This window comes from Geobacillus sp. Sah69, from assembly GCF_001414205.1.
GTDB lineage: Bacteria > Bacillota > Bacilli > Bacillales > Anoxybacillaceae > Geobacillus > Geobacillus stearothermophilus.
In genome coordinates this window covers 115,344-169,876 of record NZ_LLKS01000019.1, presented here as the reverse complement: position 1 = coordinate 169,876, position 54,533 = coordinate 115,344, and the positions used below count along the sequence as shown (strand labels likewise).

Below are 54,533 nucleotides of genomic sequence, written 5' to 3'. Positions count from 1 at the left end.
CTCGCTTTCTTTTTTGACGAGAATTCGCTTTCTCACTTCTTGGCGCGCCGGACCGATCACATACTCGCCCGCTTGGGCCAGCGGGCCGCCGATAATGATCGCCTCCGGATTGTACGCGTAGATCACCTGCAACAGTCCGATGCCGAGATAACGCCCCGTTTCCGCCAAAATGCGCGCCAGCTGTTCATCGCTTTCTGCTGCCAACGCCATCGCAGCGATGGAAAAGCGTTCATCGAGCCATTCGGAACGCCCTTCTTCAGCCAAACGGCGCTCAATGTATTTTTCCGACGCATACATTTCCCAGCAGCCGATGTTGCCGCAGCTGCAGCGAATGCCGTTGACATCGATCGTATGATGACCGATTTCACCAGCTAGGCCGCTGACACCCCGATAGAGCTGATGGTGAAGAACGACGCCGGCGCCAATGCCGATTCCGGCGCTGATGTAAACAAAGTGGGCGAACTCGTTGCCGGCGCCGAACCATTTTTCGCCAAGCGCCGCCAGTTTCGCCTCGTTTTCCACAATAACCGGATATTGCGGCCATCGCTTTTGCAAGGCCGATGCCAACGCCACATCGCCCAAACGCAAGTTCGGCGCAAAAATCACCGTCCCGCTTTCCGTATGGACAACGCCCGGCACCCCGATGCCGATTCCCATCACACCGTACGGCGTCGCCGGCGCCCGGCGGATGGCCGCCTCGATGAGCTCCATCATTTCGCCGATGATCGCCTCCTGCCCTTCAGACGGGCGGAACGAACGCCGTTGCTCCCAAAGAATGTCCGCGTTTAAATTGGTCAACACGGCATACAAATAGTTCACCCCCAGCTCAACGCCGATAAGCGAGCCGGCGTCGGCGTTGAAGCGAAGCATGAGCGGCCGGCGCCCGCCGGTTGACTCGCCGATTCCGCTTTCATGGACGAAATGCTCGGCGATCAGCTCATCGACGAGCGCTGAAACCGTCGCTTTATTCAGTCCGGTCGTTTTCGCAATATCGGCGCGTGAAATCGGGTGTTGGTCGCGGATCAATTTCAGGACGAGCTGTTTATTCATTTTTTTGACAAGAGTGATGTTCCCTGTCCTCATGTTTTCGGTCATCCTTTTCGTCATGACTTTTAGTATGCACCGCGAATGATGGATCAGCCATTGTTATTAGTTTATATAATAAACTAACTAGACTTTTCTGTCAATGCCGCCATAACAATGCAGCTGTCCCCAAACGAAACGGCCCGCCCACTGTCGGGCGAGCCGTTTGTCGGTATCACGGATCAGTTTGTCGGCTTTTGATAGCGCAAAATCGGCTTGCGCGCTGCGGTCGTTTCATCAAGCCGCTTGACGACCGTCGTATGCGGCGCTTCTTGAACGATTTCCGGAGTTTCTTCCGCTTCCTTGGCAATTTGAATCATCGCATCGATGAACGCATCAAGCGTTTCTTTTGACTCCGTCTCGGTCGGCTCAATCATCATGCACTCTTCGACGATGAGCGGGAAGTAAATGGTCGGCGGATGGAAGCCGAAATCAAGCAGCCGTTTCGCAATGTCAAGCGTTCTGACGCCAAGTTTCTTTTGCCGCTTGCCGGATAAGACAAACTCATGCTTGCAATGGCGGTCATACGGCAAATCGTAATACTCGGCAAGACGGCGCATCATATAGTTGGCGTTTAAAACGGCGTATTCGCTCACCGCTTTCAAACCGTCCGACCCCATCGAGCGGATGTACGTGTACGCCCGGACGTTGATGCCGAAATTGCCGTAAAACGGCTTGACGCGGCCGATTGACTGTGGACGGTCGTAGTCAAGGTAGCAACGGCCGTTTTCCCCTTTGGCGATGACCGGTTTCGGCAAAAACGGCACAAGGTCAGCTTTCACCCCGACCGGGCCCGATCCTGGCCCTCCGCCGCCGTGCGGGCCGGTGAACGTTTTATGCAAGTTCAAATGGACGACGTCAAAGCCCATATCGCCGGGGCGCGCCTTGCCGAGGATGGCGTTTAAGTTCGCGCCGTCATAGTACAGCTTGCCGCCCGCTGCATGGACGATTTCCGCCATTTCGACGATTTGCTCTTCAAACAGCCCGAGCGTGTTCGGGTTCGTGAGCATGAGCGCCGCTGTGTCAGGGCCGACGACGCGCCGCAAATCCTCCAAATCAACAAGGCCGGCGGCAGTCGATTTGACCGTCACTGTCTCAAACCCCGCAACGGTTGCCGACGCCGGATTCGTACCGTGCGCCGAATCCGGGACGATTACCTTCGTCCGGTTGAAATCGCCGTTGGCCTCATGGTAAGCGCGGATCATCATGAGCCCGGTCCACTCGCCATGGGCGCCGGCGGCCGGCTGCAAGGTGACCGCATCCATGCCCGTGATTTCTTTTAAATGCTCCTGCAAGTCGTACATCAACTCAAGCGCCCCTTGCACCGTTTCTTCCGGCTGCAGCGGGTGGATGTGGGCAAACCCGGCGAGACGGGCGACGTTTTCATTGATTTTCGGATTGTATTTCATCGTGCACGATCCAAGCGGGTAAAACCCGGAATCAACGCCGTGGTTTCGCTTGGAAAGCGCCGTGTAATGGCGCATCAAATCGAGCTCCGATACTTCCGGCAGCTCCGGTTCTTCAGAACGCAAATAATCGGGCGGCACAAGCTCGCTGACATCGACAGCCGGAACATCGAGCGCCGGCAGGCTGTAGGCGATCCGTCCCGGCTTGCTTCGTTCGAAAATAAGCGGTTGATCGTTATGCATGGCAATCCCCCAATTCATTGACGAACCGATCGATTTCTTCTTTCGTGCGCAGTTCGGTGACAGCAACAAGCATATGATTGGAAAGTTCCGGATAATCACCGCCAAGGTCGTAGCCGCCGATGATCCCCTTTTCGAGCAGGCGGGCGTTCACCTCAGAAACCGGACGGTTGAGCCGGATGACGAATTCATTGAAAAATGGACCGGCAAACGGCGACACAACCCCGTGCTGTTCGAATGCCTGTTTCGCATAATGCGCCTTTTGCATGTTCATCGTCGCCATCTCTTTTACGCCCCGTTTTCCGAGCGCCGAGAGCGCCACCGAGGCGGCGAGGGCATTCAGCGCCTGGTTCGAGCAAATATTGGATGTCGCTTTATCGCGGCGGATATGCTGCTCGCGCGCCTGCAGCGTCAACACAAACCCGCGGCGCCCGTCTTCATCTTTCGTTTGCCCGACGAGCCGGCCTGGAATTTTCCGCATCAGCGGCGCTTTGACAGCGAAATACCCGCAATGTGGGCCGCCGAACTGCATCGGGATGCCAAACGGCTGCATATCGCCGACGACGATGTCCGCCCCCAATGCGCCGGGCGGGGTCAAAATGCCAAGGGCAAGCGGATTGCTCGCGACAATGAACAGGCTTTTCTTTTCATGGACGAGCGGCTCCATCGCCTTGAGCGGCTCGATTTGCCCGAAGAAGTTCGGGTATTGGACGACCACACACGCCACGTCATCCCCCATTTCCGCTTCAAGCGCTTGAAGATCGGTAACACCGCCGTCGTACGCAATTTCTTTTACCTCTAATCTCTGCCCTTTCGCATACGTGCGCACGACATCGCGGTATTGCGGGTGAACGGCCGCGGAAATAAGCACTTTCGTCCGCTTCGTATGAGCGGCAGCAAGCAGCACCGCTTCCGCGAGCGCCGTGCCGCCGTCGTACATCGACGAATTGGCGACATCCATGCCTGTCAGCTCGCATACCATCGTTTGGAACTCAAAAATGGCTTGCAGTTCGCCTTGGGAAATCTCCGGCTGGTACGGCGTATACGCCGTATAAAATTCGGAGCGCGACAGGACGTGGTCGACCACGGCCGGAATATAGTGGTCATACACGCCCGCTCCTAAAAAGGAAACATATTGCTTGGCGTTGGCGTTTTTGTCCGCTAACGCGCTTAACTCTTTCCATAGCTCCGGCTCCGACTTCGCCGGTTTCACGTTCAACTCGCCGCGAAAACGCACTTGTTCTGGAATGTCGGCGAACAGCTCATCAATGGATGCAACGCCGATCGTTCGCAACATTTCCTGCTTGTCTTCTTCCGTCATCGGCAAATAACGATGGAGCACCGTATTTTCCTCCTTGCTTATGACTTCTTGCTTATGACTTCGTCCGCTTGTAAAAAGGGATCGGTACAATCTTCGCCTTCAAGCGCTTGCCGCGAATGTCCACCTCCACGACCTGACCGGCTGCGGCAACATCCGCTGTCACGAGCGCCAACCCGATGTTTTTCTTCAGCGTCGGCGACTGCGTGCCGGTCGTAATGAATCCGACTTCAGCGCTCCCGGCAAATACCCGGTAGCCATGGCGCGGAATGCCGCGGTCCATCATCTCGATGCCGACAAGCTGCCGCGGCGGTCCGGCTTCTTTTTGCCGCTTTAACGCGGCCTGGCCGATAAACGGCGATTCTTTTTCCGTTTTGACGGCAAACCCGAGCCCGGCTTCAAGCGGGGAGATCGTTTCGGACAATTCTTGGCCGTAAAGCGGCAGACACGCCTCAAACCGGAGCGTATCGCGCGCTCCCAGTCCGCATGGGAGGACGCCGTCTTCGGCCCCGGCTGTTAAAATGGCCTCCCATAACGTGATGGCATCCTCTGCCTGGCAATAGATCTCGAACCCGTCTTCGCCCGTATAGCCGGTGCGCGAGACGAGCGCCTTTACGCCGGCCACTTCCACATTGTCTTGGAACGAAAACGGACGCATCGCCGGCAAATCCAGATTGGTTAATTTTTGCAGCACGCGTTCGGCCGCTGGTCCTTGCAGAGCAAGCTGCGCCGTTTGCGCTGAAACGTTGTCAAGCTCGACATCCGCATCGATGTGCTCATTCAGCCAGGCAAAATCTTTTTCCGTATTGGCGGCGTTGACGACAAGCAAATAGTCGCTCTCTCCTTTTTGATAAATAAGCAAATCATCGACCGTGCCGCCATCTTCGTTGCACATGAGCGTGTATTGCGCCCGCCCTGGACGAAGCTTGGCGACATCGTTCGTCATCAGTTTTTGCAAAAAGGCAAGGCTTCCGCGGCCGCGGACCGCAATTTCCCCCATGTGGGAGACGTCAAACAGTCCGGCGCGCGTCCTTACCGCTTCATGCTCTTCCTTGATGCTTGAAAACTGCACCGGCATTTCCCAGCCGCCAAATTCGACTGTTTTGGCGTTGTAACGGGCGTATACCGGAAATAGCGGCGTGCGCTTTAACAAGGCGATTCCCTCCCTCATCGAAATGCATAACGCAAAAAAGGACAGACTCCCCCCTTTGCGAAAAAGAGAGGCTCTGTCCTGGCACCTGAAAGTTTCCCGTCAGCCGCTTGCCTGCGCCTTGGCGGCAGCGAGGTTCCGACGGTTTCCCCTTGGGTGGCCCGCCGATAGGCAGGCGCTCTCCAGAGCTGCGTCAAGCAAGAGTCTTTTTGCCTGAGAGATTCGCGTTTCCGCTTGCTCCTTCGGCGCTACATTCCGTAGTCTCTCCCCTTGCCGTCATCCGCCGATCAATAAAATTTTCCAAAGCGGGCATACTAAGAAACGCCCTTGACCGCTATTCATGCGAATGTTCTAAATTTATACTACCATTAACCACTCAAAAAGGGCAATAGGAAATGATCGAACTTTTATAGAAATTAGCCATCAAAATGTTCTTGTTTTGTCTAACAAAGAGGATTTTTACGGAATAAACATTCGTCAAAAGGGAAGGGGATGGACATGAACATTGCGATCGAAATGGACGAGACGTGGAAAAAGGAATTTCTTGAGCGCATTGAAAAAGACGGGCCGTGGGCAAGCTGGGAAATGTATGAGCTGGCGTTAGAGGCGGCCCATCATTTAAGCGTGCCGGAATTTGACGGCCTGCAGGCGCCTAAGCACTTGCCGCATTTGACGATCCTCCCGCACCAGCTCGAAGTGGCGCGCCGCGTCGTTGAAGAGATGAACGGCAAAGCGATTTTGGCCGATGAAGTCGGACTTGGCAAAACGATTGAAGCCGGGCTCGTCCTAAAAGAGTATATGATTCGCGGCCTTGTGAAAAAAGCGCTCATTCTCGTTCCCGCCTCCCTTGTTTCACAATGGGTGAAAGAATTGAACGAAAAGTTTTTCATCCCGGCCGTCCAGCAAAAAAAGAGCTACGTCTGGGAACAGTGCGACATTGTGGTTTCTTCGATCGATACAGCGAAAAAGGAGCCGCACCGCTCCATCATTTACGAACAGCCATACGATATGATCATCATCGACGAGGCGCACAAACTGAAAAACAACAAAACGAAAAACTACGAGTTTGTGCAAAATTTAAAAAAGAAGTTTTGTTTGTTGCTGACGGCGACGCCGATTCAAAACCGGATTGAGGAAATCTTCAACCTCGTCTCACTTTTGAAGCCCGGCCATTTAGGCAACGCCGAGCAGTTTGCCAAAACATACGGCAAAACAAGGGCGGTGCAGGTGAACGAGCATTTAAAAGCGCTCGTCAACAAAGTAATGATCCGCAACCGCCGCGCCGATACACCGATCGAATGGTCGAAGCGCCATGTCGAGCCGGTGTTGATCGAGTTTACGGATGAAGAGCGCGAACTGTACGAAGCAGTGAGGGCACTCCGCCATGAGCCGTTCGCCGGTTCGTTTTCGCTCATTACGCTGCTTCGCGAGGCGTGCAGCAGCCGTGAAGCGCTGTTTTTAACCATAAAAAATATGATGGAGAAATGCGAAGGAGCCATTCCTGAAGCGCTTGAGCAGGTGCTGGAAAAAATCAACGCCGTCACGACGAATTCAAAGGCGGAAAAAGCGCTTGAACTGATCCGCTCCATTAACGATAAGGTGATTATTTTTACGGAATACCGGGCGACACAGCTGTATTTGCAATGGTTTTTAAAACAGCACGGCATTTCATCCGTCCCGTTTCGCGGCGGCTTCCGGCGCGGCAAAAAAGACTGGATGCAGGAACTGTTTAAACACCACGCCCAAGTGTTCATCGCCACCGAAGCGGGCGGCGAGGGCATCAACTTGCAATTTTGCCGCTATGTCATCAACTACGACTTGCCGTGGAACCCGATGCGCCTTGAGCAGCGGATCGGCCGCGTCCATCGCCTCGGGCAGACAGATGACGTTTACATTTACAACTTCGCCGTCAAACAGACGGTCGAAGAGCATATTTTAACGCTTCTCTATGAGAAAATCCGCTTGTTCGAGCGGGTAGTCGGCGAGCTGGACGACATTTTGGCGAAAATGAACCTCGCCAACTTGGAACGCTACTTCGAAGACGCCTTCGTTCATTCACGGAGCGAAGGGGAGATGAAAATCAAAATGGAAAACATCATCGCGATGATCGAGCTGGCGGAGCAGCTCGGAAAGGAAGGAGGCAAACGGCATGCAGCAACATGAAATCCGTCGTTTTGTGGAGCGTTATTTTGCCGCCAACGGGTGCACGTTGTTGGAAGCGAATGACGACTATATGACGGTCCAGCTGACGCCAGAAATGGATAAAGAGCTGATGAACCGGCCGTTTTACTGGCATTACATCGAACGGACGGGCGGCGTCCCGCAGCCGATGCAGCTCACACTGATTACCCGCCCAAGCGAACGGACGGAAAAGCTGAAAGGCGACCGGCTTCATTTCGGGGCGCCGCGGCTACACCAGCTGTTCCGCTCGGCGCAAAAACGCGGCAGCTTCATTCGTTTGTACGAAGAGCCGGACGCCCCGCTCGCCGGCCATGCCGCCCTTCATCCATGGCTTGGGATGAACGTTGTCATTTCCTACGAATGCGACCGAAAAAAAGACGCCGTCGTCTCTCTCGGCCTTCATCTCATCAGCGGCACGATCATCGAATCGTTCCACGAGCGGCTCCGCGCGCGCCGGCTGACGCCGAAAATCCCGGACTATTGTTTTACAATTTCGCCGCTCATTAAGCCGCCAAGTGGCATCGCCCGCCTCGAGCAATATATCCGCGGCCGCATTGCCGCCGACGATCATGCATGGGCCGAGGAAGCGCGCCGGCGCTGGGCCGACGATTTAGCTTTGCTTGATGAGTTTTACAAAGAGGCGGAAGAAAAGCCGGAGTGTTATTATATCGAGAAAGAAGCGCTTGAAAAACAGTACAAGCCGCGCATCACCGTTTCCGTCATTAACGGCGGGCTGTTTTACTTGCTGCCTCGCACATCGTGAGCTGCCGTGCGGAAAGCCTGCAGCCTGAGCCCGGCGCGGATTCCGCCATCCCTCTCCATCAAAAACGCCCGCCGGCTGCAAGCCAGCGGGCGCCCATTACGGGCGGCGCCGAAACAACAAACGGAGTGAAAGCGGCACGATGCCGAACAAGCGGTAAGAGAGCGGCGGCCGCTCTTGTTTGCGCGCGCTCCGCCGCCGCGCCCGCTCCTCTTTTGGCATATCCATATACGTGACGAACCGCTGGGTGACAAATTTGACATAGTCGTTGACTGCCATCGAAGCCCCCCCTTTTTTCTTTTAGTTTTTCCTCATCTTTCCTTTTTTAACCGTTTTCCGAAAGAAGTCCCCTCCTCAAGAAACGTAAATGGCACAGCCCGATGAGTAGGCGGGAGATGAATTTCGGCCGGCGGAGCAGTTCACCCGTTTTGCTCCGTCCATTCCGTAATATCGAGCGATGGAAGGGCAACGGTGAAGGCGACCGTCCGCTGCAGTCCGGCCGCCGAGCGAACCGTCAAGAAAACCCGGACGCTCGCCTCCGTTTCCTTTTGCCACCGGCAGACCGCCTCCCCGCGCGGATACGTCCACTTTCCTTCCTGTTTCGTTGTCACAGCAGCCGTTGCTGCAATTTGTTCCTTTACATCAAACACCGCCATTTGCACGAGCTCGTCCGCCTCAGCCGCCTGCCGGACGGCGTGCGCCGCCTGCTGCTCCGCCTCGTATAAAAGTGCGGCATTCGTCATAAAAAACGCTAGCAGCAACGCGACAACCGCGACAAGCGGGAAAATCACCCCATCTTGGCGGCCCATTTGTCCTCCCCCCTTGCGTCTTTTCCTCCTTGCCGACACCGCGCAAAGCATGAGGCCATAAAGCCTCAATGATGCGCTCGCCTCGTTCCAGGCTTAGCGCCGCCTTGCCTAAAACATCCGCGCCACAAACGCGTCGCACACCTTGCCGTCATCGGCTGTCACTTGCAAAAACAAGCCATGGGCGCCGATGCGATAGGACACCGCCCGCACATGGCGGAGCGCCGTCTCGTAGCCTGCTCCGTTCACTTGACGAATCAGTTCCGCTTTTGGTGCAACCAACGAGAAACTGACCGTCTCGCCATTCCATTTGTGTAAGTACAGCACACGGCCATCCGTCGACCATTTTTTCGCTTCATTCAACTCGATTTGCAGCTGCTGCAAAAACAGCCTCCATTCCAAACGCGCAAACCCGTCGCTCGGCTCTGCGGCGAGCGGGCGGACAGCAAGCAGCGCCGGGATGACCGCGGCCACCGCTAAAGCAACAGCCAAGGCCATCAATGCCTCAAGCAATGCAAACCCGCCTTCCTTACTTCCTATCGCTTGCTGTACCCGCACTGCTCCTTTTCGCGGCCGGCATAATCGTTCCAACGCACACATACTTTCCACATCCGCCCTCCTTCCTCATACGCCCGAAGCCGAAACACCGTCCGCCCAATCGATGCCTTCGTTTCACCAACAAGCGGCTCCTCATACAGCGCAATGGCCAGCAGCCGCTGCGCTTGTTCTTCAAGAGCGAGGTTGTTCCGTTCAAGCTCCATTTGCATCAACATAGGCAGAAAAACGGCGGCCGCCGTCCATAACAGCGCCAACGCGAACAACGCTTCCATGAGCAAAAATCCGCGGCTACATTTTTTGCACATAAAACCGCCCCTTCCCGAGCAAAAACGTCACCTTGTAGCTGCCCCGGCCGCTTTTCACCCAAACAGTTCCCGCTTGCTCGATATTGCCATTATCGGTAAAGATGAGCGGATTACGGAGCGTGCCGAGCTGAAACCGCCAAGGCGCAGGAAGCGAGCGGACGACGACCGTCCGGCCGCTTCCTCCTTCGACCGCCCTATACTCACCGCGTCCATTGCTGAAAAAGACGGACACCTTCCTCCGATGGGCGATGGCGTGCTGCTGCGCGCTGTACAAGTCGGCGCGCAGCACGGCCAGCATATGCGCTTCCTCCTGCTGGCGCACCGCCCCGCCGAACGCCGGAACAGCCAACACCGACAGCAAAAGGACGACCGATAAAACGACCAGCATTTCAAGCAGCGTAAATCCGCCGTTACGAGCCACTTTCGCTCACATCGCCGCTCTCGCTAATTTGAATCGCGTGGCCGTTCGGGCACTTGCCCGATTTAATGTAGCGGCCAGCAAGCAGCTCCTGAACGGTCGGAATTTTGTTATGTTCCATCTCGTATGCCTTCACTTGCGCCTGCACGGTGTTCAGAAACGCTTCGCACCCTTTTTCGTTAATCATGCTGTTATGTTTCGCAATGTTCGGAATCGCAATGAGCAGCAGCACGGAAATGACCATCAGGACGATCAACATTTCAATGAGCGTAAACCCTTTTTGGTTCACAACTATTCCTCCTCGCTCGACAAATGTAGTTATCGCTTGTTTTACAAGCTGTTCAACATCGAAAACATTGGCAGCAAAATGGCCAAATACATGCCGACAATCAGCGCCCCGACAACCGACAGCAAAAGCGGCTGCACGAGCTTCAGCGCAGCCTCGGCCCGTTTTTCGATCATCTGCAGCAAAAACTCGCCGTAATGTTCAAGCTCCTTGCCAAGTTCGCCGTTCGACTGGCCGTGGCGGATGACAAGCGCCAGCTCCGGCTCATAATAGCGGGCGGCGCCGACAAGGACATCGAGCGCCATGCCGCCTACGAGCCCATCGCGGATACGCCGGCCTTCCACTTGCAGAAACGGCCCAGAGGCAGGCTCGCTAAACACTTCGAGCGCCTCATAAACCGACAAACCCGCTTGCAGCAGGCAACCGAGTTGGCGAGCCATGACACATGTGGCAAACATCCTTACAAATGAAGCGCACCACGGGATGTACAAGGCGAAGTGAAGCTGGCGGGCGACCGGCCAGCGGCGGAAACAACCGAAGTAAAACAAGGCGGAGAAGGCGGCGAGAAGAGCGATCACGCCCAACGCCATGGGGACATGGGCAATGAGAGACATAAGCAAAGAGACGGACTGATTTCCAGAAGATAACGTTGCCGCCGCCCGCTCGAATTGCGGAAGCAGCCACCGCTCCATGCCAACAAGCATAACGGCGAGCAAAATGAGGAGAAAAAGCGGGTAGCGGCCCAACCGGCGCAGCTGTTCGCCAAAACGCGCTTTTTGTGCAAGCGCCGCGCCGGCTTCCGCCATGCCGCGCGGCAAGTCGCCATGCCGTTCGGCAAAAAAGAGCAAACTGACAGCCGAACGGTCAACAGACAGCGCTTCGACCGCCGCAGACACCGGCAGGCCGGCCCGCAGCTGCTGCAAGCAGCGCTCAAACTCCGGACGGCGCTTTGCCGGCGCCTGAATGGCCAAAAATTCAAGCGCTTGCCCGAGCGGGTAGCCGCGCTCGAGCAGCCGGCCGAGCCGTACAAAAAACAGCGACTGTTCAGCGAGCGGCCATCGTTTCCTCTTCATCCTCATCCCCCTCCGGCCAGCTCAAGCGCCCGTGCCGGCAAATAGCCGAGGGCGATTCCTTTGCGGATCAAGCGCGCCAATGTTACGTGGCGCCGCCGCTGTCCGCCCGCCGGCGAATGGATGGTGTCAAGAAGCGCCGGCCCATACAACAGTTCGTGAACGGCGGCGCGTCGGCTGCGCCCAAGGCGGCGGCATGACGGATGGCAGTCGTCGCCGCACAGCGGGCAGCACAGCTCGACGAGCCGCTGGGCCGAAACGGCTAGCAGCGTTTCAGCCAGGTCGCCTGGCGGTATGCCGAATTCACGGAGCCGGTGCACCGCGCCGACGGCGTCAGCGGCATGCATCGTTGAGACGACCAAATGCCCCGTCAACGACGATTGGACCGCAATCGCCGCCGTATCATGGTCGCGGATCTCGCCGACCATCAAGACATCCGGATCATGACGGAGCGCGGCTTTTAAGCTGGCGGCATAAGTAACGCCCGCTTTTTCATTGATTTGCACTTGCAAAAACCGATCGTTCCGTTTTTCAACCGGGTCTTCGAGCGTAATGATGTTGCGCTGCCTTTCCGCTTGGCATACGTCAAGAAGCGTGTACAACGTCGTCGTCTTTCCCGATCCGGTTGGACCGGTCAGCAGGACGAGCCCTTGCGGCTGTTGTATAAAGGAAAACAGAAGCACGGTGGAGCGGGAAAATAAGGATAATTTACGAAGCGGCAGCGAAAAAGACTGTGGCAAGAGGCGGATGACGAGGCTTTCATCATACAGCGTCGGCAATGTTGACAAGCGCAAATGCACCGTCTCGCCGGACTCATTCACTTCCATCGCGCCGCTTTGCGGACGGCGGCGTTCTCCAATATCCATTCCCGCCAAAAACTTGAAGTGGACAATGACGCGTTCAGCGGTTTCTTTTGGGAGCGTGCCGGCATCGACGAGCATGCCGTCAAGGCGGAGGCGGACAACCGCATCATGGCGGCGCGGGATGAGGTGAAGGTCGGAAGCGCGGCGTTGCACCGCTTCGGCGAGGAGACGGTCCGCTACTTGTTCAATCCCATTCAGCGCACATTCCCTCCTTTCGACAAGCTGCTTTTTATTTCGACAGGTATGGAGCGTTTTCCTGCTGCTGTCGAAAAAAATGTTCCGTGAACATTTTTTGAATTTTCCTTCAGCCGCTGCCAATAGTGACAAAAATCATTCCTTGCCTTGGCCAATTTCCTTATAATGACTATATCAATGATTGATTTAGGAGGGAACCGTCATGGAACAAACGTTAAAAATTACAAATGTGCTATCCGACCGGACAAGATTCCATATTTACGAATACATGGCCAAAGTTCATCGCGAAGTTTCGGTGCAGGAAATCGCGGAAAAGTTTCATATTCATCCGAACGTCGCCCGCCTCCATTTAACGAAGCTCGAAGATATCCGCATGGTCGTATCGGATACACAAAAGACAGGAAAAGGCGGACGGCCGAGCCGGCTGTACCGGCTGTCTGACGAAGTCGTCGGTTTGTATTTTCCGTTCCGTGACTACCAGCTTCTCGCCCGCATCGCCATTCAGACGATGGCTCAACTCGGCGCGGTCGGGCAGGAAGCGCTTCGCGAAACAGGAAAACAGTTTGGCTATGAACTCGTCGCCAAACGCCTGCCGCATAACGGTTCAACGGGCGCGCTTGCCCTCGAGGAAAAGATCCGCATCATGGAAGAAGCAGCGGAAGCGGCCGGATTTCTGCCGCAATTTCGCTATGAGGAAGACAAAGGCGTGCTTTGCCTCGACATTTTCAACTGCCCGTTCAAAGAAATCGCCGCACAGCAGCCTGATGTCGTTTGCAACCTGCATCATGCCTTTTTAGAAGGAATGGTGGAAGCGTTGTTTGCCGATGCGAAAGTAGCGGAAACAGAAAATATGATGAACGGCAGCCGCCGCTGCGCTTACCGCATCGCCATTCGCCCGTGACGGCGGCCCCTTTTCGTTTTACACGGGCGGTGCGATCCGCCCGCTTTTTTTCTTTCACCTTGTCCGAAAGCGTTATTTACATTCACAATCATTGTACATTATAATAAGTAAAGACCAATGGATTGCTCAAAAAGGAGGGATACATAATGGACCGCATGTTCCGCGTCTTGGCTTTTTGGACTGGCATTTTTGCCGTCATGTTTTATCTTGGCCATATGCATACGACATCGCTCATCTTCTTTGGCCAAACCGTGTTTTTCCTTTTCGTCGGCTTTTTGAAACTGACCGAGCGAATGTACATTTACATTTTCGGGGCGTATTTGACGATTTTCTTTGCCGCTTTTACATACTGGACGACGTTCATGATGGTGCCCGGCATGGGCGAATGAAAACAGGCAGAGCCCGTTCTCTGCCTGTTTGTCTTTATGGCAAAAATTCCGGCGCCGCCCAAATGTCCGGGATGGGAAGCTTCACGCCTTTTTGTCCGATGAGCACATCGAAAAAACGGCTGATGCCGTCATCGGCGACCAACGCGCGAAGCATCCGGTCTCCCCGGCTCGGCGGGGCAAACAACTCCGCGCTTTTGGAAACTGCCCATTCGTCCAAGAGACCGGCAGCAAGCAAAAACCGATCTTGGCGGAGAAACGCCACCTCCTCCCACCCGGTCTGCCGGGCGTACAAGCGGATGGCATCCCACTGTACATGGGCCGTCAAATCCATCTCCCCAGGACGGTGAAGCGGGTCGGGGACGAGCCGATGGCGGAAATAACCCCGCAAGCTGCCGTGCCGCCGCGCCGGCGCCCGCAGCTGTTCGTCCGTATAACCATAATCAATCGTCACCATCACCGCCTGGCGAAACTGCGGCCCGATGTCAAGCCAAAATGATCTTGCCGCGAGCGGCACTTCCAAGCGCTGCTCTTCGGCAAGCGAGAGGCCGCGCTCAGCCAAGTAGCGAGCAATATCCAAGTTGCAAAGCGGCTCCTTTTCCTCGACGAGCCGACCGTCACGGGCGGCGACGAAACATTCATAAAGAATCCCTTGTTCCTTTGCAATCACATGAACCGGGAGTGCGTCAAAAAATTCATTGCTGAATACGATCCCAGAAAACGGCCCACGCTCGGCGAGCCAGCGGGAGACGTTGTCATATTGCTCCACTTTATCGGCAGCCGCGCGAAGCGTTTCCCGCTGCCTTTGACGGTGGAACAGGCTTTGATCGATGATCGTATACGACAGCTCACGGTATGTATCAGGGCTTTTTTTCTCCCATTCTTCCAATATCGCCAGCGCCAAACGTCCATCCCCGCCCCCCCACTCGCAAATCGCCGGCGGCAGGCCGCCCCGCTCGACAATCCGAATGAAAAACGAAGCAAGCGCTTTTCCGAATACGGCAGCGAACGAGCTGTTCGTAATGAAATCTCCCTTCCTGCCGATTTTCGTCCGCTCGCGCATATAATAGCCCGCCTGTGCGTCATAAAGCGCCATGTTCATATAATCGGCGTATGACACCCGCCCTCCCGACGCCGCGGCAATTTGTTCGTACAGTTGTCCCATGATGGTTTCCTTCCTTAAATTTTTTATTTTTACTATTGACATAGTGAGAACAATGGTATATGATTACAGTAGTAGCTTAACTATATCCCCTCCCATTATTATGGATAGAACATCCCCCAAAAACCCTTCTTGGCGCGGCTGAGAGGGGTTTTTTATTTTGCAGGCTTCACAGGCAGACGCCTGTCTGCCTGTTTCCATGTCCTCTCCGGAAGCCCTGCCGTGCGGCGGCTGCCGGGAAATCAAGAAAACCCGTGCAAAAATGGATTGGTGTCCATTTCCATGCCGATCGTCGTCTCCGGTCCATGCCCGGACAAAACCAACGTCTCTTCAGGCAGCGTCAACAGCTTGCGGTGAATGCTTGCCAACAGCTGCTGGTGGTTGCCGCCCGGCAAATCGGTGCGCCCGATGCTGCCGGCAAACAGCGCATCGCCTGAAAATACGAGCTGCGCGGCTTCACAGTAATACGAGACGCTGCCCGGCGAATGGCCAGGCGTTTCCCGCACGTCAAACACAAACGGACCGATCGTCAACGTCGTCCGCCCTGTAAGGCATGTCGGCTCGCAACGGACAACGACCGGACCGCCGAAATAAAGTGAACCGTTGAGCGCCGGATCTTGCAGCCATGATTTTTCGTTTTCATGCACATACACGGGAATATCCCAGCGGGCGAGCACATCAGAAATGCCGCCGATATGGTCAAAATGGGCATGCGTCAGCAAAATCGCCAGCGGGGTCAATTTCTTTTCTTCAATTCGGCGCACGATCGTTGCTCCTTCCGCTCCAGGGTCAATGATGACACATGCACCGTCCGCGGCCGACAACAAGTAGGCGTTCGCCTGAATCGGGCCGACAGGAATGCGCGTCCATTCCATCACCGTCTCCTCCTTATCGTTAGCATGGTCAGCATTATCCTTATTTTACCGTTTTTCTCCCGCCGATGAAAGAGAAACATGCAAATGCGGAACAGACCTCGACAAAAGAAAAAAAAAAGATTACAATGAAAAAGAATGAGCTCGCTTGTACATACTGTTTCACAAGGGGGTAAAACGGATGGGTACAGTCATTATTTTTGCGCTCGTGACGTTGCTCGCCCTTTACGGCATGCTCCGCACGCTGCGCGAGAAAAATGTGCTCGGATTTTTATTTGGGCTTGGCACAGCGGCGGTTTTCGGCTGGTTTACAGTGATGACGATTTTGCACCACGGCATTCCGACAGGCACACACTGAAAACGCAAGAGGCGGACGGAGCCTCTTGCGTTTTTTCACACCTTTCAGAGCATTGCGATGCAATTGGCAACCCATGCGGCATTTCTCCGCAAACGCCGCCTTCAAGCCATTTCGAGCGCAGCCAAAAACAAACCGAGGCTGTCGCGGTATATTTGCGCAAATTGCGAGAGCGGCAGCGGGTTGACCCCTTCTCCGAGTTCGACCGTATAGCCTCTGCGCCGCCATGTCTGAATGAACCAGTCGCGGTAGCCGGCGTGGCTGTCAATATAGCGAATCGCTTGGTATCCGCTCGCTTCGGCCATCGCCTTGACGGCCGCCTCCGCTTCTGGCGGCTCCAATCCTTCGTACCCCCAATAAATCTCCTTTCCTTGTGTATGAAACGCAACAACCATTGCAAAATCCCCTTCTTCAGCCAGCGCTGCCATCGCTTTCGCCTCCGGCTCGGTGAGCGGGGCGAAGCCGGGAAAATCACGCGGCGCCGGTCCCTTTGGCGGTTTGCGCGCCTGTTCAATTTCCCAGCGGGCCGGAAACTGGTTGTTTAAGTCGATGCCACGAATGTTCGCTTTCCACTGGGAAAAATCAGCGGCCCCACCGTTAATGCGGATGGCTTCACTCCGGTGCGGCTCCTTCTCGGGAGGACCGTTCAACACAAGATTGACGCCATCGGGATTGACCATCGGCACGACGGAAAGAGTCGTTTTATGGTAATACTCGAGAACCCGGCGGCCGGCCAACATGTCGTCATTGACAAGCGCCCGCACATAGTCGTCGATGAGCGCCATTAATACTGCCGTTGTAATCCATTCGTTGGCATGGAACGATCCGTTCATATGGACGCGCACCGGGCCGCGGCCGATTTGCAGCTCAACAAGCGGCAAACCGAGCACGCTGTATCCGATCGTCCGCTGGCGCACAAACGGGTAATGGCGGACGATCGCGTCAATATCCTCCGTCAAAGCGGCAAAATCGTACGGCCGGACGCTGCGAACGACAGGAGCGGCGATCCGCATAGGCAGCGGCGCTGTTCCGTCAATGACCGCCATCGCCCCCGGCATCCGCCGCAACGCCTCGATCGGCAGCGATAGACTGCGGGAGAGTGTTTCCCATGACTCGATGACGCCATATCCCGGAATAGCGACTGTCTGTCCGGGACGCAGCCTTCCTTTGTCGACATGTGGATTGGCGTCTACAATCAACTCCGTCGGCACTGAAAACCATTGCCCGTATTTTTCAAGCGTATCGCCAGGCCATGCTTGGACGCGCATGCGCCATCTCCCCTTCCCTTTCTTCTACCTTCAACATATGCGGCAGGCGCCAAAAAATGAAAACAACGGCTTGCTCCCTTGCTGGAGCAAGCCGTTGCGGTTTAGGCGCCGATGAGCGATTTCGCCAACCAGGCGCCGCCGATGACTCCGGCGTCATTGCCGAGCGTTGCCAGCACGATCTCCGCTCCGGCGGCGACACGCGGAAAAGCATAGCGGCGGAAATGGGCGGCGACATGCTCAACGAGCAGTGCCCCCGCCTTCGAGACACCGCCGCCGATCACAATTTTCTCCGGATTGGTCACATTAGCCGCATTCGCCAACGCCAAACCGAGATAGCGCGTCACCTCCTCAACAACCTCAAGCGCGAGCGCATCCCCCGTTTTGGCGGCGTCAAACACAGCTTTGGCGGTGACATCGCCGCCGCGGAGCGCGCTCGGACGCTCGCTGGCAGCCAGCTTTTCGCCGGCAATCCGCACAATGCCGGTCGCCGACGCAATCGTTTCCAAACAGCCCGTTTTGCCGCAGTTGCACGGCGCACCGCCGTCTGCAACCATCGTCATATGGCCGATTTCTCCACCGGCGCCGTTCGTCCCGCGCACGATGGCCCCGTTGGCGATTACGCCGCCGCCAACGCCGGTGCCGAGCGTCACAAACAGCAAATGGCGCGCCCCTCCCCCGGCTCCTTTCCACATTTCGCCGAGGGCGGCGATATTCGCGTCATTGTCGACGGCCACCGGCAGCCCTGTCTCTTCTTCGAGCTGTCGTTTTAAGGGGTAGTGTTGCCATCCTAGATTGACCGCTTCATACAGCATTCCTGTTTCTTCCTGAACCGGCCCGGGGGCGCCGATTCCGATGGCGAGCAGCTGTTCTTTCGTTCCGCCAAGCCGGGCGAGCGTTTCATCCAACGACCGGGCGATATGGGCGACGATCCGTTCGCCGCGGTTGGACGTGTCTGTTGGAATTTCCCATTTGTGTACAATAATTCCGTCTTCTGTAATAAACGCCATCTTCGTCGTCGTGCCGCCAAGATCGATGCCTGCCAACCATTTTTCCATCGCCATTCCCTCATCCTTTTCTCATTCGTTTTTCCCGCTCGATTTGCGCTTCCTGCCGCAAAACAAATAACGCAGCCTGCAATTGTTTGACATCGATGAGCTGAGACTCGTACAGCTCTTTCACTTCCTCCTCCATCAGCTCCAAATCGGCGATCCGGTCGCCGACATAAATGATCGTGCCAAACTGTTTGAGCAGCTGTTGCACATCGTATACTGTCTTCATCGTCATCGATTCTCCTTTTCTCCCTTTTTAGTGTATCGGCAAATATCCGCAGCCGTCAAGACAAAAAACGCAGGCGCTAAAAATCAGCACCTGCGTCAGCGGTCAGGATCGCGCGGGTGAAGAATCGCCGGTCGCCGGTTTTTCAGCGGCATCGGCGAGCGGATGAGCACATCGCGCATCGCCCGATAAGAAAACGGAATAAACGGCCATAAATACGGGATGCCAAACGACGACATTCGGGCCAAGGAGATGATCCAAACGGTAAGGCCGAGCACATAGCCGTACAGGCCGAACAGGCCCGACAAAATGAGCAAAGCAATGCGGACGAGACGGTTCGCCAAGCTCATCTCATAGCTTGGCGTCGCAAACGTGCCGATGGCGGCAACCGAGAAATATAAAATCACTTCGTTGGAAAAGAGGCCGACCTCCACGGCAATGCCGCCGATCATAAGCGCCGCCACCAAACCGAGCGCTGTCGCCAGCGAGGACGGCGTATGAATGGCGGCCATTCGCAGCATATCCATGCCGATTTCGATCATCAAAATTTGAGCAAAAAGCGGAATATCGCCTAATTTCGCCTTTCCTAAAAACTGCAGCGGCCCCGGCAGCAGTTCCGGCTCCGTCATCAATAAATACCAAAGCGGCAACAAAAACACCGACGCCCAGACAGCCAAAAAGCGAACGAGCCGCAAATACGCCCCGACGATCGGCTTGTTCCGGTATTCTTCGGCATGCTGCAAATGATGCCAAAACGTTGCCGGGGTGATAATGACGCTTGGCGACCCGTCAACGATGACGAGCACATGCCCTTCGTACAAATGGGCGGCCGCCGTATCAGGACGCTCCGTATAACGAATGACCGGGTACGGGTTCCAATGCCGCCCGGAAATAAACTCTTCAACCGTCTTTTCCGCCATCACGAGCCCGTCCGTATCGATGGCGGAAATCGACTGCCGGACGCGGCGGACAAGTTCCGGGTTGGCAATTTCTTCAATATAGCAAATGCAAATGTCCGTTTTCGAGCGGCGCGCCACCTGTACATACTCCATCCGCAGCGACGGGTCGCGGACGCGGCGGCGAATGAGAGCCGTATTAAAGATGATCGTTTCCACAAACCCGTCGCGCGCCCCGCGCACTACCCGCTCAGTGTCCGGCTCCTGCGGGCCGCGCACTGGATAGGTGCGGGCGTCAATTAAAAGGATGCGATCCACGCCATCAACGACGAGTGCCGTCGGTCCGGAAAGCACGGCGGCGACCGCCTCCTCGAGATCGTTCGTTTGCCCGATTTCTACATAAGGAAGATGCCTTTTTAACAGTTTTTCGAGCGGATCAGCGTCCAGTTCGCCCTCGTCTAGATGGGACAAATTTCTCATTAAATAATGCAAAATATCGTCTTTCACAAACCCGTCAATCATAAACAATGCCATCGCCCGGCCGCCATACTCGACGTCGAGGCGGATGACATCAAAGCTTTTGCCGACCCCAAGCCGCTCGGCTAAGTAAGCCGCATTGTCTTGGAGACGGCATGAAGCTGGCCGTTTCGGCACACGTTTGTCCATCGCCATCCCCCTGCATCTCGTGTTACTGTATACTCCCCATCATAGACAACCAGCAGGAAATTCATACATAAATGTCCCTTTCTATGCATATATTGGTAGAAACTTGTCCGCTCAGGGAGGATGCCATGAGACGATGGTTGTTGGCCGCCGTAGGAGCAGCGTTTTTTCTCGCCGCTATAGCTGCGCTGTTTTCGTGGTGGGAGCGTCAGCGCACCGAGGAAACGATTAAATTTTTCCCGCTTGACCGCGAGACGGTGTTTACCGAAGCGAAAACCACTCTTGCGATTGCAACAAACAAAGAGCGCGGGCGCTATTCGCTGCGTTGGTCCACTGTCTCCACGCTGAACCGCCGCGCCTATTTGCGGCAAGACGTTTCATTGCTGTTTGCTGACGGCCGATTGGTTGATGTATTGTCCCGATGGGAGACGAACACCGGAACGATCGCCATGGAAAAAACAGCAATTATGCATGACAGCCGTTTTTTCCAAGCCATTTCGTTCCATCATGGTGAACTGCACAAGGGCGAAACGATCACAAGCAGCCAAACGATGTCAAGCGCGTATTTGTATGTCATCGACTCGCCATACCATCCGCTCGCATCATTCCGCCGGCCGAAAACGGACGCCGAGCGCGAATGGCAGCGCGTCTTGAACAAGGCAACGAACGAATTTCTCCGCCATAAGGCGGACGAGCTGCTTTCCCATTTTTCGCTATCGAAAGAAGACTACTACGCCCTTTATTTGCCGGAGCTTGTCGCTTATACGGAACAACCGCTGCCCGGCTTGTCGATGACAAAAACACAGACGATCATCGGCCGCCTATGGGAGGGGATCTATAAGTCGTACGTTCTCGGCATAAAAAAAGAGGATGGCTCCATCCTCTCGCCGATCGGCAGCACGGTGCCGCTTATTTTGATCCGGAAAGATTACGGTCAAATCCTTGTTTTGCTTGAAGCGAAAAATGGAGACAAAGTCATGCTCATCCAAGTTCCTTAGCGGAAACCAAGCCATAAGCCGGACGCTGCCAATAACAACGCGGCGGCCAATGCGCCGGCCTGCCGTCCCGAAGCGGTCTGCTTCGGCAAATGGACAGCACCCGCTGCCAGAAAGCCGCCGACAAGCCCGCCGATATGGCCGGCGTTGTCAATGCCGGGAACAAGCAGGCCAAACAGCAGGTTGACGACGATTAAGCTGATTACGTTCATGCCCATCGTCCGAAAAAATAGATGCCGGTAAACCGTCCCAAAATAAAGAAGTGCCCCAAACAATCCGAAAATGGCGCCGGACGCCCCGGCCGAAATCGATGGAGTGAACAAAAAGCTCGACAGCGTTCCGAAAAAACCAGCCGTTGCATAAATGATCAAAAAGCGAAGCGAACCGTACAACCGCTCTGTCGTCGTCCCTAAATAATACAGCGCAAACGTGTTCGTCAACAAATGCAAAAACCCGATATGCAAAAACATCGGCGTCAAAAATCGCCACCATTCCCCCGCCTCAATGAGCGGATTGAATTTGGCGCCATACCGGATCAAGACGTTGGGGTCCGTGCTGCCGCCGCTCCACTCGAGAACAAAAAACATAGCGACTTGCACGATCATCAGCAGCCAAGTGAACACCGGCCTGCCGTATTCAAAAATGCGCCGCTCTTCCTCCCGTTGGCGGCGCCATTCCGTCAGCACTTGATGTTTGAAACGCTCGGCGGCGGCGAACGGGTCTTCCTCTTCCGCAGATGGAGCCGGGCGGAGCGTCGCCCCGGTCATCTCCTCGAGCCGCGGCAGCATGTCATTGATGTTGCCGCTATGAATGAGAAGCGTATGAAACGCGCCATCGCCCGTCCCTAAAAGCGGCAGCGGTTCGTCAATGAGAAACTCCCAGTCATCAACCGGCGGATACGCCATGATGTATACGTTGACAACCCGGCCTCCTCTGCCGATTGCCCGTCCGTCCATCCGCCGAATGAATTGCCACGTATATTCCATATCAAGACGCAGCGACCGACTCCAGTCGAAATCGGCGCGGACGAGGCGGATGAGTGTCGGCCGCCGCCAGCGGGCCGATTCGAGCCATACTTCATCCTCGCGTTCGGCCATCCGCGCGATGCGGTAACCGCCGCGAAGCAAAAGATGAACAAGCTGCCAAAACAATACATCCATCGTTCCAACCATGTTCTCCTCTCCCTTTCTCCAGCAGGCCGAACCCGGCGGACAGCAAAGCTCCGGCTGTCTGGATGATCCAGCGCAAGCCAGAGGGAGGCTGTGCCGTTCCCGCCCCAGGCGCGCTTTTTCCACCCGCCCGCTTTGAAATCGACGATAAGGGTGGCCAGCTTCCCGTTCGCGGCATCATAAAACGGCCAGCCGGCCACCGCCTCTCTAGCGCAACATTTGCGACACAACCGCGTTGCGCACCGCCGGAATGTTGAGCGCAAAGCGAACAAGCTGCTTTCGCAACGGCGGAATGCGCAACGCCCAGTCAGCCATTCGGTAACGATAACGATAGGTGAGCCATCCGGCTGCGACCGCCAACAGCGAGTACGACCATTTGTTCATTGGTGTTCCCCCTTCATCAATATGACATGCTCGTTATTCTTTTTCCCTTTTTCCCCTTAATTATGAAGCAGACGGCCTAACGCCCCAGCACAAGGGCGGCGGCAAGCACCGCACCGGCAGCCGACAAGACGTTGACGGCATCGTTGTCAAGCCAGCGCCATCCTTTCACCTGAACGGTCATCCGACCGCAATGCTGTTTTCGCTCGGTGGCGATCCCGCATACCGGACAGCGGTAAACGGTCTGCCAGGCGGCGCCAAGCCATGTATCCAGCCAGCTGCCAAACCAGCCGAACAGTGCAAGGGGGAGCCACGGTGCAGCGGGAAGGAGCAACGCGCCGCTGGCGGCGATGAACAGCGCCCCAGCAAGGGAAGCGGCCGTGCCAAGGAGCGTCACCGCTCCGGAAGTGCCGGCCTCGACCGGCTGAAAACTCGGCCATGTCCGCGGCGGACGCCGGCTCAAGGCACCGATTTCCGACGCCCATGTATCGGCGTTCGCCGCCGCGACCGCGACGACGAACAGCTCGTTCCAAACCGGGTCAGGGAGCAGCGCCGCCAGCAGTCCGAGCGCAGCCGGCACTCCACCGTTGGCCAGCACTTGGACCGCATCACGCCGCCCCCCTTTTGCCACCTTTTCGGCGAGTTTCTCCTTTTTCCGCCTTCCGATATGGCTGAAAAAGCTGGAGCTGGCAAAAAATAATCCCAGCAACCATAGCCCGCTCCATGAAAAACCATACCCAACCAAGGCGCCGACAACAACGGTCGCCGCCGCTCCCGAGACGGACAGCAAGCGCAGTAGCCACCCGCCGCCGGCTGCGATGGCGGATGCAGCAATATACGCCCATTCACCGCTCACAGCGAATGACCCCTTTATCGGTAATAATGAACTCTACCGGCACGTCATGTTCTTCTGCTGGGATGTCGTCCACCACTTGAAACGAATAGGCAAGCGCCGCCGTCACTGCCGCCGCCCCCGGCAAGTACCGGTCATAATACCCGCCGCCGTAGCCGATCCGAAAGCCATTTTTGGCAAAACACACTCCTGGAACAATAATGAGATCAAACTCCTCGCGATCCATCGCCGTCGTTTGTTCCTCGATCGGCTCAAGCAGCCCGGCATACGCCTCTTCAAGCTGGGCAAACGACACGATCCGCCGAAACGTCATCGTTTTCGCCGCTGGGTCGCATTTTGGCACGCCGACTTTTTTTCCTTCCCTCCAAGCTTGTTCAATGATCGGCGCCGTATCCACTTCCGTCTCCCGCGCCACCGTGATGGCGATCGCCCGGGTTTGTTTCCACGGCGTCCATTGATATAAATAACCGGCAATTTGCCGGTCGCAAACTCGTTTTTCAGGCGCCGGAAGCTGCCGAAGCCGGCTGAGCATATGACGGCGCAGTTCCCGTTTGCGGTCCATCGTCGCTCCCCTTTCTGCCCGAAAGATAAAAAAGCAGCAGGAATGGCGTTCCTACTGCTTACTTCGTTTCGCGGTGCAACGTAACTTTGCGGTCCCGCGGGCAATATTTTTTCAGTTCAAGACGTTCCGGGTTGTTGCGTTTATTTTTGGACGTAATATAGTTGCGTTCGCCGCATTCTGTGCATGCCAGTGTAATGTTCACACGCATCCTTTTTCCCTCCAAACGTGCTTTATATAATCAGACCTTTCTATGATAGCATTTTTCTGCGACGATTTCCACCTCTAAATTTTATTTCCCTCCATTTTATCTTTTTCCACAAGACCGGCCACAAATAGAATGCGATATGATATAGTGAAAAGAGGAGGGATTCATGATGGTAGAATACACGATCATCGCCTTGGCGGCCTTATCGATTCTTTTGCTTGTCCTTTCCTTTTTCGCCAAAGACGAATGGAAGCCGCTTGAAGAACAAATTGACCAGCTGGCTGTCTCGTTGGCGCAAGAAACGTATCAAATGAAAAAACGGCTGCAAGTCATCGAGGAGGAACTGCTCATCCCTGAGCGCCGGCGCCCGCCCCGCCGCGGTCCTTTTTCCGACACCGAGCGGCGCATCTTCTTTTTGCATAAACAAGGATTTCCGCTCGAAGAGATTGCGCAAGAGACCGGTTTGACGGTTGCCGAGGTCGAGCGGATCGTGAGGAGATTGCTGCGATGAAGAAACGGACGATGCGCGCCTTTGCTCTCGGCCTGCTTGTTGCCACATCATTCATCGGCGTCTCGTATTATCATTCCGCCCCCGATGCGCCGACGGAAGCGGAAGTGCAAGCGTTTCTCGAACAACGCGGGCTTGTTGCCATTGCGAAAAGCGAATACGATCAACTTCGCCGCGGCCGGCAAACGTCGGCTGAACAGCCGGCTGCGCAACCGGCGAAAACAGTATACATATACCGCCTTGTCATCCAAAAAGGCGACACTCCTGAAACGTTCGCCAAAGAGCTTGAGGCTGCCGGCATTATTCAAAGCGCTCGCACGTTTCGCGAGTATTTGCAACAGCACGGGCTGACGCGCTCGATCCGACCCGGCGCCTATAACGTGCGAAGCGATATGGATTATGCGGCGATCAGCCGCTTGATTGCTAAACCATAACGGAAAGAAGGAGGCAAATGATGAAAAGACTGCCTCCTTCTTTGTATTTGCATCAATCATTCAAATCATAATGCTTCCCTTTGACGAGATAAAGGAGATGCTCGGCGATGTTGGTCGCATGATCCGCCGTCCGTTCAATATACCGGGCGACGAGAGCCAGCACGTTCATTTGCGCCAGCGCCTCTTTATCTGTTTTCTCCATCTCAAGCAGCGCTCTCATCATCTCCCCGTACCGCTCGTCAACCTGACGATCCATATCGGCAATTTGTGCAGCCAGCGATGCATCTTCCCGATCGTACGCCGTCATAGCCGCCGATACCATGTCTGCCGCCAATTGGTGCATCGACACTAGCGAGCGGATGTCGATGACGAACGGCTCGCCGCCGATGCGGATGCACGCCTTGGCGACATTAACGGCCAAATCGGCGATCCGCTCGATATCGCCCGCGATTTTGATCGCGGCGATGATGCGGCGCAAGTCGGTCGCGACCGGCTGCTGTTTCGCAATGAGCCACAACGCAAAGTCGTTCACTTCTTCTTCGAGCTTGTCAATCGAGCCGTCTCCGTCAATGACGGCCATCGCCAAATGTTTGTTTTGTGTTTGAAACGCGTCAATCGCCTGTTGCAATGCCACTTCTGTTAACCGCCCCATCTCAACCAGCTTGTTGTGCAGCGCTCGCAAGTCATCAGCAAACGTTTCACGCATTTCAGGCTTTCCTCCCTTGTTTTTTATCCGAAACGACCGGTAATGTAGTCTTCTGTACGCTGGTCGGCCGGATTGGAAAACAGCTTGTTCGTCTCTGCGTATTCAATCACTTCTCCGTTCAAGAAAAACGCTGTTTTGTCCGAAATGCGGGCCGCTTGCTGCATGTTATGGGTCACAATAATGATGCTGTATTGTTTTTTCAATTCTTGAATAAGTTCCTCGATTTTCAACGTGGAAATCGGATCGAGCGCAGACGTCGGTTCATCCATTAAAATAACGTCCGGCTCAATCGCCAAACAGCGGGCGATGCACAATCGCTGCTGCTGTCCGCCTGATAACCCGTAGGCATGATCGTGCAGCCGATCTTTTACCTCATCCCAAAGCGCCGCCCCTCGCAAACTTTTTTCGACAATTTCGTCGAGCACTTTTTTATTGCGGATGCCATGAATGCGAGGACCGTACGCAATATTGTCGTAAATCGATTTCGGGAACGGGTTCGGCTTTTGAAACACCATGCCGACTTGTGTCCGCAATTGTTCAACCGGATAGGAAGGGTCAAAAATGTTGCGCCCGCGGTAGACGAGCTGGCCGGCAATGCGGACGTTCGGCACGAGCTCGACCATTCGGTTCAACGTTTTAATATAGGTCGATTTTCCACATCCTGACGGCCCGATAATTGCCGTCACCTCATTTTCATAAATTGTTAAATGAATGTGCTTCAGCGCATGATGTTCACCATACCATAAGTTTAAATCTGTTGTCTCGTACACAACGCCTTTTGTTGCAACATCTTCGACCGCCGGCGTTGCCGCAGACGGTTCGACCAACGGTGAGAGTTTTGTTTTCTTTGTTTTTGTTGCCATCATCTGATTGGTCTCCTTTCGCTCTTCCCCGAAATTTTTGCGTTAAAACCGCTTTTGAAACTTGTTGCGAATCAATACCGCGACCGAATTCATCAAAATTAAAAAGACGAGCAGGACGACAATCCCGGCAGCCGCTACATGCTGAAACTCCTCTTGCGGCCGCCCTGTCCAGTTGTAAATTTGCAACGGCATAGCGGTAAACGTATCAAGTACGCTGCCCGGCAGGTAGGCGATAAACGTCGGGATGCCGAGCACCACAAGCGGAGCTGTCTCCCCAATAGCGCGGGAAAATGCCAAAATGGCCCCCGTCAGCATTCCCGGCAGCGCCGCCGGCAACACCACCCGACAAATCGTTTGCCATTTCGTCGCCCCCATGGCATACGACGCTTCCCGCAGCTGCTGAGGAACCGCACGAATCGCTTCTTGGGCCGCGACGACGATCACTGGAAGAATGAGCAAGCTCATCGTCAACCCGGCCGCCAAGACACTGCGCCCAAGCCCAAGCTCACGGACAAAAACCGTAAGCCCCAGCAGGCCAAACACGATCGACGGCACGCCGGCCAGATTGGAAATATTCGTTTGAATCAACGCGGTGAAACGGTTTTTGCGCGCGTATTCTTCCAAATAAATGGCCGTCCCAACCCCCAAAATAAACGAAACCGGTGCGACAATCATCATCAGCCAAAGGGAGCCAACCAGTCCGGATTTAATCCCAGCTTCCTCCGGACGGCGCGAAGGAAAGCTGTTTAAGAAATCACCATCGAGCCAGCCGATCGCCTGCATGATGACACGGGATAATAATAATGCGAGAACAATGAGTCCAAAAATCGTAGCAGCAAAAAAAATGGCTTGCAAGACGGCGTTTTGCACCAGCCTTCCTTTCATTCGTCTCCAAACGAGCGGTTTGTCCAATTTGTTTTCCATGTGTTCAATACTCCTCCCTCAATCGGCGGGAAATGTATTGCGCCAATATATTCATCAGCAGCGTGAAAATAAAGAGCGTCATCCCGACAGCGTAAATGCTGTAATAAATCGTCGTCCCATAGCCGGCGTCGCCGGTTGTCACCTGGACGATGTAAGCGGTCAATGTTTGAATCGATTTCGTAACATCAAACGTAAACTCCGGCGATGATCCGCCAGCCACCGCGACGATCATCGTTTCACCGACCGCCCGGGAAATGCCTAAAATAAATGAGGCAATCACTCCGGAAGCGGCGGCAGGAAGCACGACCTTAAGCGCTACTTCAAACTTTGTCGCGCCAAGGGCCAAGGCGCCTTCGCGAATGGAGTTTGGCACTGCGCTCATCGCGTCTTCTGACAGCGAGGCGATCATCGGAATGATCATAATCCCCATGACGAGCCCCGGGCTGAGCGCATTAAAAATCTCTAGATCCGGGATGACCTTTTGCAATAACGGCGTCACGATCGTCAACGCAAAAAACCCGTACACGATCGTCGGAATGCCGGCAAGCACTTCGAGCGCCGGCTTGATGATTCGGCGCGTCCGCTCCGACGCATACTCGCTCAAGTAAATGGCCGAAGCGAGCCCAATCGGAACAGCCAAAAGCATAGCGATACCGGTCGTCAGCAGCGTGCCGGTCACAAGCGGAGCGACTCCGAACGATCCGTGTTCCTCATTCCACGGAAGCCACTCTTTGCTTGTGACAAACTCAACAATCGATACACGGCGGAAAAATTCGATCGTCTCAAAAAGAAGGGTAAACAAAATGCCGAGCATTACGAGCACGGAGAGTGCCGCCAATGTAAAAAGGAACTTCGGCGCGAGCTTTTCCATCCTTTTCGTCCAATGTTGCCGCGCTTGGTTTTCAACGATCATCTCCCGAACCGAGAACTGCTGTTCTTTCTTCGTTGGAACCCCCATAAAACGAAAACTCCTTTCCGACTTATTCCAACCGCAGTCACAAGTCTAGGCCGACAGACACCCCTTGTCGCCTGCCTAACGAAACCTATTTCAATCCTTCCAATGTTTCAAGCTGTTCTTTATACTTTTCCTCCGGCAGGCGGACGTAACCGACCTCTTCCGCCAAGTCCCCGGCTGTTTCCAGCAAAAATTCCATATAGTCATACACTTGCGGCTTTTCTTTCAACGATTTGACGTTCACATACGTAAACAGCGGCCGCGAAAGCGGGGTGTATTTCCCGGTTTCAATCGTCTCGTTTGTCGGCTCGACTGGCCCGTTGCCGCCATCGATCGGAACCACTTTCAGCTTATCTTTATTTTCCAAGTAATACGCATAACCGAAGTAGCCGATCGCATATTGATCCCCTTCAACCCCACGAACGAGGATATTGTCGTCTTCCGAAAGTTGAGCCGTTTTGACCAGTTCTTTTCCTTCCAGAATCACTTCATCAAAGTAGTCATATGTCCCAGAATCATGACCAGGCGAGAAAAACTTGATTTCCTCATCCGGCCAGCCCGGACGGATATCCGACCATTTTTTCACCGTGCCGTCTTCCGTCCACATTTTTTTCAACTCATCCACCGTCAAGTAATCAACCCAATCGTTTTCTTTATTGACCACAACAGAAAGACCGTCATAGGCAAGCTGAAACTCTTGGAACTCGATGCCGTTGTCGGCAGCTGCCTGTTTTTCTTCCTCTTTGATTGGACGAGAGGCGTTCGAAAAATCGGTTTCCCCTTTCGTGAACTTCTCAAATCCCCCTCCCGTTCCAGAAGCACCGACGGAAACTTTGACGTTTGGCTGTTCCATCATATATTCTTCAGCAGCTGCTTCCGCAATTGGATATACCGTCGAGGAACCGTCCATGATCACTTCACCGGACAGCTCTTTCGTTGCGGATCCACTGTCCGCCTCGTTTTCCTGCGCTCCATTTCCTCCTCCACAGGCGGCAGCAATCATCATTGTTCCGCCAAGCAAACTCGACAACATCAGCCGTTTCCATTTGCTCATCGCTTTTCCCCCTGACTGTTTTCTTTTACATGTCCTAGTTTTTCCTTACATGCCCTATCATAAATGGACGCTGTTAATAAGGTTTAAACAGAATGTTAAGATTGTGTAAACTCCAGATATCCAATATCCATTATTTTTCATCAATAGCTTCTCTTTCCGCTAAAAAATAAAAAGAGCTGATCCGACAAAAGGAGCTCTCCCTATCGAATCAGCTTCAGCATCAAGATTGTTCTGTTGTTTCGGTGCCGTCGGCTGGCGGTTGAACAGGCTCTCCAGCCATTCGTTTCGCCTTCAATTCAAAATAGGCGTCCAAAATGCGGCGGCCGATCCGGTCATTAATCCCGTCGCTCTCCCCTTGCGTCGCCCACGGGACGACAACGGCGAACGACACTTCTGGATCGTTGTACGGCGCATAGCCAACAAGCGTCAAGTTGTACGTTGGATCATTCCGTCGGCTTTGGATCGGTCCATCGTAAAACGCCTCTGCCGTCCCCGTTTTGCCGGCCGGCTTGTACGAAGCACTCGCAAAGTACGAATACGCCGTTCCGCCCGGCTCTTGCATCACACGGCGGAATCCTTCTTGCACCCGTTCAATGTACTCGGTTTTCATATCGACGCGGTTTAAGACAACCGGTTCAAACCGTTTGATGACGCGGCTAGGTTCTTTTCCAATGGACGGCTCACGAATTTCTTTGACAAGCTGTGGCTTCATCCGATAGCCGCCGTTGGCGATCGTCGAGACGTATTGCGCCAGCTGCATCGGCGTATACATATCGTACTGGCCGATGGCTAAGTCGAGCAAAAATCCGCCGCGCGTGCTTTGTCCTTGGAAGCCGCTAAGTTCGTTCGGCAAATCGATGCCCGTTTTCACGCCAAGGCCAAATTGGCTGAAATAGTGGCGAATCGTCGCAAATGCCTCTGGATTGATGCGAAGCGGCGCATGCGGACGGTACACACCGCCCCCGATGGCGATCGCTGTTTTAAACATGTAAACGTTCGATGACTGCTTGAGCGCTGTCAGTTCGTTGATCGTCCCCATCGTCTTCCATGATTTTTTCACCGGGGTTCCTTTAATATACAGCGGCTCATCCTTGATATACGTATTCGGATGAAGCACCCCGGTTTGAAAGCCGGTGAGAACGGTCGCCCCTTTCACCGCCGATCCCATCGCATAGGCGGACGTGATGTTGCCGATGGCAAAGTCGACAAATTTGCCGTCTTGAAGAAGCTTGCCGGCCATCGCCAACACTTCGCCCGTCTTCGGGTTCATCATGACGACAAACGCCCGGTCCAAGAGCGGCGATCGGCCTTTGCGCTTCGTCGCCAGAATCTCTTGTTGAATGATTTGCTCAACCTTTTGCTGGAGCTCGGCATCAATGGTTAACACGAGGTCTTTGCCGCGCTCGCCTGGATACACTTGCTCAACCGAGATGACATTGCCCGATTTGTCAACAACGTTTTTCACTTTTGCCTTTTTGCCGTGCAGCACTTCTTCATACTGCATCTCCAAATAGCTTTTGCCGACGCGGTCATTGCGGCTGTAGTCGCGGGCTAAAAAGTAATCGAGCCGTTCGCGCGGGACGCCTTCGTCTTCTTCCGTCACACTGCCGAGCACAGAGCGGAATGTATTGTCATACACGTATTTCCGGTCCCAGTCAACGGTCGTATTGACGCCAGGCAGCTCGCTTAAGTGTTCGCTGACGACCGCATATTCGCGGTCGGTCACCCCTTTGCTTTTGACCGTCTGCGGCGTCAAGGCGTAGCCGCTCTCCATCTCATGTTTAATGGCGATCACTTCAAGCTCCGACTTCGAAATTTGCGCCAAATCTTGCTTGGTGATGCGGTCAAGCGTCCATTCATACACCTTTTTGTCGATCTCTTTTTGTGTCAGCCCTTGGTCAGCGAGCTTTTTCCGTTCTTGTTCGCTCACTTTCTTTTTGGCTTCTTCCGGATGGGTCAAAATCCAATAATCTTTCATGTCTCGCTCCGTCACTTTTTCCTCTGCATCCGGAATGTCGATGTATTGGGCGAGTTTCCTTGCTACGTCCAATATTTCTTCCGGCTGAGTCGTTTTGGAGCGCGTGTACGTAATCGCCTTTTGCGGCGTGTTGTCGACGATCACTTGGCCGAACCGATCGTAAATTTTGCCGCGCGGCACCGGCGTGCTGACGATTTCATCCTGCGTCCGCTCGACTTCGCGCCGGTAGTCCTCCCCATACACGATTTGCACGACCCCAAGGCGCAAAATCAGCGCCGAAAACAACAAGAAGACAAAGAAAAACAAAATGTTCAACCGAATCGGCACTTGTGCCCGTTTCTTCCGTTTCATCCCCCGGCCCTCCTTTCCCCCCTATTGTAAAAGAAAAAGAAGGGGTTGGCTAGGGAAAAACATGGGCGACTTTTATGCTGTCGGGCCGCCCCGTTCATTGGCCAGCTTCGGCCGAAGCAAAAGCCGCCCTTGCCGCTCCCGCTCCGGATGGCCATCAGTCAAGCGGATGCGGCGGACGAACCAATAAATGATCAAATGCCCGGCGCCGCACACAAACATCAGCACACGAATGCCCGTCTGCTCGTTAAAGAGCTCCACCGCCGCCAAAAAGGCAAGAATCGACGCCACCCGTCCGGCGTTTAAAAACAGCTCGCGGACGACGATATATTCGACGCGCGCTTCCGCTGATTTCCAGCTTTTCCCGATCACGTCAAACGTCAACGATGAGTACGGAACAAGCAAAATCGGATAAGCGATGGCAATCGTGACGGCATAAAGAAGAAGGCGCGGGTACGAAGGATGAAAGACGATGAGAAAAATGGCTGCATACAGCAAAAGACCGCCCAACAAAATGGCTTTCATCCGGTATTCCCGCTTCATCAACCGGGAGACGACGTAATAAGCGATAAACGATGTGAAGGAATTGACCAATCCGTACTTGCCAAGCGCCCATTCGCTATGGGAGCTGACGTAGACAAGCACGGAAATGACAAAAACGAACGAGCCTTCACGCAGTCCTTGAAAAAAATGGGCGTTCGTAATGAGCCGCCAGTTCCGGTTTTCATTCCGTTCCTTTAAAATGCGGAAAAATAAATATTTCCCCGCGGCCGCGCGGCGCTTCAAGAAAAAGCTGAGCAGCACCGCAACAATAAACAAACCGAGCGACAACGAAAACGTCACCGTGTACCCCTTTGCCCCGGCCAGCGACGAAATGATGTAGCCGGCGGCAATCGGCCCGATCATGCCGGCTGATGAGGTCAACACCCCGAAAAAACCGTTAAAAAAGTCGCGCGTCTCCGGTTCGGTAATTTCAAATGTCAGCACGTTAAAAGCGAGCCAGTAAAAACCGTAGCCGACGCCGAGCAGCGCGCCGAGAACGAGCAAATATTGATGGGCGCGGGAGCCGACCAGCAAAACCGTGACAAAAAAAACGGCTAAACATGACACGCCAAACCGCAAAACGAGAATGCGGTCGATCTGTTTCGCCAGACGGCCGGCAACGATAAACGTCAGCGGCTGCATCGTGACGACCGCCAAGTTGTACAATGCCAAATCGCGAAAATCGCCGGTCTGTTTCCACAAATAAATGTTGACAAACGTGTTCGACAGGGAAATACCGAGCGCATAAACCCCTCCGATGCAAAGCAAAAGCAACAGGTCGCGGTTCACTTGTTCTTGGCCGGTCAATTTTTCGAAAAATGCCATTGCAAACTCCCCTTTTCATCTATCCGGTAGTGTGGCCATTTCCGCTGCCTCTATGCACCCGGCGCAACGAAAACCGCTCCCTTTGCCTGCCCCCTTCGTCGAAAAAAAAAGGCGGAGCGTTTTGTTTCGCCCCGCTTTGTTCATTATTTTGCTTTCGCTTCGCTGTACCGTTTCGCCACTTCGTCCCAGTTGACGACGTTCCAGAAGGCGGCAATGTATTCCGGACGGCGGTTTTGGTATTTCAAGTAGTACGCATGCTCCCAAACGTCCAAGCCGAGAATCGGCGTTTTGCCTTCCATAATCGGTGAATCTTGGTTCGGCGTGCTTGTGATTTCCAGCTCGCCGTTGTTCACGACAAGCCATGCCCAACCGGAACCGAAACGGCCGGCCGCTGCTTTCGAAAACTCGTCTTTGAACGCGGTGAAGCTGCCGAATTTTTTGTTGATGGCGTCAGCCAGCTCACCCGTCGGCTCGCCGCCGCCATTTGGCGACAAAATCGTCCAGAAAAGCGAGTGGTTCGCATGGCCGCCGCCGTTGTTGCGCACCGCCGTACGGATGCTTTCCGGAAGGGCTTCCAAATTGCTGAGCAGTTCTTCGAGCGATTTGTTTTGCAAATCCGGATGTCCTTCAAGCGCCGCATTCAAATTTGTAACGTATGTGTTATGGTGCTTCGTGTGGTGAATGTTCATCGTTTCTTTGTCGATGTGCGGCTCCAGAGCATCATACGGATACGGCAATGCTGGCAATTCAAATGGCATACCGATCTCCTCCTTTTTGATTTATGTACACGAACGCCAAAGCGTTCGCTTGAGATTAGCTTACCAAAGTTGGAACAATGTTTCAATCGATTTGCTTGTCCTTGCTTTTTGTTTACATATTTTCAACACACCGTTGACCGTTTCTTCATAATGACAAGCTACAGTATATGGCTGCCATTCGTTCCGAAGCCGATGCACTAAATGAACGGGTGTTGCAATGGCGCGCCTTGCTTGAAACCTTTCATTTGCCTTCTGACTAAAGCGGGAAGATGCCCGCTTTTTCTTTGTCTCAAGTTGAATTCTTCCTCTTTCCCGGCTACAATGGAAAAGGAGATAAAGAAAGGTGTGTCTGCGATGAACGTATTCGTCCAGCTGTGGAAAAGCTTATATTCTCCGAAAGACATCGCCCGCTTTCGATTTCAGGGAATTGGGAAAACGATCGGTTATTTGTTTTTGCTGACTTTGCTGTCCACTCTTCCGACGTTTTACTATGTCTCCTCGTCGCTCACTGAAGGCATCCGCACAACGAGCGCCTTATTGAATAACGAGTTGCCGTCGTTTTCGATTGAAAACGGCGAACTTCACTCGGAGGCGGCCACGCCGATTCATATTGATCAAGGCGGATTTACGATCATTTTTGACAGCACCGGCAAAGTGACGAGTGAGAACGTCGAGCAGTTTCCGAACGCCATCGCGCTCTTGAAGCATGAAGCCGTGCTCGTCGCCGGCCATCAGGCGCAGCATTACAGCTATGCCACGTTTCCGGATGTGACTATTACCGACGAAGACGTTCGCGCGTTCATCGCCAGTCTTCAGTCGCTTCTCCCTGTCCTCATCCCGCTTTTTGGGTTCGTTTTATACGTGCTCGCTTGCGCCGGAAAATTCCTCAGCGTATGCGTGCTCGCCTTTTTCGGTCTTGTTTTTGCCGGCGTGCTGGACAAAAAGCTTCGCTACCGCCATACATGGGTGATGTCGGCGTATGCCATTACGTTGTCCACCGTTTTCTTTACTTTAATGGAATCCATGCAAACGGTCGTGCCATACGGCGTGTTGATTCATTGGTTCGTTTCGCTCGCCGTTCTCTTTTTGGCAGTCAAGGAAGTGCCATCAGCCAAACGGGAAATATAAAAAAGCTGCCTGTCGATGCAGGACAGCTTTTTTTGTGCTTACGCTGCTTTGCTTCTTTCTCCTCGTCCTCGACGCGCGCGCCGCCCCCCCGGAGTCTGCCAGCGGCTGAAGCGCTGTAGATCCCACTAGTGCAATGGTGCCGGAGTAGGTTTCTTCTTTCTTTGCCGCTCCTTCATTGCCGCCCGCGTTGTTCTTTTCAGTCTGCCCGCAGCCGGCCAAAACGCCGGTCATCAACAAGGCGGCCAATCCCAATTTGACTCGTTTGCTCCACATTCAGAAATCCTCCCGTTTTGTTTTCGTACTTTCAACGTACAAGACCATTGTAGCGAGACATCGTTAGGCCCTTATAAAGCAGTTGTTGAGTTTCTGTAAAGACAAAAAACAGGAATATTTTCAAAAAGCCGTCAAGCGAGCCTTGAAGGCAAAGAAGAACGGTGATGCTGTTTTTCAAATTGGAGACATTCTTTTGTTGAAGTGTTTTCCTCATGAACTCAACGACCTTGCTAAGGAAGACATATTTTCGCTGGACAAGCATACATATGAAATAGATATACGCATGCGGAGGAAGCGTCATGAAAAAATTCATTTTTCTCCTGCTTCTCTTTCTTTCCAGTTATATCGTTTACCGCGACCTTGTCATCGGAACGCTTCACCCTTCATCTGAAACAGCGGCAGCCGTTGTCCAGTCGAAACAGGCGGCCATCCCGTACCGGACGGTGACCATTCGCCCTGGCGATACGTTGTTGTCCATCATCGAGAAAGAACTCAACGGTCCATTGCCCGTTCCGCTCGAGCAGCTGATCCGTGATTTTGAACGGTTAAATCCAGGCGAACATGCGCAAACATTAAAAATCGGGAAAACTTATAAAGTGCCGATCTATCGCTAACCGGCGAATCGCTTGTCAAACGGCGGATGGCACTGTTACAATAATGCAGAAAGCGACTTGAATGTTAAAGGAGCGAATTCCCGTGGGTGAAATCATCCATCGTTCAAAGACTCGGCCGGTCCGCGTCGGTCCGCTGACGATCGGTGGCAGCAACGAAGTCATCATTCAAAGCATGACGACGACGAAAACGCACGATGTCGAGGCGACGGTGGCGCAAATCCGCCGGCTTGAGGAGGCGGGCTGTCAAGTCGTCCGCGTCGCCTGCCCGGACGAACGGGCCGCCGCGGCGATACCGGAAATTAAAAAGCGAATCAACATCCCGCTTGTCGCCGACATCCACTTTGACTACAAACTGGCGTTGAAAGCGATCGAAGGCGGCGTTGATAAAATCCGCATCAATCCAGGCAACATCGGGCGCCGCGAAAAAGTCGAAGCGGTCGTGAAAGCGGCGAAAGAGCGCGGCGTGCCGATCCGCATCGGCGTCAACGCCGGATCGCTGGAAAAACGCATTTTAGAAAAATACGGATATCCAACAGCCGACGGCATGGTCGAGAGCGCCTTATACCATATCCGCATCTTGGAAGAACTCGATTTTCACGACATTATCGTTTCGTTGAAAGCGTCCGATGTGCGCCTCGCCATTGAAGCGTACGAAAAAGCGGCGCGCACGTTCGACTATCCGCTCCATGTTGGCATCACCGAGGCGGGAACGCTTTTTTCCGGCACGATCAAAAGCGCGGTTGGACTCGGCGCCATTTTAAGCAAAGGCATCGGCAATACGATCCGCGTTTCGTTAAGCGCCGACCCGGTTGAAGAAGTAAAAGTGGCGCGCGAAATTTTAAAAACGTTCGGGCTCGCCTCCAATGCGGCGACGCTCATTTCCTGCCCGACGTGCGGGCGGATTGAGATCGATTTGATCAGCATCGCCAATGAAATCGAGGACTATATCGCCAAAATTAAGGCGCCGATCAAAGTCGCCGTGCTCGGTTGCGCGGTCAACGGCCCGGGCGAAGCGCGCGAGGCGGATATCGGCATCGCCGGCGCCCGCGGCGAAGGCTTGTTGTTCCGCCACGGCAAAATTGTCCGCAAAGTACCGGAAGAACAAATGGTGGAAGAACTGAAAAAAGAAATCGACAAGCTGGCGGAAGAATATTTTGCAAAGCAAAAGGAAAACAAAGCCGCTCTGAAAGGTAGCGCCGCCCAATGAGCGGAATGTTCCTGCATAACGAGAAAGGGCGTCCCCGCCTTGGGGACACCCTCGCTTTTTTTACGTATAAAACGGCATAATAAACAGGCGGACGAGAATGGCGATGACGCCAATCCCGATGGCCCAAGCCCCAAGCGTTTCCGCGCCGCGCCGGCGCGCGATAAACCCGACAATAATGCCGGTCGCCCCTAACAAAATCGGCCAAATAAACAAGGCGATGATGGACAGGGCCAAAGCGAGCCAGCCGAGCCCGGCGCCGTCCGCGCGTTCTTCATCCCGCTCGTCGCGGCGGCGAATCGGTTCAGCGACTTCCGCCGCTGTTTCTTCCATGAAAGTGCGTTCTGGTTCCTCTTTTTCGATCGATTGCACGTAACTTCCATTATACGTGCGCTCGCGGTCGTCTGCCATATGCTTCCCTCGCTTTCCTAAAGTAAGGAGCATTCTTAGTATGAGAAACCGGTGCCATTTTATCAGTGTGAATATTTTCTAAAAGGGGGATGCGACGATGAAACACCGGCTCGGGATCGACATTGACGGCACGGTTACGTGTCCGAGCACATTTATTCCGTATTTAAACGAAGCATTCGGCAAAGAGCTCGCATTACACGACATTACACAATACAATTTGGCGCCGTTATACGGCGTGGCGGAGGAAGAAATGGACCGGTGGCTTGCGGAAAATGAGGCGGGCATTTACGAACGTGCGCCGCTGGCTCGCTACGCGCTTGAGGTGATTGACAGCTGGAAAGACAAATACGAGCTGTATTACATCAGCGCCCGCGGCCGCCATTTGTACGAGCTCACCGAACGCTGGTTTCAACGGCACGGCATCCATTACCACCATATTGAGCTGATCGGATCCCACGATAAAATCGCCGCCGTCCGCCAATACAGGCTGGCCGCCTTTTTTGAAGATAAATACGATAACGCTTGTGAGATCGCAGAAGCATGCGGCATCCCGGTCATTTTGTTTGACACGCCATACAACCAAGGTCCGCTTCCTGACAATGTCATCCGCGTCCGGCATTGGCTCGAGGCCAAGCGTGAAGTCGAGCTGCGCTTGGCGCCATAAGAAAAACATCTCCCGTCTTATATCGGGAGATGTTTTTGGCATTGCGGACATGTTCCGTAAATTTCAAATTTATGGTCGGCGATTTCGTAGCCGTCGAGCTGCGTGGCCAGCCTTTCCATTGGACATATATCGATTTCTTTTGTTTTCCCGCACTCGGTGCAAATGAAATGATGGTGATGGCGGCGGGCGTCGCAGGCGAACCGAAACCGTTTCTCTCCTGACAACTCGGTCATCTCCAAAATGCCGAGCGCAGCAAAGAGCGACAAATTGCGGTACACCGTGTCAACGCTTAAGCCCGGATAAGCGGGACGAAGCGCCTCAAGCACTTCTTTTGCCGTCAAATATTTGTCGCGGCCGGCAAACAGCTCGAGCATTTGTTTCCGTTTTTCCGTATATTTAAACCCTTTTTCCTTCATTAACCGCAACGCTTCGCCAACGTTCATCGCGACCGCCCCCTTCTCCATTTTTTCCATCCTAATACGAGAAGCAAAATGGCCACGGCCATCATGACAATCGTTCCGCCCGGCGCCCAATCGAGTTCGTATGCCGCCAGCAAGCCGACGATGACGGAAAGCTCCCCGAAGAAAACGGAATATGCGATGGCTTGTTTAAAGCTTTTGGCGATGCGGATGCTCGCGGCCACCGGCAGCGTCATGAGCGAAGAAACGAGCAGCACGCCAACGATGCGCATCGACGCCGCGATGACGAGAGCGACAAGCACGATAAACAAAAAATGAATGAGCTTGGCGCGGACGCCGGAAACGCGGGCATATTCCTCATCAAACGAGAGAAGAAACAATTCCTTGTAAAAAGCGAAAATGACGGCGACAGCAACAATCGTGACGCCGAGCGCCGTTCCGACATCAGAGCGGCTGACAGCGCTCACGCTGCCGAACAAGTACGAAAACAAATCAGTTGTAAATCCGTTGGCCGCTGAAATCAAAATCACACTTAAGCCGATGCCGGCCGATAAAATGATCGGAATGGCAAGCTCCTCATAATGCCGGTACACAGCACGCAGCTTTTCGATAAACAGCGAGCCGATGACGGAAAAGCCCATGCCGATGTACAGCGGGTTCCATCCGGCTGCCGCCGGCACGGACTTCCCGAGCAGCAGCCCGGCGGCAATGCCGGCAAGCGTGACATGGCTCAACGCATCCGCGATGAGCGAGAGCCGCCGAACAACGATAAACACGCCAAGCAGCGGCGCGGCAAATCCGGTCAATACCCCGGCCCAGAAGGCGTTGCGCAAAAACTCGTACTGCCATAAGGCTTCCCACACGTGTCATTCCTCCAACGTCAATCGTTTATATGGCCCCTCTAGTGCTCGTGGGAGAGAACGTGAAGCGGATGCCCGTAAAACTGCGAAATGGCTTCGTCGCCAAGCTGTTCAAACTCCTCCGCTTTTCCATGGAAATAGAGGCGTCTGTTCAAACAGGCGATATGGGTGACCCGCTCCGTCATCGTCCCGATGTCGTGCGTCACTAAGATAAGCGTCAAACCGCGGCGGTTCAAATCGCCAAGCAGCTCATAAAACTCGTGCACATGGCGGGCATCCACGCCGACCGTCGGCTCGTCTAAAATGAGCAAATCCGGTTGGCTCGCCAACGCCCGGGCGATAAACACCCGCTGCTGCTGGCCGCCGGACAGCTCGCCGATATTGCGCTTCGCCAACTCGCTCAGCCCAACAGCCTCAAGCGCCGCCGTGACCGCCCGCCGGTCTTCTTTCGTCAACAGGCGGAACAAGCCGCGTTTCGCCGTCAATCCGCTCGCCGCCACTTCCTCAACCGTCGCCGGGAAACCGCGGTTAAAACTGTTGGCTTTTTGCGATACAAAGCCGATTCGATGCCATGCCCGGAACGATTCAACCGGTTCACCGAACAACAAAATGCGGCCATGCGACGGCTTGAGCAAACCGAGCACGCATTTCAGCAGCGTCGATTTTCCCGAGCCGTTCGGGCCGACCAATCCTAAAAATGCTCCTTTCGGCACCGTTAAACTAACATGCTCAAGCACGTTCTCGTTTTCATAACGGAACGACACATCCTCAATTTGCAAAACAAGCCCACTCTCCATGGCGGTTCTCCCTTGCTAATTCAGAATCATTCTGATTTGCTTCACTATGCAAGTATACCCCGCCATCCGCGTTTTGTAAACCTCAATGAATCGCTGATTTAAAGCGGGCGCCGCGCACTTCATGCGTCGGCATAATGGTGATGAACGCATCCGGGTCGATTTCATTGACGATCGATTTTAGTTTTGTCACTTCCAAGCGCGTGACGACCGCATAAATAATTTCTTTTTCTTCATCGGTGTAGCCGCCTTTGCCGATCAATTTCGTCGTTCCGCGGCCGAGGCGGTGCAAAATGGCATCCGAAATCTCCGCATAATAATCAGTGACAATAAAAGCGGCCCGCGTCTCATCAAGTCCTTCGATGACTGCGTCGATCGTCTTGGAAGCAATATAGTACGTCATGACCGAATACATCGCCGCCTCGACCCCGAGCACAAACGCCGCCCAGCCGAAAATAAAGACGTTGACAAACATGACGAACTCCCCGACGGAAAACGGGATTTTTTTCGTCAACAAAATTCCTAAAATTTCCGTCCCATCGAGCGACCCACCATGGCGAATGACCAACCCGACGCCAAGCCCAAGCGCCAAACCGCCAAACACCGTTGCCAAAATGGGCTCGGCCGTCAGCGGGGAAAAATGATGAAATGCCCGTTCAGCGGCTCCGAGAATGACAACGCCTAAAATCGTCGACAACATAAACGTTTTGCCGATGTGCTTGTAGCCGAAATACATAAACGGGGCGTTTAAGAGGATGACAAGCGTGGCAAAATTGAGCAGCCGCCATTCATCTGGGATCAAGTAATCGAGGATGAGCGAAACACCGATAATGCCGCCATCGATCATTTTATTCGGAACAAGCAGCCGCTCGATCGCGAAGGCAGCCAATGCCGCGCCGATGGCGATCATGACCGCCCGGTACAACACATGGTTCAACGGTTCCTTTTTATGCTGTTTTGCCGCCAAATTACCACCCTTTCTCCCTTTGCTTTCATTTCCATTATATCATACACCCCTTTTCTGTTCACGCCATATGATGGAAAAGAACGAAGGAGGCGGTGGCAATGAATTTTTATCAACAGCTTGTCAAGCAAAAGTTGAAAACGATCACCCCGGAGGAATTGGCGGCCTACAGCCGGGACTACGGCCTGCCGATTACCGTCAGCCAGGCGAAAAAAATTCTCCATCTGGCCCGGACGAATGATCTCAACGTTTTCGATCCGCAAGAACGGAAAAAATGGGTGCGCGAGCTGGCGAAAATCACCTCGCCGGAGATCGCCAAAAAAGCGAACGAACTGTTTTTGCAATTTGTGCAAAAAAAGTAAAAAAGGGCGGAACGCCCTTTTTTATTGCTCGTCAGCTGCAATTTTCTCAAGCAATCGATCATCAAAGGTCTTTGCCCGCAGCATCGCAATTTCATGCTTGTACGGTGGTTTTTTGTTGTTTTTCTCCTCACCGACATACGGCGTTTCTAAAATTTTTGGAATATCCTCCAGTTGTGGATGATGGACGATATAATTGAGCGCAGCAAATCCGATATGGCCGAACCCGATGTTTTCATGGCGGTCTTTTCGGCTGCCGCGCGGGTTTTTGCTGTCGTTAATGTGCAGTACTTTCAACCGCTCAAGACCGATGATGCGGTCAAATTCATCAAGCACGCCGTCAAAATCATTGACAATGTCATAGCCGGCGTCATGCGTATGGCACGTGTCAAAACAGACGGACAACTTGTCGTTATAGGCGACGCCATCAATGATGTACGCCAGCTCTTCGAACGTGCGCCCGCATTCCGATCCTTTGCCGGCCATCGTCTCAAGCGCGATTTGCACGGTCTGCTCGCGCGTCAACACTTCATTCAGCCCGCGGATGATTTGCCGGAGCCCCGCCTCCGCCCCGGCGCCGACATGAGCACCCGGGTGCAGCACAAGCTGGCTCGCCCCTATCGCTTCTGTCCGCTCGATTTCAGCGCGCAAAAAATCAACGCCAAGCGCAAACGTATCAAGGTTGACCGTGTTCCCGATGTTGATGATGTACGGGGCGTGAACGACGATCTCCTCAATGCCGTGCGCCGCCATATGTTTTCGCCCGGCTTCGATATTGAGTTCCTCGATCGCCTTGCGCCTTGTGTTTTGCGGCGCCCCCGTGTAAATCATAAACGTATTCGCGCCGTAGGAAACGGCTTCCTCACTGGCGGCGAGCAGCATGTTTTTGCCGCTCATCGACACGTGTGAACCGATTTTTAGCATCCTCTTCTCTCCCTTTTCGTTTCATTCCGGGCCAAGACTACAATTATTTGAAACGGCCAAGCCGCTTTTTCTTCTTTTCGAGCTCGGCGCGCAGCTTTTTCTTATAGCCCGGCTTCACTTTCTTCGCCTTTTTCAGCTTGGCGATCACCGGCGCGAGTTCGTCTTTCTTTTCGCCGGCCCGCTTGCTCCGCCGGTTCCATGGCGGGAGCTCTTTCCATTCGCCGCGCACAAGATCGCGGTGGACGAACGAAATGCCCATTTTCTCCAAGCGGGCGATCGCATCCTGGTCGGACGGCTCGTAAATCGTCGCCGCAATGCCGTTGTAGCCGGCGCGCGCCGTCCTTCCAGCGCGGTGGATGTAAAACTGCAAATCATCCGGCAGTTCGTAGTTGACAACATGGCTGACTCCTTCGATGTCGATGCCGCGCGCCGCCAAATCGGTGGCGACCACGTATTGAAACTCGAGATCGCGGATTTGGTTCATCACTTTTTTTCGTTCGCGCGGCGTCAAATCGCCGTGCAGCACACCGACTTTCAGCCCTTGTTCCGCAAGAAGGTCGGCGACTTCATCCGCCATCTTTCTCGTGTTGACGAACACGATGGCCAAATACGGGTTGTAGCTGACAAGCACATCATGAAGCAGCCTAGCCTTCTCGCGCCCACGCAGCGGAATGAGCACATGCTCGATGTTTTCGTTTGCCGCCTGTCTCGGCTTGACCTGGACGAATGTTGGATTTTCCATATATTTTTTCAAAAACGGCTTCAGTTTTTCCGGAATGGTCGCCGAAAACACAAGCATTTGCAACTCTTTCGGCATGCGGGCGGCGATTTGGTCCACATCGACGAGAAAGCCCATATCCAGCATCAAATCGGCCTCATCAACAACAAGAGTGCGCGCCGTATGCACATCAAGCGCCTGCTCGCGGATGAAATCGTTGATGCGCCCTGGCGTGCCGATGACAATGTGCGGCTGCACCGTCAATTTTTCGAGCGCTTTTTGCTTATCCGTCCCGCCGATGAAACAGCGGGCGATGATCATGCGGTCTTTCGGGCAAAATTTTGTAATCTTCAATGTCTCATGATAAATTTGCGTCGCCAGCTCGCGCGTCGGCGCCGTGATGACAGCCTGCACTTCCGCACGCTCCGGATCGATCTTTTCGATGATCGGCAACAAATAGGCATGCGTTTTCCCTGTCCCGGTTTGCGACTGGCCGACCATGCTTTCGCCGCGCAACGCCCCCGGAATGATGCGTTCTTGAATTTCCGTCGGTTTATAAAAACGAAGCGCCTTAATGGCTTCGATGACAAACGGTTGAAACGAAAAACGGGTAAACTGCGTCTCCGTCATTCCACCACAACTCCCTTCTGCCTGAGCCGCTTCATTTGCTTCACCATTATAGCGAATGTCGGAGGTCGGCCGCAACTAAAGACCACGGCAGCGGGAAAAACCTTTCCCGCCCCGCCCGCATATTGTATGAACGAGGACGATTGTTCATCCGCACAGTGGAAAGGAGGCAACTGTCATGAGTGCCATGAGATACAGCCGGCCCCCGATGATGCCTTCTCCATTCATCGGTGCCCCGCCCGCCCCGTTCGCCCGCATGCCGGCCCCGTTCCCTCGCCCCGGCGGCGCAGGCGGCCTGCTAGCCCGTTTATTTTCCCGCGGGCAGCCGCCAACGGTGGTCCCATCTCCATCGGGGATGCCGCTATTGCAAAACACAGCCGCCAACGCCGCCACAACAGCCAACACAGGCAGCGGGTTTATCGGCATGTTAAACAACGTGCAAAAAATGCTCGGCATCGCACAAAACGTTGTGCCAATGGTGCAGCAGTACGGGCCGCTCGTCCGCAATCTTCCGGGGATGATCCGCATTTTTCGTGAGCTGAAACCAGCTGATAAAAAAGAGGAGAACCCCACCCAACCGGAGCGCGCACCGGCTGAAGAGGAGAAACGAAAATCAGGAGGGCAGGCGGCCAAGAAACGCCCCGTTCCGCGGCCAAAGCGCGAAGAGCTAGCAGAAAAGCGCACGCCAGCCGCATCCAAACCATCAACCCCCAAGCTGTATATATAGCCATTTTCCGCCCCAGCGCTGCTTGTTGCCGTTTGGGGCGATTATTCTTTGTCTTCCCTTCCGCTCTCCGATATAATGAAAGGTGAACAACCGCCGCACGGTCGGCGGCAGGGAGGGAAAACGATGGAAGTCATTAAAATCACCCCGCGCGGATATTGCTACGGGGTTGTCGATGCGATGGTGATCGCCCGCAATGCGGCTTTGGATCCGTCATTGCCACGGCCCATTTATATTCTTGGAATGATCGTCCATAACAAACACGTCACCGATGCGTTTGCCGAAGAAGGCATTATTACACTCGATGGAGAAAACCGGCTTGAGATTTTGGAAAAAATCGACCGCGGCACGGTCATTTTCACCGCCCACGGCGTATCGCCGGAAGTGAAAAAGCGGGCGCTCGAAAAAGGGCTGGTCACGATCGATGCAACGTGCCCGGATGTGACGAAAACACACCGCTTGATCGAACAAAAGCTCGCGGATGGCTATGACATCATTTACATCGGCAAAAAAGGGCACCCGGAGCCGGAAGGAGCGGTCGGCATCAATCCGGAGCGCATTCACCTTGTGGAAACGGTCGACGATGTCGAACGGCTCGCGTTGGAAAACAAGCGCCTTATGGTGACGAACCAAACGACAATGAGCCAGTGGGACGTCGCCGATATTATGGCGAAAGTGAAGGAAAAGTACCCGCACGTGGAAATGCATAAAGAAATTTGCCTCGCGACCCAGCTCCGGCAAGAAGCGGTCGCCGAACAGGCAAAGGACGCCGACGTGACGATCGTTGTCGGCGACCCGCGCAGCAACAACTCCAATCGCCTCGCCCAAGTGTCGGAAGAAATTGCCGGCACGAAAGCGTACCGCGTCGCGGATGTCACGGAAATCGACATCAATTGGATAAAAAATGCCAAAAAAGTCGCCGTCACCGCCGGCGCTTCGACCCCAACGCCGATCACCAAGGAAGTGATCGACTTCCTCGAGCAATTTGACCCGAACGACCCGGCGACATGGCAGCGGGAGCGGAAAGTGCCGCTGCACAAAATTTTGCCAAAAGTAAAAGTAAAGAAAGACGAGTAACAGCTCGCCCCGTTTATAAACAAAGGCTGTCCCGCAGTCGGCAAAACCGCCTGGTGGAACAGCCTTTTTCGCTTGCCGCTTAGATGAACTGAAACGGATCCGTATGAACGCTGGAGGCGATCACGTCCGTTTCCCACTGCCGCTTCCGGAGCTCTGCCATTAAATAGCGGGCTAATCCTTGCTTCATCACTTTTTCAACATTATGGCCCGGGTCGACAAGGCGCAAGCCGAGCGCCTGGGCGTCATGGGCCGTATGGTAGTACACATCGCCGGTCACGTACACGTCCGCTCCAGCCGAGGCGGCAGCAGCGACAAACTTGTTTCCGTCCCCGCCCAGTACGGCGACGGTTTGCACAAGGTCATCGAGCCGGCCGACGACGCGCACGGCCGGGACGGAAAATGCGGTTTTCACTTGTTCGGCGAAGGCGCGCAGCGTCACCGGCTGCGGCAGCCTCCCGATACGGCCAAGCCCAAAGCGGCGCCCCTCGTTGTCAAGCGGATAAAGATCATAGGCCACTTCTTCATACGGATGGGCAGCCAGCATCGCTTGAACGACATTCCGTTCCAAGGAAGCAGGAACGATCGTCTCAATGCGCACTTCCTCCACTTCTTCGAGCTTCCCTTGTTCCCCGATAAACGGCTGTGCTCCTTCTTCCGGCAAAAACGTTCCGATGCCGTGGCTGTTGAACGTGCAATGGCTGTAGCGTCCGATATGGCCGGCGCCGGCATCGCCTAACGCCGCCCGCACCGCCTCGGCATGACTCGCCGGCACGTAGACAACGAGCTTTTTCAACGGTTCTGTATATGTTGGCACGAGCACCGCCGTCTCGCTTAAACCAAGCGCCTCGGCGAGCCAATCATTGACCCCGCCAAATGCGACGTCTAAATTCGTGTGGGCGGCATACACAGCGATGTCGTGCTTGATGCACGCCGCGATCGTCCGCCCGTGCCCGTCGTCCGTCAACAGCTGCTTAAGCGGGCGGTAGAGCGGCGGATGATGGGCGATAATCAAATCGACTCGTTGATTGATGGCTTCGGCGACGACATCTTCCAGCACGTCGAGGGCGATCATCACTTTCCGGACCGGCTTGTTCAACGTCCCGATTTGCAGGCCGATCCGGTCCCCTTCCATGGCGAGCTGTTTCGGGGCAAGCCGTTCCACAAGCTGAATAACTTCATGACCGTACGGAACCCGGCTCATCGCAACGCCTCCTCTACCAATTGGACTTTTTTCTCCAGTTCGCGCATTTTCACCCTAGCCGCCTCGCTTTCCCCTTTCTCCGCCAAATCGGCGATAATCCGTTTCCAATGCAGAAGCTCGCGCTGCCATTTTTCGCGGAACACCTCGCTGTTTTCCCGGCGCAAAAACGGCCCAAGGAGCAATTCCGCCTCCAGATGGCGGTACGGCCGCCGGGCGTCGCCGCGCTCGGCGACAAGCACTTCGTAAATTTGCCCATCTTCCTTCAGTATGCGTTCGGCAATCAACTCCCACCCATGATCGAAGAGCCAGCGGCGGATCAGTTCAGCGCCAATGTTCGGCTGCAAAATGAGCCGTTGGACACCGACGAGCTTTTCTTTCCCCTCATCCAAAATGCGGGTGATAAGGGAGCCGCCCATGCCGGCGATCGTGATGCAATCCACTTCCCCCGGAGTGATGACAGCCAATCCGTCTCCTTTGCGCACCGAAATGCGGTCGGAAAGCCCCGTCTTTTCCACTTGTTGCTGCGCGGAGCGAAGCGGGCCGTCAGCGACCTCGCCGGCAATGGCTTTTGACACATACCCGTGCAGGCAGGCATAGCAAGGCAAATACGCATGATCCGACCCAATGTCAGCGAGCACGGCTCCTTTCGGAATGAAGGAAGCGACCGTTGCCAACCGCTTTGATAGTCGAAACTCGTTCATGGCTCCTTTGGTGCAGCCCGCCTTCCTTCCACCGCTGGGCGAAGGCGGCCGCTCCTTCCTCCTTTCCTGTTCTCAAGGTCGCGCGCCTCTATTGTACTAAACAAAACATCCCTCTGCCAAAAGCAAAGGGATGTTCACCATCCATTATTTTAAACCGGCGAGCCATTTCGCCATGGCATCGGCTTTATCCGCCGGCACAAGCCCTGGCGGCATGCTGCCGCGCCCGTGTTGGATGACGTCTTTAATTTGATCCATCGACAGCCGTTGTCCGATCCCTTTCAACGATGGACCGACGCCGCCTTCATAGTTTTGGCCGTGACAGCCAGAACACGTTTGTTGGTAAAACTGTTCCGGATTGAATTCGGCCGTTTGTTCCGTTTTTTCGCCGCCTTTTTTCTCTTTGGCCATTTCCTTCGCATCGCCTAGCCCTTTAAACGACAAGACGAACGTCAGCACAATCCCGAATGCCATGATGATGAAAAACGGGATGAGCGGATTGCGGTTCATCTCTTTTACCTCCCTTATGTATAATGAAGAACGTTGCAAACAATTTTATTTTACTGTAAATAATGGACAAGGAAAAGCCCTAAGTTGCCGAAAAGGCAACAACACACCTCAACGCCACCAGATGGCGGCGGCTACAAGCAGCGGTCCGCTGACAGCGGCGAGCGAAAAGTAGCGAAGGCGAAGCAGACGGCCGACTACAAACCAGAGAACACAGTTTCCGATCACGGCAGCGGCTAGCGCACCCGCTTGCCCCTGGAAAAATCGGTCAACCTCCAACATGGATGCCACGAGCAAAATCCAAGCGCTTCCGATGAGCGGAAAGTGAAGAAGTTCTCGTTCGTTCCGCCACCGCCAGCAAAAAAACAGGCAAACAGCGAAAAAAAGGGCACAAAGGAGTGTTTGCAAAACAAATGACAATTCAGTAAAATAAATGGCAAGGGCGGCAGCTGGAAACAATAAACAAAGGCTGGCCTCCAGCCGGCTGCGCAACGGGCGGCGCGGGCTCAGGGAAGCATCGCCCTCGGTATAAAGCGCGAGCAAATAATTGCAATAATGCTCTGGCAGGAGGCGCGAACGTTTCCAATACTCGATTTCTCGGATAATCGTTTCCCGCCGTCTCCGGTTCATTTGCATTCCACCTTTCGCCAAAAGAAGAAGAAAAAAAATAGTTTACTTCCGAAGAAGTAAACTATGGAACGAACGGTCATTCCAAAAAGTCTTTCAGCCGTTTGCTGCGGCTCGGGTGGCGTAGCTTGCGCAACGCTTTGGCTTCGATTTGGCGAATGCGTTCGCGCGTCACACCAAACACCTTGCCTACTTCTTCCAGCGTCCGCGTCCGGCCGTCGTCAAGCCCGAAACGGAGGCGGAGCACGTTCTCTTCGCGGTCGGTCAGCGTATCAAGCACATCTTCAAGCTGCTCTTTCAACAGCTCATAAGCGGCGTGTTCCGATGGCGACGTCGCATCTTGGTCTTCGATGAAGTCGCCAAGATGCGAGTCGTCTTCTTCGCCGATCGGCGTCTCGAGCGACACCGGCTCTTGGGCGATCTTCAAAATTTCCCGCACTTTTTCCGGCGTCAAATCCATTTCCTCGGCGATTTCTTCCGGCGTTGGTTCGCGCCCGAGGTCTTGGAGCAACTGCCGTTGGACGCGGATCAGCTTGTTGATCGTCTCGACCATATGCACCGGGATGCGGATCGTCCGCGCTTGATCGGCGATCGCCCTCGTAATGGCTTGTCGGATCCACCACGTCGCGTACGTGCTGAACTTGTAGCCCTTGCGGTAATCAAACTTTTCAACCGCCTTGATCAGCCCCATGTTCCCTTCCTGGATCAAATCGAGGAAAAGCATGCCGCGGCCGACATACCGTTTGGCAATGCTGACGACGAGGCGGAGGTTGGCTTCCGTCAGCCGGCGCTTCGCCTCTTCATCGCCTTGTTCGATCCGCTTCGCCAGCTCAATTTCTTCTTCCGCTGATAAAAGGGGGACACGGCCGATTTCTTTTAAGTACATGCGCACCGGGTCATTGATTTTCACGCCGGGAGGAACGGATAAGTCATTTAAGTCGAATTCCGCCTCCTTGGCCAGCTCATCGATGTCCGGATCGGCTTCCAAATCGGATTCGCTGATGACTTCAATGCCTTGGTCAGCCAAGTATTCATAATATTCGTCCATTTGGTCGGAGTCCAAATCAAAGCCGGAAAGCCGCTCGGCAATTTCTTCGTATGTGAGGATGCCGCGCTTCTTGCCGAGCTCAGCGAGCTGCTCTTTCACCTGCTCCAGCGTTTCGCCGGCAGCCGCCTCGGCCTGCTTTGATTGGGCTGGTTTTTCGGCCATTTCATTACCTCCTTTAAAAACTCATACCACCATATTATGAGGAAGATAACATTTTTTTCATTTCAATCATTTCTTTGGCGATGCGGGCGGCTGTCAAAAAGTCCTTTCTTCGCTCCGCTTCCGTTTTTTCTTGTTCTTTTACCTTTAGCATTAACCATTTTGGGCGATTCAACACATGCCTGATATAATCCTCGAGCTCCTGTTCGGAAACGTCATCTGCGATCAATAAAAGCGACAGCTCGCTCGCGAGCGGCTGCAACTCGCCGGGGATTCTTGAGATGAGCGCACCCGGGTCGGCTTCATGCCCTTCTTCGTAAAAGGCGTAAATATAAGCGGCTAACGCCCGATGCTCCTCGATGTTAAACCGGCCGCCAATCCGCTCTTGAACGACCAGCGCCACATCGCGGCTTCTCATCATATGAGCAAGCAGCAACCGTTCCGCATTTTGAAAAGCCGGCAGCAACTTTTTCGCCAGCATCGGCCGCGCCGTTTCCCCATCGGGCGCCTCCCGCGGCTTTGTCCTCTCGCGCTGGCTGCGGGACAGCTGCTCATGAAGAGCGGAAAGCGACAACGAAAACTCTTCGGCGAGCTGGCGCAAATAATAATCTTGTTCCACCGGGCTCGACAGCTTGCCGATCTCCCGGAGCGCTTCATCAATATAGCGGAGCCGCTCCCCTTCGTGCTGCAAATTTTTTCCGCGCCGCAAATACGCCATTTTAAACGCCACGAGCGGTCGGGCGGCAGCCACTTCTCCGGCAAACCGTTCACCGCCATAAACACGTATATATTCATCCGGGTCAAGACCGTTCGGAAGGGATGCCACCTTGACGCGGCATCCCAATGCGCTCAGCTGCTCAGCAGCGCGCCAAGCGGCTTCGATCCCGGCGCTGTCGCCGTCATAACAAATCGTTATAGTGTCCGCATGGCGGCGCAAAATGCGCGCCTGCTCCTCGGTCAGCGACGTCCCCATCGTCGCAATGGCATAATCGATGCCGGCCTGCGCTGCGGAAATGACATCGGCAAACCCTTCGACAAGCAGCGCCTCCTGCCGTTTGCGGATCGGCACCCGCGCCGCATGAAAGTGGTATAGAATCGCCCCTTTGCGGAAAACGAGCGTTTCTGGGCTGTTGACATATTTCGGATGCCCTTCGCCGAGCAGGCGGCCGGAAAACCCCACCGTTTCGCCGCGGTGGTCGTGGATCGGAAACATAATGCGGTTCCGGAACCGGTCGACGTATCGCCCGTCCTCTTTTTTCATCAACAACCCCGCCTTTTCCATCACCGGAAGAGAAAAGGAATGGCTCTCCAGCAACTTGGCCGCCGCATCGGGTGCATCCGGGGCATAGCCGATTTCAAACCGGTCGATCGTTTCTTTTGTCCATCCGCGCGCCTGCAAGTAATCAAGCGCGGCTTGTCCTTCTTTTGTATGAACAAGCAAATGATGGTAAAATCGTTTCAGCAAGGCATGCGCTTCCGTCATCGCCTTCGCCTCGTCCGTCTGACCATCATCGCGCCCGCGAACATCCAGCTCATAGACGGACAAATCGACGCCTGCCTTGGCTGCAAGCCGTTTGGCCGCTTCCACAAACGGAATGCCCTCGATGTCCATTAAAAACGTGAAGGCATTCCCTCCTGCTCCGCAACCGAAGCAGTGGAAAATTTGCTTTTCCGGAGAAACGGAAAACGACGGCGTCTTTTCCCCATGAAAGGGGCATAAGCCAAAATAGTTGCGGCCCTGCCGTTTCAGCTGGACGTATTCGCCGATGACATCCACAATATCGACGCCGCGGCGAATGGCTTCAATCGTTTCTTCGGGAATGCGATGTCCCATACGAACAACCCCGTATCATAATTTAATTTATTCTCGGCTGTCAGCCGATTTCCCTTTTACTTTCGACAAATTTTTTCAATTCCTCCGTTTTGCCTTCCCCCTTGCCCGCAACAGCCGGCCCTCCCAATCCGCCCGCCGCCTCCGTAAAGCAAACGGCGTCAAGCTGGCGAAAGGGCGCTTCGATATATTATATTTCAAGGCCAAAGGGAACATTTCATTTTTTTGACTTTGTTGCAGCGGACAACCTGGCCCCTAAAGCAAGGGAAGGCTTCACACCCCCTATTATTCTACATCATCCCCAAAAATCCTTCTTTTTTTTCGGGCGCCCGGCGGTTTTTGTCGAAAACTTTTCCCTTGTTTTCCTTGACAAACAGCTATAAATAGTTTACTCGACTTATGCCCACTCTAAACCTATGCAGGGTCATTTTTCCCGCAATTTTTTATTATAATATAACTCAGGGACGTATGCCATAAAAAAGCGCACGATTACCGGCAGGAAATCGTGCGGACAAAACAGGCGGATCCAACGTTCTTAACACTTCAACTTTTTCATAATGATGCTTGCCGTTTCTTCCACAGCTTTGTTCGTTACATCGATGACATCGCAACCGATTTTTTTTACGACTTCGTCAAAATAAGCCAGCTCTTCTTTAATGCGATCCATGTTCGCATAGATGGCTTGGTCGTTCAAGCCGAGCGATTTCAAACGCTCGCGGCGGATCGACAGCAGCTTGTCCGGGCTGATTTTCAAACCGAAGCATTTGCCTGGCCCGACTTGAAACAGCTGCTCGGGCGGCTCGACTTCCGGAACGATCGGTACGTTTGCCACCTTCAGCCGCTTATGCGCCAAGTATTGCGACAGCGGCGTTTTCGATGTGCGCGATACGCCGATCAACACAATATCAGCGCGCAAAATGCCGCGTGGGTCGCGGCCGTCGTCGTATTTGACGGCGAATTCGATCGCTTCGATTTTTTTGAAGTAATCTTCGTCGAGCACGCGCACCTGGCCCGGCTCATACCTTGGCGTCAGCTGGAACAAGCCGCTCATTTTTTCGATGAGCGGGCCGATGATATCGTAAGCGACCACCCCTTCGCGCGCCGCCTCGGCAAGCAAAAATTCGCGCATTTCCGGAACAACGAGCGTAAAGGCAATAATGGCTTGGTTCATTTTGGCCAACGCGACCACTTCGGCTAACGTCGTTTTATCCTCTACGTATGGAACACGCTTGATTTGAACCGGCGAGGCGTAAAACTGGCTGGCCGCCGCCTTGACGACAAGCTCAGCCGTCTCCCCGCCCGAGTCGGATACGACATAAACGAGGCGTTGATTCATTTTGTTCCTCCATTTCGCTCACACATCGTCTTTGGCTAATGAGACGAACGCTTTCGTCATATTCGTTTTCGTAATGCGGCCGATCACTTCATACCCCTTCTCCGTTTTGCGCACGACCGGCATAGCGTCGATTTGCTTCTCGATCAGCCGTTCGGCCACCTCAATCAGCGGATCATCTTTATAACAAACAGCGATGTTCGGCATCCTTGTCATGATAATATTAACGGGAATCGCTGTCAGTTCCTGTTTGCCGATGCTCGCGCGCAGCAAGTCTTTGCGCGACAAAACGCCCGCAAGAAGCGACTCCTCATCGACGACAAACAGCGTGCCGACGTCTTCCAAAAACATCGTGACAATCGCATCATAGACGCTCACGTTTTCGTTGACGACGACCGGGATGGACTGGTAGTCTTCAACTTTTAATTTTTTAATCTTATCGGCGAACAGCTGCGTGCCCGTTTTTCCGGTATAAAAATAACCGACGCGCGGCCGCGCTTCCAAATAGCCGGCCATCGTCAAAATCGCGAGATCGGGCCGCAGCGTCGCCCGCGTCAAGTTCAGCTTTTCGGCGATGCTCTCGCCGGTGATCGGCCCGTAGTCTTTGACAATTTGCAAAATTTGTTCCTGGCGTTTATTCAGTTCGATCGTCGCTCACCACCTTGCCAAAAGGTCCCACACGCTATCATCCTTGTTTATATTATACTACATCACGCGTTTACAAGGAAAATTAAGCATCCTGGCCGCTATCGGGGGCGAGTGTGTCTTTGAGCACGCTCATTTGCTGCAAAAAGCGTTTCGCCCTCAGCGACAGGCCGGCATATTCATCGTAGTACGCCGACAGCACCGCCTTCAATTCCGCCTTTGTCGTTTCTTTGACCGAAATCGCGC

At 54.2% G+C, this 54,533-nt stretch carries 63 protein-coding genes and 1 riboswitch (2 of these 64 cut by a window edge); of the genes, 15 read left to right on the top strand and 48 right to left on the bottom strand.

Annotated features, from left to right (window positions below; genetic code table 11):
- The 4 genes from AP057_RS02695 to gcvT form a co-directional block, all read right to left on the bottom strand.
- Positions 1 to 1,083: the 5' portion of an ROK family protein gene (locus tag AP057_RS02695; RefSeq protein ID WP_055358005.1), read on the bottom strand. 105 nt of this gene lie to the left of the window's left edge; 1,083 of the gene's 1,188 nt are visible here — the first part of the coding sequence; its start codon is at positions 1,081 to 1,083; its stop codon lies off the left edge, out of view.
- Positions 1,084 to 1,265: 182 nt separating this feature from the next.
- Positions 1,266 to 2,732 (bottom strand): aminomethyl-transferring glycine dehydrogenase subunit GcvPB, encoded by a 1,467-nt coding sequence (gene gcvPB, locus AP057_RS02690; RefSeq protein WP_055358004.1) that lies wholly within the window; start codon positions 2,730 to 2,732, stop codon positions 1,266 to 1,268.
- Entirely contained in the window at positions 2,725 to 4,071 is a 1,347-nt protein-coding gene (gene gcvPA, locus AP057_RS02685) for an aminomethyl-transferring glycine dehydrogenase subunit GcvPA (RefSeq protein ID WP_033010188.1), read from the bottom strand. Before gcvPA ends, gcvPB begins: the two co-directional genes overlap by 8 nt.
- A gap of 31 nt (positions 4,072 to 4,102) precedes the next feature.
- Positions 4,103 to 5,200, bottom strand: coding sequence for a glycine cleavage system aminomethyltransferase GcvT (gene gcvT / locus AP057_RS02680; RefSeq protein WP_055358003.1), 1,098 nt, complete (start codon positions 5,198 to 5,200; stop codon positions 4,103 to 4,105).
- Between the two features lie 188 nt (positions 5,201 to 5,388).
- Positions 5,389 to 5,477: riboswitch (glycine riboswitch) on the bottom strand.
- Positions 5,478 to 5,695: 218 nt separating this feature from the next.
- Here gcvT and AP057_RS02675 point away from each other — a divergent pair.
- Both AP057_RS02675 and AP057_RS02670 read left to right on the top strand, forming a co-directional pair.
- Positions 5,696 to 7,360: a DEAD/DEAH box helicase gene (locus AP057_RS02675; RefSeq protein ID WP_055358002.1), complete on the top strand. Its 1,665-nt coding sequence runs from the start codon at positions 5,696 to 5,698 to the stop codon at positions 7,358 to 7,360.
- The gene (locus AP057_RS02670; protein WP_055358001.1) at positions 7,347 to 8,141 is read left to right on the top strand and encodes a YqhG family protein; all 795 of its coding nucleotides are present in this window, start codon (positions 7,347 to 7,349) and stop codon (positions 8,139 to 8,141) included. Before AP057_RS02675 ends, AP057_RS02670 begins: the two co-directional genes overlap by 14 nt.
- A gap of 96 nt (positions 8,142 to 8,237) precedes the next feature.
- Here the strand turns inward: AP057_RS02670 and AP057_RS02665 are convergent, their stop codons facing one another.
- The 8 genes from AP057_RS02665 to comGA form a co-directional block, all read right to left on the bottom strand.
- Positions 8,238 to 8,417, bottom strand: a complete 180-nt coding sequence (locus AP057_RS02665) for a YqzE family protein (protein WP_044743170.1) — start codon at positions 8,415 to 8,417, stop codon at positions 8,238 to 8,240.
- Between the two features lie 140 nt (positions 8,418 to 8,557).
- Entirely contained in the window at positions 8,558 to 8,947 is a 390-nt protein-coding gene (gene comGG, locus AP057_RS02660; RefSeq protein ID WP_044743169.1) for a competence type IV pilus minor pilin ComGG, read from the bottom strand.
- Between the two features lie 108 nt (positions 8,948 to 9,055).
- Positions 9,056 to 9,457, bottom strand: coding sequence for a competence type IV pilus minor pilin ComGF (comGF, locus tag AP057_RS02655; protein WP_230581369.1), 402 nt, complete (start codon positions 9,455 to 9,457; stop codon positions 9,056 to 9,058).
- Positions 9,458 to 9,480: 23 nt separating this feature from the next.
- Complete coding sequence (locus AP057_RS02650; protein WP_047818694.1) at positions 9,481 to 9,807, bottom strand: hypothetical protein; 327 nt, start codon at positions 9,805 to 9,807, stop codon at positions 9,481 to 9,483.
- Entirely contained in the window at positions 9,791 to 10,228 is a 438-nt protein-coding gene (comGD, locus tag AP057_RS02645; RefSeq protein WP_055358000.1) for a competence type IV pilus minor pilin ComGD, read from the bottom strand. Before comGD ends, AP057_RS02650 begins: the two co-directional genes overlap by 17 nt.
- Positions 10,218 to 10,514: a competence type IV pilus major pilin ComGC gene (gene comGC, locus AP057_RS02640; protein ID WP_081106580.1), complete on the bottom strand. Its 297-nt coding sequence runs from the start codon at positions 10,512 to 10,514 to the stop codon at positions 10,218 to 10,220. The genes comGD and comGC overlap by 11 nt, the downstream gene beginning before the upstream one ends.
- 41 nt (positions 10,515 to 10,555) lie before the next feature.
- Positions 10,556 to 11,584: a competence type IV pilus assembly protein ComGB gene (gene comGB / locus AP057_RS02635; protein WP_055357999.1), complete on the bottom strand. Its 1,029-nt coding sequence runs from the start codon at positions 11,582 to 11,584 to the stop codon at positions 10,556 to 10,558.
- Positions 11,585 to 11,586: 2 nt separating this feature from the next.
- Positions 11,587 to 12,642, bottom strand: coding sequence for a competence type IV pilus ATPase ComGA (gene comGA / locus AP057_RS02630; RefSeq protein WP_055358091.1), 1,056 nt, complete (start codon positions 12,640 to 12,642; stop codon positions 11,587 to 11,589).
- A 199-nt stretch (positions 12,643 to 12,841) separates the two neighbouring features.
- Between comGA and AP057_RS02625 the strand changes: the two genes are divergently transcribed.
- Together AP057_RS02625 and AP057_RS02620 are read left to right on the top strand one after the other, a co-directional pair.
- Entirely contained in the window at positions 12,842 to 13,540 is a 699-nt protein-coding gene (locus tag AP057_RS02625) for a metalloregulator ArsR/SmtB family transcription factor (RefSeq protein ID WP_055357998.1), read from the top strand.
- A gap of 146 nt (positions 13,541 to 13,686) precedes the next feature.
- Positions 13,687 to 13,929, top strand: coding sequence for a DUF2626 domain-containing protein (locus AP057_RS02620; protein WP_033010198.1), 243 nt, complete (start codon positions 13,687 to 13,689; stop codon positions 13,927 to 13,929).
- A gap of 34 nt (positions 13,930 to 13,963) precedes the next feature.
- Here the strand turns inward: AP057_RS02620 and AP057_RS02615 are convergent, their stop codons facing one another.
- Complete coding sequence (locus tag AP057_RS02615; RefSeq protein ID WP_055357997.1) at positions 13,964 to 15,091, bottom strand: class I SAM-dependent methyltransferase; 1,128 nt, start codon at positions 15,089 to 15,091, stop codon at positions 13,964 to 13,966.
- Between the two features lie 239 nt (positions 15,092 to 15,330).
- Positions 15,331 to 15,963, bottom strand: coding sequence for an MBL fold metallo-hydrolase (locus tag AP057_RS02610; RefSeq protein ID WP_049625174.1), 633 nt, complete (start codon positions 15,961 to 15,963; stop codon positions 15,331 to 15,333).
- A 178-nt stretch (positions 15,964 to 16,141) separates the two neighbouring features.
- Here AP057_RS02610 and AP057_RS15950 point away from each other — a divergent pair, with 178 nt between their 5' ends.
- Complete coding sequence (locus tag AP057_RS15950; protein ID WP_033010201.1) at positions 16,142 to 16,318, top strand: DUF2759 domain-containing protein; 177 nt, start codon at positions 16,142 to 16,144, stop codon at positions 16,316 to 16,318.
- Positions 16,319 to 16,419: 101 nt separating this feature from the next.
- Here AP057_RS15950 and AP057_RS02605 read toward each other — a convergent pair whose 3' ends face one another.
- The 4 genes from AP057_RS02605 to AP057_RS02590 all read right to left on the bottom strand — a co-directional run bounded on the left by AP057_RS02605 (position 16,420) and on the right by AP057_RS02590 (position 20,420).
- The gene (locus AP057_RS02605) at positions 16,420 to 17,583 is read right to left on the bottom strand and encodes a M14 family metallopeptidase (RefSeq protein WP_033014614.1); all 1,164 of its coding nucleotides are present in this window, start codon (positions 17,581 to 17,583) and stop codon (positions 16,420 to 16,422) included.
- Positions 17,584 to 17,684: 101 nt separating this feature from the next.
- Positions 17,685 to 18,638 carry an ROK family glucokinase gene (locus tag AP057_RS02600; RefSeq protein WP_055358090.1) on the bottom strand — a complete coding sequence of 318 codons (954 nt, stop codon included), beginning with the start codon at positions 18,636 to 18,638 and terminating at the stop codon, positions 17,685 to 17,687.
- A 10-nt stretch (positions 18,639 to 18,648) separates the two neighbouring features.
- On the bottom strand, positions 18,649 to 18,861 hold the full coding sequence (locus tag AP057_RS02595; RefSeq protein ID WP_033014816.1) for a YqgQ family protein: 213 nt from the start codon (positions 18,859 to 18,861) through the stop codon (positions 18,649 to 18,651).
- 95 nt (positions 18,862 to 18,956) lie between these two features.
- On the bottom strand, positions 18,957 to 20,420 hold the full coding sequence (locus AP057_RS02590; protein ID WP_055357996.1) for a spore germination protein: 1,464 nt from the start codon (positions 20,418 to 20,420) through the stop codon (positions 18,957 to 18,959).
- A gap of 125 nt (positions 20,421 to 20,545) precedes the next feature.
- Between AP057_RS02590 and AP057_RS02585 the strand changes: the two genes are divergently transcribed.
- A complete protein-coding gene (locus AP057_RS02585; protein WP_055357995.1) occupies positions 20,546 to 21,415 on the top strand; it encodes a hypothetical protein in 870 nt (289 codons plus the stop codon).
- Here the strand turns inward: AP057_RS02585 and AP057_RS02580 are convergent.
- The 5 genes from AP057_RS02580 to rpmG form a co-directional block, all read right to left on the bottom strand.
- Positions 21,412 to 22,584 (bottom strand): rhomboid family intramembrane serine protease, encoded by a 1,173-nt coding sequence (locus AP057_RS02580; protein WP_055357994.1) that lies wholly within the window; start codon positions 22,582 to 22,584, stop codon positions 21,412 to 21,414. The two genes, AP057_RS02585 and AP057_RS02580, sit on opposite strands and share 4 nt — an antisense overlap.
- Before the next feature lie 204 nt (positions 22,585 to 22,788).
- The gene (locus AP057_RS17385; protein ID WP_162839640.1) at positions 22,789 to 22,965 is read right to left on the bottom strand and encodes a hypothetical protein; all 177 of its coding nucleotides are present in this window, start codon (positions 22,963 to 22,965) and stop codon (positions 22,789 to 22,791) included.
- A 76-nt stretch (positions 22,966 to 23,041) separates the two neighbouring features.
- Positions 23,042 to 23,818 carry a DUF92 domain-containing protein gene (locus AP057_RS02575; RefSeq protein ID WP_049625177.1) on the bottom strand — a complete coding sequence of 259 codons (777 nt, stop codon included), beginning with the start codon at positions 23,816 to 23,818 and terminating at the stop codon, positions 23,042 to 23,044.
- Positions 23,808 to 24,377, bottom strand: a complete 570-nt coding sequence (locus tag AP057_RS02570) for a 5-formyltetrahydrofolate cyclo-ligase (RefSeq protein ID WP_049625178.1) — start codon at positions 24,375 to 24,377, stop codon at positions 23,808 to 23,810. The genes AP057_RS02575 and AP057_RS02570 overlap by 11 nt, the downstream gene beginning before the upstream one ends.
- 58 nt (positions 24,378 to 24,435) lie before the next feature.
- Positions 24,436 to 24,585, bottom strand: coding sequence for a 50S ribosomal protein L33 (rpmG, locus tag AP057_RS02565; RefSeq protein WP_011231931.1), 150 nt, complete (start codon positions 24,583 to 24,585; stop codon positions 24,436 to 24,438).
- 166 nt (positions 24,586 to 24,751) lie between these two features.
- Between rpmG and AP057_RS02560 the strand changes: the two genes are divergently transcribed.
- Together AP057_RS02560 and AP057_RS02555 are read left to right on the top strand one after the other, a co-directional pair.
- Positions 24,752 to 25,093, top strand: a complete 342-nt coding sequence (locus tag AP057_RS02560) for a hypothetical protein (RefSeq protein WP_033010212.1) — start codon at positions 24,752 to 24,754, stop codon at positions 25,091 to 25,093.
- Entirely contained in the window at positions 25,090 to 25,524 is a 435-nt protein-coding gene (locus AP057_RS02555; protein WP_055357993.1) for an endolytic transglycosylase MltG, read from the top strand. Before AP057_RS02560 ends, AP057_RS02555 begins: the two co-directional genes overlap by 4 nt.
- 52 nt (positions 25,525 to 25,576) lie before the next feature.
- Here AP057_RS02555 and phoU read toward each other — a convergent pair whose 3' ends face one another.
- From phoU to sodA, 8 genes are all read right to left on the bottom strand, one after another.
- Entirely contained in the window at positions 25,577 to 26,230 is a 654-nt protein-coding gene (gene phoU, locus AP057_RS02550; protein ID WP_033014630.1) for a phosphate signaling complex protein PhoU, read from the bottom strand.
- A gap of 23 nt (positions 26,231 to 26,253) precedes the next feature.
- Complete coding sequence (gene pstB, locus AP057_RS02545; RefSeq protein ID WP_044743156.1) at positions 26,254 to 27,096, bottom strand: phosphate ABC transporter ATP-binding protein PstB; 843 nt, start codon at positions 27,094 to 27,096, stop codon at positions 26,254 to 26,256.
- Positions 27,097 to 27,135: 39 nt separating this feature from the next.
- Positions 27,136 to 28,017 carry a phosphate ABC transporter permease PstA gene (pstA, locus tag AP057_RS02540; RefSeq protein WP_055357992.1) on the bottom strand — a complete coding sequence of 294 codons (882 nt, stop codon included), beginning with the start codon at positions 28,015 to 28,017 and terminating at the stop codon, positions 27,136 to 27,138.
- A gap of 4 nt (positions 28,018 to 28,021) precedes the next feature.
- Positions 28,022 to 28,975 carry a phosphate ABC transporter permease subunit PstC gene (gene pstC, locus AP057_RS02535; RefSeq protein ID WP_055357991.1) on the bottom strand — a complete coding sequence of 318 codons (954 nt, stop codon included), beginning with the start codon at positions 28,973 to 28,975 and terminating at the stop codon, positions 28,022 to 28,024.
- Between the two features lie 85 nt (positions 28,976 to 29,060).
- A complete protein-coding gene (locus AP057_RS02530) occupies positions 29,061 to 30,026 on the bottom strand; it encodes a PstS family phosphate ABC transporter substrate-binding protein (RefSeq protein ID WP_033010220.1) in 966 nt (321 codons plus the stop codon).
- A gap of 220 nt (positions 30,027 to 30,246) precedes the next feature.
- On the bottom strand, positions 30,247 to 32,355 hold the full coding sequence (locus AP057_RS02525) for a penicillin-binding protein 2 (RefSeq protein ID WP_055357990.1): 2,109 nt from the start codon (positions 32,353 to 32,355) through the stop codon (positions 30,247 to 30,249).
- A 72-nt stretch (positions 32,356 to 32,427) separates the two neighbouring features.
- Positions 32,428 to 33,720, bottom strand: a complete 1,293-nt coding sequence (locus AP057_RS02520) for an MFS transporter (RefSeq protein WP_055357989.1) — start codon at positions 33,718 to 33,720, stop codon at positions 32,428 to 32,430.
- 143 nt (positions 33,721 to 33,863) lie between these two features.
- The gene (gene sodA / locus AP057_RS02515; protein ID WP_033010224.1) at positions 33,864 to 34,478 is read right to left on the bottom strand and encodes a superoxide dismutase SodA; all 615 of its coding nucleotides are present in this window, start codon (positions 34,476 to 34,478) and stop codon (positions 33,864 to 33,866) included.
- A 354-nt stretch (positions 34,479 to 34,832) separates the two neighbouring features.
- Between sodA and AP057_RS02510 the strand changes: the two genes are divergently transcribed.
- Positions 34,833 to 35,606, top strand: a complete 774-nt coding sequence (locus AP057_RS02510) for a DUF1189 domain-containing protein (protein ID WP_055357988.1) — start codon at positions 34,833 to 34,835, stop codon at positions 35,604 to 35,606.
- Here the strand turns inward: AP057_RS02510 and AP057_RS17715 are convergent.
- Positions 35,586 to 35,879: a hypothetical protein gene (locus tag AP057_RS17715; RefSeq protein ID WP_033014642.1), complete on the bottom strand. Its 294-nt coding sequence runs from the start codon at positions 35,877 to 35,879 to the stop codon at positions 35,586 to 35,588. The genes AP057_RS02510 and AP057_RS17715 overlap by 21 nt on opposite strands.
- A gap of 299 nt (positions 35,880 to 36,178) precedes the next feature.
- Between AP057_RS17715 and AP057_RS02495 the strand changes: the two genes are divergently transcribed.
- Together AP057_RS02495 and ispG are read left to right on the top strand one after the other, a co-directional pair.
- The gene (locus AP057_RS02495) at positions 36,179 to 36,493 is read left to right on the top strand and encodes a LysM peptidoglycan-binding domain-containing protein (protein ID WP_011231945.1); all 315 of its coding nucleotides are present in this window, start codon (positions 36,179 to 36,181) and stop codon (positions 36,491 to 36,493) included.
- 82 nt (positions 36,494 to 36,575) lie between these two features.
- Complete coding sequence (ispG, locus tag AP057_RS02490) at positions 36,576 to 37,700, top strand: flavodoxin-dependent (E)-4-hydroxy-3-methylbut-2-enyl-diphosphate synthase (RefSeq protein ID WP_033014644.1); 1,125 nt, start codon at positions 36,576 to 36,578, stop codon at positions 37,698 to 37,700.
- A 60-nt stretch (positions 37,701 to 37,760) separates the two neighbouring features.
- On the opposite strand, the gene AP057_RS02485 is transcribed toward ispG, so the two are convergent.
- Positions 37,761 to 38,108, bottom strand: coding sequence for a hypothetical protein (locus AP057_RS02485; protein WP_033014645.1), 348 nt, complete (start codon positions 38,106 to 38,108; stop codon positions 37,761 to 37,763).
- Between the two features lie 97 nt (positions 38,109 to 38,205).
- On the opposite strand from AP057_RS02485, the gene AP057_RS02480 reads away from it, so the two are divergent.
- Entirely contained in the window at positions 38,206 to 38,772 is a 567-nt protein-coding gene (locus AP057_RS02480; RefSeq protein ID WP_033014646.1) for a nucleotidase, read from the top strand.
- Positions 38,773 to 38,789: 17 nt separating this feature from the next.
- On the opposite strand, the gene AP057_RS02475 is transcribed toward AP057_RS02480, so the two are convergent.
- From AP057_RS02475 to AP057_RS02460, 4 genes are all read right to left on the bottom strand, one after another.
- Positions 38,790 to 39,215 carry a Fur family transcriptional regulator gene (locus tag AP057_RS02475; RefSeq protein ID WP_033014648.1) on the bottom strand — a complete coding sequence of 142 codons (426 nt, stop codon included), beginning with the start codon at positions 39,213 to 39,215 and terminating at the stop codon, positions 38,790 to 38,792.
- On the bottom strand, positions 39,212 to 40,054 hold the full coding sequence (locus AP057_RS02470) for a metal ABC transporter permease (RefSeq protein WP_055357987.1): 843 nt from the start codon (positions 40,052 to 40,054) through the stop codon (positions 39,212 to 39,214). The genes AP057_RS02475 and AP057_RS02470 overlap by 4 nt, the downstream gene beginning before the upstream one ends.
- Positions 40,055 to 40,092: 38 nt before the next feature.
- Positions 40,093 to 40,848 carry a metal ABC transporter ATP-binding protein gene (locus tag AP057_RS02465; RefSeq protein WP_049624491.1) on the bottom strand — a complete coding sequence of 252 codons (756 nt, stop codon included), beginning with the start codon at positions 40,846 to 40,848 and terminating at the stop codon, positions 40,093 to 40,095.
- Positions 40,849 to 40,930: 82 nt separating this feature from the next.
- Entirely contained in the window at positions 40,931 to 41,812 is an 882-nt protein-coding gene (locus AP057_RS02460) for a YitT family protein (protein ID WP_080985661.1), read from the bottom strand.
- A 98-nt stretch (positions 41,813 to 41,910) separates the two neighbouring features.
- On the opposite strand from AP057_RS02460, the gene AP057_RS02455 reads away from it, so the two are divergent.
- A complete protein-coding gene (locus AP057_RS02455) occupies positions 41,911 to 42,171 on the top strand; it encodes a DUF2624 domain-containing protein (RefSeq protein WP_033010236.1) in 261 nt (86 codons plus the stop codon).
- A gap of 21 nt (positions 42,172 to 42,192) precedes the next feature.
- On the opposite strand, the gene AP057_RS02450 is transcribed toward AP057_RS02455, so the two are convergent.
- Together AP057_RS02450 and AP057_RS02445 are read right to left on the bottom strand one after the other, a co-directional pair.
- Positions 42,193 to 43,092, bottom strand: a complete 900-nt coding sequence (locus tag AP057_RS02450) for a deoxyribonuclease IV (protein WP_049624492.1) — start codon at positions 43,090 to 43,092, stop codon at positions 42,193 to 42,195.
- Between the two features lie 43 nt (positions 43,093 to 43,135).
- Positions 43,136 to 44,440, bottom strand: a complete 1,305-nt coding sequence (locus tag AP057_RS02445; RefSeq protein ID WP_055357986.1) for a DEAD/DEAH box helicase — start codon at positions 44,438 to 44,440, stop codon at positions 43,136 to 43,138.
- Positions 44,441 to 44,624: 184 nt separating this feature from the next.
- On the opposite strand from AP057_RS02445, the gene vrrA reads away from it, so the two are divergent.
- Entirely contained in the window at positions 44,625 to 45,164 is a 540-nt protein-coding gene (gene vrrA, locus AP057_RS02440) for a VrrA/YqfQ family protein (protein WP_055358089.1), read from the top strand.
- Positions 45,165 to 45,287: 123 nt separating this feature from the next.
- Positions 45,288 to 46,238: a 4-hydroxy-3-methylbut-2-enyl diphosphate reductase gene (locus tag AP057_RS02435; protein WP_033007940.1), complete on the top strand. Its 951-nt coding sequence runs from the start codon at positions 45,288 to 45,290 to the stop codon at positions 46,236 to 46,238.
- Between the two features lie 79 nt (positions 46,239 to 46,317).
- Here the strand turns inward: AP057_RS02435 and AP057_RS02430 are convergent, their stop codons facing one another.
- From AP057_RS02430 to recO, 9 genes are all read right to left on the bottom strand, one after another.
- Positions 46,318 to 47,439: a Nif3-like dinuclear metal center hexameric protein gene (locus AP057_RS02430; RefSeq protein ID WP_055357985.1), complete on the bottom strand. Its 1,122-nt coding sequence runs from the start codon at positions 47,437 to 47,439 to the stop codon at positions 46,318 to 46,320.
- Positions 47,436 to 48,140 (bottom strand): tRNA (adenine(22)-N(1))-methyltransferase TrmK, encoded by a 705-nt coding sequence (locus AP057_RS02425; RefSeq protein WP_033014665.1) that lies wholly within the window; start codon positions 48,138 to 48,140, stop codon positions 47,436 to 47,438. Before AP057_RS02425 ends, AP057_RS02430 begins: the two co-directional genes overlap by 4 nt.
- 144 nt (positions 48,141 to 48,284) lie before the next feature.
- On the bottom strand, positions 48,285 to 48,647 hold the full coding sequence (gene cccA / locus AP057_RS02420; RefSeq protein ID WP_055357984.1) for a cytochrome c550: 363 nt from the start codon (positions 48,645 to 48,647) through the stop codon (positions 48,285 to 48,287).
- 108 nt (positions 48,648 to 48,755) lie between these two features.
- Positions 48,756 to 49,274, bottom strand: a complete 519-nt coding sequence (locus AP057_RS02415) for a hypothetical protein (protein WP_055357983.1) — start codon at positions 49,272 to 49,274, stop codon at positions 48,756 to 48,758.
- A gap of 76 nt (positions 49,275 to 49,350) precedes the next feature.
- Entirely contained in the window at positions 49,351 to 50,481 is a 1,131-nt protein-coding gene (gene rpoD / locus AP057_RS02410) for an RNA polymerase sigma factor RpoD (protein WP_033014671.1), read from the bottom strand.
- 34 nt (positions 50,482 to 50,515) lie between these two features.
- Positions 50,516 to 52,312 (bottom strand): DNA primase, encoded by a 1,797-nt coding sequence (dnaG, locus tag AP057_RS02405; protein WP_055357982.1) that lies wholly within the window; start codon positions 52,310 to 52,312, stop codon positions 50,516 to 50,518.
- Between the two features lie 532 nt (positions 52,313 to 52,844).
- The gene (locus tag AP057_RS02400; RefSeq protein WP_033009661.1) at positions 52,845 to 53,645 is read right to left on the bottom strand and encodes a pyruvate, water dikinase regulatory protein; all 801 of its coding nucleotides are present in this window, start codon (positions 53,643 to 53,645) and stop codon (positions 52,845 to 52,847) included.
- Positions 53,646 to 53,663: 18 nt separating this feature from the next.
- Positions 53,664 to 54,290 (bottom strand): helix-turn-helix transcriptional regulator, encoded by a 627-nt coding sequence (locus AP057_RS02395; RefSeq protein ID WP_255350126.1) that lies wholly within the window; start codon positions 54,288 to 54,290, stop codon positions 53,664 to 53,666.
- 82 nt (positions 54,291 to 54,372) lie between these two features.
- On the bottom strand, positions 54,373 to 54,533 hold the 3' end of the coding sequence (gene recO, locus AP057_RS02390; RefSeq protein WP_055357981.1) for a DNA repair protein RecO. Its footprint extends 616 nt past the window's final position; only the last 161 of its 777 coding nucleotides appear in the window; the start codon falls outside the window, past its right edge; it ends in the stop codon at positions 54,373 to 54,375.

What these genes read in the sequence shown, in the direction of transcription:
- gcvPB (WP_055358004.1), bottom strand. Translation starts at nt 2,732, where the DNA reads ATGCATAACGATCAACCGCTTATTTTCGAACGAAGCAAGCCGGGACGG.
- AP057_RS02675 (WP_055358002.1), top strand. Translation starts at nt 5,696, where the DNA reads ATGAACATTGCGATCGAAATGGACGAGACGTGGAAAAAGGAATTTCTT.
- AP057_RS02670 (WP_055358001.1), top strand. Translation starts at nt 7,347, where the DNA reads ATGCAGCAACATGAAATCCGTCGTTTTGTGGAGCGTTATTTTGCCGCC.
- AP057_RS02665 (WP_044743170.1), bottom strand. Translation starts at nt 8,417, where the DNA reads ATGGCAGTCAACGACTATGTCAAATTTGTCACCCAGCGGTTCGTCACG.
- comGG (WP_044743169.1), bottom strand. Translation starts at nt 8,947, where the DNA reads ATGGGCCGCCAAGATGGGGTGATTTTCCCGCTTGTCGCGGTTGTCGCG.
- AP057_RS02650 (WP_047818694.1), bottom strand. Translation starts at nt 9,807, where the DNA reads ATGTGCAAAAAATGTAGCCGCGGATTTTTGCTCATGGAAGCGTTGTTC.
- comGB (WP_055357999.1), bottom strand. Translation starts at nt 11,584, where the DNA reads ATGAAGAGGAAACGATGGCCGCTCGCTGAACAGTCGCTGTTTTTTGTA.
- AP057_RS02625 (WP_055357998.1), top strand. Translation starts at nt 12,842, where the DNA reads ATGGAACAAACGTTAAAAATTACAAATGTGCTATCCGACCGGACAAGA.
- AP057_RS02620 (WP_033010198.1), top strand. Translation starts at nt 13,687, where the DNA reads ATGGACCGCATGTTCCGCGTCTTGGCTTTTTGGACTGGCATTTTTGCC.
- AP057_RS02615 (WP_055357997.1), bottom strand. Translation starts at nt 15,091, where the DNA reads ATGGGACAACTGTACGAACAAATTGCCGCGGCGTCGGGAGGGCGGGTG.
- AP057_RS02610 (WP_049625174.1), bottom strand. Translation starts at nt 15,963, where the DNA reads ATGGAATGGACGCGCATTCCTGTCGGCCCGATTCAGGCGAACGCCTAC.
- AP057_RS15950 (WP_033010201.1), top strand. Translation starts at nt 16,142, where the DNA reads ATGGGTACAGTCATTATTTTTGCGCTCGTGACGTTGCTCGCCCTTTAC.
- AP057_RS02605 (WP_033014614.1), bottom strand. Translation starts at nt 17,583, where the DNA reads ATGCGCGTCCAAGCATGGCCTGGCGATACGCTTGAAAAATACGGGCAA.
- AP057_RS02600 (WP_055358090.1), bottom strand. Translation starts at nt 18,638, where the DNA reads ATGGAAAAATGGTTGGCAGGCATCGATCTTGGCGGCACGACGACGAAG.
- AP057_RS02595 (WP_033014816.1), bottom strand. Translation starts at nt 18,861, where the DNA reads ATGAAGACAGTATACGATGTGCAACAGCTGCTCAAACAGTTTGGCACG.
- AP057_RS02590 (WP_055357996.1), bottom strand. Translation starts at nt 20,420, where the DNA reads ATGGACAAACGTGTGCCGAAACGGCCAGCTTCATGCCGTCTCCAAGAC.
- AP057_RS02585 (WP_055357995.1), top strand. Translation starts at nt 20,546, where the DNA reads ATGAGACGATGGTTGTTGGCCGCCGTAGGAGCAGCGTTTTTTCTCGCC.
- AP057_RS02580 (WP_055357994.1), bottom strand. Translation starts at nt 22,584, where the DNA reads ATGGTTGGAACGATGGATGTATTGTTTTGGCAGCTTGTTCATCTTTTG.
- AP057_RS17385 (WP_162839640.1), bottom strand. Translation starts at nt 22,965, where the DNA reads ATGAACAAATGGTCGTACTCGCTGTTGGCGGTCGCAGCCGGATGGCTC.
- AP057_RS02570 (WP_049625178.1), bottom strand. Translation starts at nt 24,377, where the DNA reads ATGGACCGCAAACGGGAACTGCGCCGTCATATGCTCAGCCGGCTTCGG.
- rpmG (WP_011231931.1), bottom strand. Translation starts at nt 24,585, where the DNA reads ATGCGTGTGAACATTACACTGGCATGCACAGAATGCGGCGAACGCAAC.
- AP057_RS02560 (WP_033010212.1), top strand. Translation starts at nt 24,752, where the DNA reads ATGGTAGAATACACGATCATCGCCTTGGCGGCCTTATCGATTCTTTTG.
- AP057_RS02555 (WP_055357993.1), top strand. Translation starts at nt 25,090, where the DNA reads ATGAAGAAACGGACGATGCGCGCCTTTGCTCTCGGCCTGCTTGTTGCC.
- phoU (WP_033014630.1), bottom strand. Translation starts at nt 26,230, where the DNA reads ATGCGTGAAACGTTTGCTGATGACTTGCGAGCGCTGCACAACAAGCTG.
- pstB (WP_044743156.1), bottom strand. Translation starts at nt 27,096, where the DNA reads ATGATGGCAACAAAAACAAAGAAAACAAAACTCTCACCGTTGGTCGAA.
- pstA (WP_055357992.1), bottom strand. Translation starts at nt 28,017, where the DNA reads ATGGAAAACAAATTGGACAAACCGCTCGTTTGGAGACGAATGAAAGGA.
- pstC (WP_055357991.1), bottom strand. Translation starts at nt 28,975, where the DNA reads ATGGGGGTTCCAACGAAGAAAGAACAGCAGTTCTCGGTTCGGGAGATG.
- AP057_RS02530 (WP_033010220.1), bottom strand. Translation starts at nt 30,026, where the DNA reads ATGAGCAAATGGAAACGGCTGATGTTGTCGAGTTTGCTTGGCGGAACA.
- AP057_RS02525 (WP_055357990.1), bottom strand. Translation starts at nt 32,355, where the DNA reads ATGAAACGGAAGAAACGGGCACAAGTGCCGATTCGGTTGAACATTTTG.
- AP057_RS02520 (WP_055357989.1), bottom strand. Translation starts at nt 33,720, where the DNA reads ATGGCATTTTTCGAAAAATTGACCGGCCAAGAACAAGTGAACCGCGAC.
- sodA (WP_033010224.1), bottom strand. Translation starts at nt 34,478, where the DNA reads ATGCCATTTGAATTGCCAGCATTGCCGTATCCGTATGATGCTCTGGAG.
- AP057_RS02510 (WP_055357988.1), top strand. Translation starts at nt 34,833, where the DNA reads ATGAACGTATTCGTCCAGCTGTGGAAAAGCTTATATTCTCCGAAAGAC.
- AP057_RS17715 (WP_033014642.1), bottom strand. Translation starts at nt 35,879, where the DNA reads ATGTGGAGCAAACGAGTCAAATTGGGATTGGCCGCCTTGTTGATGACC.
- AP057_RS02495 (WP_011231945.1), top strand. Translation starts at nt 36,179, where the DNA reads ATGAAAAAATTCATTTTTCTCCTGCTTCTCTTTCTTTCCAGTTATATC.
- AP057_RS02485 (WP_033014645.1), bottom strand. Translation starts at nt 38,108, where the DNA reads ATGGCAGACGACCGCGAGCGCACGTATAATGGAAGTTACGTGCAATCG.
- AP057_RS02480 (WP_033014646.1), top strand. Translation starts at nt 38,206, where the DNA reads ATGAAACACCGGCTCGGGATCGACATTGACGGCACGGTTACGTGTCCG.
- AP057_RS02475 (WP_033014648.1), bottom strand. Translation starts at nt 39,215, where the DNA reads ATGAACGTTGGCGAAGCGTTGCGGTTAATGAAGGAAAAAGGGTTTAAA.
- AP057_RS02465 (WP_049624491.1), bottom strand. Translation starts at nt 40,848, where the DNA reads ATGGAGAGTGGGCTTGTTTTGCAAATTGAGGATGTGTCGTTCCGTTAT.
- AP057_RS02455 (WP_033010236.1), top strand. Translation starts at nt 41,911, where the DNA reads ATGAATTTTTATCAACAGCTTGTCAAGCAAAAGTTGAAAACGATCACC.
- AP057_RS02450 (WP_049624492.1), bottom strand. Translation starts at nt 43,092, where the DNA reads ATGCTAAAAATCGGTTCACACGTGTCGATGAGCGGCAAAAACATGCTG.
- AP057_RS02445 (WP_055357986.1), bottom strand. Translation starts at nt 44,440, where the DNA reads ATGACGGAGACGCAGTTTACCCGTTTTTCGTTTCAACCGTTTGTCATC.
- vrrA (WP_055358089.1), top strand. Translation starts at nt 44,625, where the DNA reads ATGAGATACAGCCGGCCCCCGATGATGCCTTCTCCATTCATCGGTGCC.
- AP057_RS02435 (WP_033007940.1), top strand. Translation starts at nt 45,288, where the DNA reads ATGGAAGTCATTAAAATCACCCCGCGCGGATATTGCTACGGGGTTGTC.
- AP057_RS02430 (WP_055357985.1), bottom strand. Translation starts at nt 47,439, where the DNA reads ATGAGCCGGGTTCCGTACGGTCATGAAGTTATTCAGCTTGTGGAACGG.
- AP057_RS02425 (WP_033014665.1), bottom strand. Translation starts at nt 48,140, where the DNA reads ATGAACGAGTTTCGACTATCAAAGCGGTTGGCAACGGTCGCTTCCTTC.
- cccA (WP_055357984.1), bottom strand. Translation starts at nt 48,647, where the DNA reads ATGAACCGCAATCCGCTCATCCCGTTTTTCATCATCATGGCATTCGGG.
- AP057_RS02415 (WP_055357983.1), bottom strand. Translation starts at nt 49,274, where the DNA reads ATGAACCGGAGACGGCGGGAAACGATTATCCGAGAAATCGAGTATTGG.
- rpoD (WP_033014671.1), bottom strand. Translation starts at nt 50,481, where the DNA reads ATGGCCGAAAAACCAGCCCAATCAAAGCAGGCCGAGGCGGCTGCCGGC.
- dnaG (WP_055357982.1), bottom strand. Translation starts at nt 52,312, where the DNA reads ATGGGACATCGCATTCCCGAAGAAACGATTGAAGCCATTCGCCGCGGC.
- AP057_RS02400 (WP_033009661.1), bottom strand. Translation starts at nt 53,645, where the DNA reads ATGAATCAACGCCTCGTTTATGTCGTATCCGACTCGGGCGGGGAGACG.